Below are 54,473 nucleotides of genomic sequence, written 5' to 3' on the forward strand. Positions count from 1 at the left end.
TTCGAACTCGGCCGAACGGTCTCCGCCGAACACCAGGTGGGTGTGGCAGTCGATCAGGCCAGGCGTGATCCATCGGCCATCCAGCCGCTGGGTTTCAGCCGCCTCTATGGCCGGCAGGTCAGCGCGTGGTCCCACCCAGGCGATGCGGCCATCGGCGACGATCACGGCGGCGTCCTGTATCGCGCCGTAAGGAACCGGTCCCTCGACCATGGTGGCGACATGGCAGTCGATCAGCAGACGGTCGGCCTTCATCGGCGAGGTTCCTTGGCCAAAACGGGTGAACGGCCTGACGAGAAGCGCGCAACGAGATCGTAGCGGTCGCCGGGGAAGGTCTGCCACACCCGCGTCACCCCCTGCCCGTCCCGCCATGTCCGCCGCTCGACGCACAGGCAGGCGGCGCCGGGCTTGAGTTCCAACAGGCGGGCAGCGCGGGCGTCCGCCGCGATCGCTGCAATGCGGTTCTCCGCCTCGGTCCACGGCGCAGAGTCCAGGAGCCAGCTTCCCGGCGGAACCGTATGAAAATCAACGCCTCTGGCTTGAGGGGCCGCGCCGAGCGCAATCAGCCGGTGTTCCAAGGCCAGGGGCGCGCCGTCGGCGCTGTGCAGACAGGTCAGATCCAGCAGAAGACCACCTGACGCAAGTTCGACTTCGTCCTCGCCGTCCGGCTCGCGTTCGATCCGCTCCAGCAGGACGTAGCCGTAAGCCTGCCCGCGCTCGATCACCTCGGCCCGCAGATCGGGAATAGCCAGGACGGCGGCGTGGGCCTTGGGCTGGGCGACGAAGGTGCCGGCGCGACGTCGGCGCGTCACCAGCCCCCGCCCCGCCAGTTCCGAAATGGCCTTGGACACCGTCATGCGTGAACAGCCGTAGCGCTCGGTCAGCTCATGCTCGAACGGAATGCGGTCGCCGGGCGATAGCTCGCCGGACAGGATGAGCCCCTCCAGGTCGGCGTAGATGCGGCGATGCAGACTCACCCCAACACCGCCGACAAGGCCTTGCGATAGCGCGCCACAATGCCGTCTCGGGCGATATGGCGGCCGTCTTTCACGACCTCCCGTCCCGCGCGCCACACCGAACGGATCGAGCCCGTCGGCGCGCCGAAAATCCAGCTGTCGAGCACCGCATCGCCCGACCGTCCCGCAAAGGCGACGCCGCTTGTATCCAGCGATACGATGTCCGCCGACGCCCCGACGCTCAGCCCCGATGCCGCGCCCGTCGCCTGGACGCCGCCCGCCAGCGCGCGATCAAACAAGGCGCGGCCCGTCGAGCGTTCAGGGTCCGCCATCACCGCGCGACCGCGAAGCGCCAGCCGCTGACTGTATTCCAGCATTTGCAGTTCCTCTGCGACGCCGATCTGCACGTTGGAATCGGTTCCGATGCCGAACCGCCCGCCGGCGCGCGTGAAATCGACCGCCGGGAAGACGCCGTCGCCCAGATTAGCCTCCGTGATCGGGCACAGGCCGACGACGGCGCCGCGCGCCACGACGCCGCGCCACTCGGCTTCAGTCACATGGGTGGAGTGGATCAGGCACCAGCGAGAATCGACCGGCGCATTGGCCAGGAGCCATTCGACCGGCCGCGCGCCAGACCAGGCCAGGCAGTCCGCGACCTCCTTGGTCTGTTCGGCGACATGGGTATGGATCGGACCGTCGCCCGCCAGCGCAGGTATGGCCGTCAGTTCATCCGGGCTGACGGCGCGCAGGCTGTGCGGCGCGACCCCGACCACGGCGTCGGGCAGATTGGCGGCCAGGGCCCGGCATCGGGTGACCAGATCGGCGAAACCGTCCAGGTCGTTGATGAAGCGCCGCTGTCCATGCGCCGGCGGCTGTCCGCCGAACCCGGCATGGGCGTAGAAGACCGGCAGCAGGGTCAGGGCGATCCCCGTCGCCTGCGCCGCCGCCACGATCCGCGCAGCGATCTCGGCCCGGTCCGAATAGGCCGCGCCGGATGGGTCGTTGTGCAGATAATGGAACTCGGCGACGCGGGTGAAACCGCCCTCCAGCATTTCCATGAAGGCCAGAGCGGTGATGGCCTCGATCTCTTCCGGACCGCCCCGATCTAGAAATCGATACATCAACTCACGCCACGTCCAGAAGTCGTCGTCCGAATGCCCGCGCGCTTCGGTCAGGCCCGCCATGGCGCGCTGAAAGGCGTGGCTGTGGACATTGGCGACGCCCGGCAGGGCGACACCGCCCCCCTCGTTCGCCGGGCTGCGCGCCACGCCGGGTTCCAGACTGACAATCCGCCCGCCCGCGATGCCGATGCGGACATCGCGCCCCCAGCCGTCCGGCAGCAGGGCCGCCTCGAACCAGAGGGTGCGATCCACGGGCTGCGGCTGAAGGGTCACTGGACAGGTCCGTGTCGTTACGATCAATATGTCTAGACATACCACGGTGGATCGATTTGGCGAGGGAGGCCGAACGGATGCAGGACTGGCTGACCATCCACGAAGGTTCGGCGCCGCTGGTGATCGGCCTGCCGCACACGGGGACCGACATTCCGCCCGCCATCGAGGCGCGGATGACCTCATCCTGGCTGGCCCGCAAGGACGCGGACTGGTGGGTGGATCGGCTGTACGACTCCGCGATCGACATGGGCGCGACGCTGGTGCGAACGGGGGTGTCCCGTAGCGTCATCGATGTGAATCGCGATCCGTCGGGCGTCTCTCTCTATCCCGGTATGACCACGACCGGCCTGTGCCCGACAGAAACCTTCGACGGAGAGCCGTTGTATCGCGCAGGCCAGGAGCCCGACGCGGCCGAAATCGCCGAGCGACGCACGGTCTGGTTCGATCCCTATCACGCCGCCCTGCAGGGCCAGTTGGATCGACTGCGCAGCGCCGGCCCGGTCGTCCTCTACGACGCCCATTCCATCCGGTCCGTCGTGCCGCGCCTGTTCGAGGGCGAACTGCCTCAGTTCAACATCGGCGACAACGACGGTGCCACCTGCGCCAGCGAGCTGACGCAGGCTGTCGAAAAAGCCTGTGCGATCAGCGGCGACAGTGTCGTCGTCAACGGCCGCTTCAAGGGCGGCTGGACCACGCGCCATTACGGCCAACCCGACGCAGGTGTTCACGCTATTCAAATGGGGTTGGCGGACCGGGGCTACATTCTCGATCCCGCCGGACCGGTGTCACCTGACAACTGGCCCAGCCCCTATGAGCCGGACCGCGCCGAGCCGATGCGCGGCCATCTGCGCCGCGTCCTGACCGCCTGCATCGCCTTCGCCGAGAGCCAACGATGAACACGCCCAACGCCCGGATCGTCCGCAGCCCGCGCGGACCGGAAAAGACCGCCAAGACCTGGGCCGCCGAGGCGGCCATGCGCATGCTGATGAACAACCTCGATCCCGAGGTGGCCGAGCGCCCGCAGGACCTCGTCGTCTATGGCGGCATCGGCAAGGCGGCGCGGGATTGGGCGGCGTTCGACAGGATTGTCGAGACCCTGCAGGCGCTGGAGGCCGACGAGACCCTGCTGGTGCAATCGGGCAAGCCGGTCGGCGTCTTCCGCACCCATCCCGATGCCCCGCGCGTGCTGATCGCCAACTCCAATCTGGTGCCGAAATGGGCGACGTGGGAGCATTTCAACGAACTCGATCGCAAGGGCCTGGCCATGTATGGCCAGATGACCGCCGGCTCGTGGATCTACATCGGCACCCAGGGCATCGTCCAAGGCACCTATGAGACCTTCATGGAGGCCGGCCGCCAGCACTACGGCGGCGACTGGTCCGGCAGATGGATCCTGACCGCAGGCCTTGGCGGCATGGGCGGGGCCCAGCCTCTGGCCGCGACCATGGCGGGCGCGTCCTGCATCACGATTGAATGCCAACGCAGCCGCATCGAGTTCCGACTGCGGACACGCTACGTCGACGTCATGGCCGAAACCCTGGACCAAGCCCTGGCGTTGCTGGAGCAATCGCTCCAGGACAAGAAACCCTTGTCGATCGGCCTGTTAGGCAATGCAGCCGATCTGTTGCCTGAAATGGTTCGCCGCGGCGTGCGGCCTGATCTGGTCACAGACCAGACCAGCGCGCACGATGTGATCAACGGCTACCTCCCCTCCGGCTGGACCGTCGCGGAATGGGAGGACAAGCGCGTCAGCGATCCTGACAGCGTCGCCGCCGCCGCACGCACCTCCATTGTCGCTCACGTGAAGGCCATGCTGGACTTCCAGGCCATGGGCGTGCCGACCACCGACTATGGCAACAACATTCGTCAGGTCGCCTTCGACGCGGGCGTGACGAATGCTTTCGACTTCCCCGGCTTCGTGCCCGCCTACATCCGCCCGCTGTTCTGTCGGGGGATCGGTCCGTTCCGCTGGGCGGCCCTGACCGGCGATCCGGAAGATATCAGAAAGACAGACGCGGCGATGAAGCGCCTGTTCCTCGACAATGCAGGTCTGCACCGCTGGCTCGACATGGCGGGCGAGCGCATTGCCTTTCAAGGCCTTCCCGCCCGCATTTGCTGGATCGGATTGGGTGATCGACACCGCGCCGGTCTGATGTTCAACGACATGGTGGCGTCGGGCGAACTGTCCGGCCCCATCGTGATCGGCCGCGATCATCTGGACAGCGGCTCGGTCGCCAGCCCGAACCGCGAGACCGAGGCCATGGAGGACGGATCGGACGCCGTGTCCGACTGGCCTGTGCTGAACGCTCTGTTGAACACGGCCTCTGGCGCCAGCTGGGTGTCGCTGCACCACGGCGGCGGCGTCGGCATGGGCTATTCTCAGCACTCGGGCGTCGTCATCGTCGCCGACGGCACTCCGGAGGCCGCCCAACGGCTTGAGCGGGTGCTGTGGAACGACCCCGCGACGGGCGTCATGCGTCACGCCGACGCCGGCTATGAGATCGCCCGCGCGGCCGCGCGCGAGCACGAACTGAACCTTCCGAGCCTGAAGGCCTGAGCCATGACCGCGATCACCCTCGGCCAATCGCCTCTAACCCTGGCGCAGCTTCGTGCGGTGCTGGAGGGGCCCGCTACCGTCTCATTGACGCCCACCGCGTGGGCCGATGTGGACAAGGGTTCAGCGACCATCGCCGCCATCGTCGCCGAGGGGCGCACCGTCTATGGCGTCAACACCGGCTTTGGTCTGTTGGCCAACACCTCTATCGCGCCTGACGATCTGGAGACGCTGCAGCGTAATCTGGTTCTCAGCCACGCCTGTGGAGTCGGGCCGCTGCTGCCGGATGCGGTGACCCGTCTTTTGATGGTGCTGAAGATCGCCAGTCTGTCGCGCGGCGCCTCGGGTGTTCGGCGCGAAACGCTGGAGGCCCTGATCGCCCTGGTAAACGCGGACATCCTGCCCTGCATTCCGTCGAAGGGATCGGTGGGCGCCTCGGGCGACCTGGCGCCCCTGGCTCATATGTCCTGCGTCCTGATCGGCGTGGGCGAGGCGCGGCTGAACGGCGAAACCTTGGAGGCCGAAGCGGCTCTGGCGAAGGTCGGCCTTACGCCTCTGACGCTGGGCCCGAAGGAAGGCCTGGCCCTGCTGAACGGCACCCAGTGTTCGACGGCGCTGGCCCTTGCCGGTCTGTTCGCGGCGGAGGCGGCGTTCGCCGCCGGCATCGCCGCCGGCGCCTTGTCGGTCGATGCGCTGAAAGGTTCCGACGCACCCTTCGATCATCGCATCCACGCCATGCGCGGCCAACCGGGCCAGATCGCCGTCGCCGCCCGCCTGCGCGAGTTGATGGCCGGCTCCGCCATCCGCGACAGTCACCGCGACGACTGCACCAAGGTACAGGACCCCTACTCCCTGCGCTGCCAGCCCCAGGTCATGGGCGCAGTCCTCGATGTGCTGACCAGCGCCGCCGCCACGCTAGCGCGTGAAGCCAACGCCGTGACCGACAATCCGCTGGTCTTCATCGAGGATGGCGACGTGATCTCGGGCGGAAACTTCCACGCCGAACCCGTTGCTTTCGCTGCCGATCAGATCGCCATGGCTCTGTGCGAGATCGGCAATATTTCGGAACGTCGCACCTCGATCCTGGTCGATCCCAAGATGAGCGAACTGCCGGCCTTCCTGGTCAAGGAAAGCGGGCTGAACTCCGGTTTCATGATCGCCCAGGTGACGGCGGCCGCCCTGATCGCCGAGAACCGCATGGTCGCCCATCCATGCAGCGTGGACACCGTGCCGACCAGCGCCAATCAGGAAGACCACGTCAGCATGGCCACTCACGGCGCGCGGCGCCTGCTGGACATGGCCGAGAACACGGCGACTGTCGTCGGCATCGAGCTTCTAGCGGCGGCGCAGGGGCTGGAATTCCATCGGCCGCTCACCAGCTCGCCGGCGCTTGAACAGGTCTTCGCCATCGTGCGAGAAGCCGCCGCACCCTATGCCAGCGACCACTATTTCGCCCCGGACATCGCTCGCGCGACCGACGCCGTACGCGCGGGTCGTTACCGAACCTTCGCGGCGGACCTGCTGCCTTCGGCCTGATCCGGCTCAGCCGCCGAGAACACCTAGGTGTTCCAACAGGATGGCCGTGCCCAGACCGATCAGCGCCACGCCGCCGATGATCTCTGCGGTTTTGCCGAAGCGCGTGCCAACAGCCTTGCCGATCAGCATGCCGATGGTGGTCAACACGAAGGTGGTGAAGCCGATCGAGGCGGCGATCACCCAGATATTGGCCCCGATGAAGGCCAGACCCACGCCCACGGCCGCGGCGTCGATGCTGGTGCCGACCGCCGTCGCCACGAGCGCCCAAGGGCCGGACCGGCGCGGCGCCTCCTGCTCGTCCGCGCCCCGCGGTTGAACGCCTTCCCAGATCATCTTGCCGCCGACGATCAGCAGCAGGGTGAAGGCGATCCAGTGATCCACCTTCTCAACCAGTCCGGCGGCGATTATGCCCAATCCCCAGCCGATCAGGGGCGTGATCGCCTCGATGACGCCGAAGACTAGTCCAGCCTTGACGGCGTCCTTGACGGCGGGTCGATGCGACGCCCCGCGACCGACGGCGGCCGCAAAAGCGTCCGTGGACATACTGAGCGAGAGAATGGCGATGGCGCCTGGGGTCATGAAACAGCACTCGACCGGACGCGTGACAGCGGTCCTGCACCGGCCGGTCGCGGCGTCAGGACACGCTGGTCTCGCTAGGCGGTGGTTCCGCTGATCGCGCCACGCGCCGAAGCGCGAGTATGTTGACGCGATCCCGACGATGAACGCCGGAAGCTACTCCCCAACAGGAGGCGGCTCTCTACACGCCGCTTCCTGCGCTTGGCAACCTCACAGGTCGATCAGGCGCCCGACTTGGGCGCCATCGCGGCGGGCGCATCATCGCGCGCCGAGGTCGATGCGCCGGCCGGTTGGCGCTCGACCGTCAGGGCATAGGCGCCCATCTGGTTGGGCCCATAGGCGCGGGCGCGCACGACGTACCAGCCGTCGTCCGGCGCGGTCCAATCCAGCTTGGCGTGCGCGTCAGACAGGCTGTCGTCATCGGTGGCCAGGCTGGTGAAATCGCCGTCCTCGTCCTGCTTGCCCAGGTCGATGAAGGAGTCGAAGACGTTGGACACCATCGTCAGACGCAGCTTCTCGTCCTTCTTGGCCTGGAAGCGGTAAGCGTCGAAAAAGGCGCCTTCGTCGCTGAGCGCGGCGCTGTTCGACAGGGTTCCGCGCACGGTCGACCCGATCAGCAGGCTGCCGGGCTTGGGCTCTGGCCCGCGATCCAGCAACTCCAGCGAATAGAGGCCCTTCCCTTCCGCATCCAGCGGCATGGCGCGGACCACATAGTTCCCGTCCGAAGGCAGGGTGAAGTTCAGCCTTGAATCGGTGCCCTCGGCCAGGCCGTCGTCATCGCTGGCCAGGGCCTCGAATTCACCCTCGGCCTTGCCGATCTCCAGATAGGCGTCGAAGTCGCCGGACCGCAGGATCGCCTGGACACGCTGGCCTTCCGTTCCGGCAAAGACATAGGCGTCATAGCGTTTGCCGTCATCGCCCTGGGGATCCTCGTCGGTGATCTCGCCTTCCACGGTTTGACCCAGGGTCGCCGTGGTGGGCGGCGGCGGCGGCGCGGTTTCGGTCAGCTTCAGCGTATAGTCGCCCTCGGCCTCGTCGCTGAACCCGCGCGCCTCGATGATGTAGTCGCCGTCGGCGTCCAAGGTGCGCGCAATGCGGGCGTCGGTGCCCGAGCCGGCGCCGTCATCGTCCTCCGCAAGGACAGTATCGTCCGAAGCACGGCGAAGCGTCAGATAGGCGTCGAAGTCGCTCGACTTCATCTCGATGGCGACGCGCTGGCCGTTCGTCCCGGTGAAGCGATAGGTTTCCGCGCGCTGGCCGCCGTCGTTCGTGGCGCTGTCCGAGCCCAGTTCACCCTTGATCTCGTCACCGATCGCGATCGGCTTTGACGGCGGCGCGGGCGGCGCCTCGGCCAGGCCCAGTTCGTAGCGACCCAGCCCGTCTTCCAGCGACGTGGCCCGGATCACATATTCGCCGGCCGTCGGCGCCGTGAAGGTCAACCGGGAATTCAGCCCGCCGCCGGGCGCATCGTCGTTCGAACTGATCTCGACGAAATCGGGACCGTTCATCCGCCCGACCCGCACCAAAGGATCGAAGGCCTCGGAATCCAGCGTCACCACAAACCGATCGCCGGCGTTGGCGCGGAAGGCGTAGGCGTCATAGCGGCCGCCGTCTTCCTGCTCAGGATCGCGAGTCGTCAGTTCGCCGCTCTGGGTCGCCCCGACACGAATGCCGCCGGGTCGCGGCGCACGCGGCGGCGCCGGGCGTTCCCGCAACGACAGACGATAGTCGCCGCCGTCCAGTCCGCTCAGCGTCCTGGCCCTCAGAACATAGGTCCCCGCCTGTTCCGGCGTGAACCGCAGCCGCGCATTGGTTCCGTCCCCCAACCCGTCGTCGTCGGACGCCAGCGGCTCGCCCGCTGCGCCGTCGTCGTAGACTTCCAGATAGGCGTCGAAAGCGTCCGATCTCAGCGTGGCTTCCAGCCGCTGCCCCGCCCGCGCCTCGAACCGATAGTCGTCGTATCGATATTCGTCGTCCGCCGCCTTTGCGTCGCTGTCCGTCAGGGCGCCGTTCACATCGGCGCCGATGCGCAACGACTGCGCGTCCTGGGCCACGGCCGGCGCGACCGCCCACAAGAGGGCCAGGGCGCTGACAGCGGCGGCGAGCGACGGACGGTTCATGAATTCCTCCAGCATAGGCTGCGGATCATAGACGCCGAACCGTGACGGCTGTAAACGCGCCATCCTGATTTCCTGCCAGACGGAGCTGCCATGTCGGCCCAATCCACGCCTGCGACCCTGATCGACGGCAAGGCCTTCTCGGCCGCCCTGGTGGAACGCGTCGGCGCGGCCGTCGCCCGGCTGGAAGCCGCGCACGGCGTCAAACCCGGTCTGGCCGTCGTCATCGTCGGCGAGGATCCGGCCAGCCAGATTTACGTCCGCAACAAGGGCGAGACGACGCTGCGAGCCGGCATGCGCTCCGATACCCACCGCCTGGCCGAATCGACCGGCCAGGACGAGCTGCTGGCCCTGATCGCTCAGCTGAATGCGGATGCGGGCATCCACGGCATCCTGGTCCAACTGCCCCTGCCCGCCCACATCGACGCGACGGTGGTTCTGGACGCCATTTCGCCGGACAAGGATGTGGACGGCTTTCACGTGGTCAATGCGGGTCGTCTGGCCGTCGGTCTGCCGGGTCTGGTCCCCTGCACACCTCTGGGCTGTCTGATGCTGCTGAAGGATCAACTCGGCGATCTGTCGGGCCTGAACGCCGTCATCGTCGGCCGTTCCAACATCGTGGGCAAGCCGATGGCGCAACTGCTGCTCGGCGAAAGCTGCACGGTCACCATCGCCCATTCGCGCACGCGGGATTTGCCCGAGGTCTGCCGCCGCGCCGACATTCTGGTCGCCGCCGTCGGTCGGCCCGAGATGATCAAGGGCGACTGGATCAAACCGGGCGCCACCGTCATCGACGTGGGCATCAACCGCGTCCCCTCGGCCGATCCCGTCAAGGCCGCCGAGGGCAAGACCCGCGTCGTCGGCGACGTGGCCTTCAAGGAGGCGGTCGAGGTCGCGGGCCGCATCACGCCGGTGCCGGGCGGCGTCGGGCCGATGACCATCGCCTGTCTGCTGGCCAACACCTATTCGGCCGCCTGCCGCCTCAACAATATCCAACCGGAGCCATTGGACGCTTGATGCATTCATTGGGCCGGTGAATAGTCCCGCTCCACGGCGCTATCGCCGAACGGGAGATGTCATGGTCCGCCTCAATGCCCGCGCCGTCGCTCTGACCGGCGCTCTGATGATCGTCCCCGCCGTGGCGGGCTGCGGCTACAACACCATTCCGACCAAGCAGGAACGCGCCGAGGCGGCCTGGGCCGATGTGCAGAGCCAGTATCAGCGCCGCGCCGACCTGATTCCAAACCTGGTCGCGACAGTTCAAGGCGCCGCGATTCAGGAACGCACCACCCTGACCGACGTGATCAACGCGCGCGCCCGCGCCACCTCGGTCAACGTCTCGGCCGACGACCTCGATAATCCGCAGGCCTTCCAGCAGTATCAGGAAGCTCAGGGCCAGCTGTCAGGCGCCCTTTCGCGCCTACTGGTGACGGTCGAGGCCTATCCGCAACTTCAGGCCAACCAGAACTTCCTGACCCTGCAGTCCCAACTGGAAGGCACCGAGAACCGCATTCAGATCGCGCGCCGCGACTACAATGAGGCCGTGCGCGACTACAACACGACCTTGCGCACCTTCCCTCAGGTGATCTGGGCCAAGACCCTGCATGGTGGGTCGCAGCCGATGCAGCTATTCACCGCCACCGCCGCCGCCCAATCGGCGCCGCAAGTCAACTTCAACCTGAACGCCCCGCCCGCCAACGCCTCGGCGCCCGGCGGCGGCGCACCGGCCGTGGCCCCGGGCGCAACCCCGCCCGCCCAGTGACGAACCTTCAAGCGGCGGCGCGGCGTTCGCCGGGCGTCGCCGCCCTCCTCTTCGGCCTTGTCATCGCCTTGCTGCTGGTCCTTCCGGCGGCGGCGCAGAGCAAGATCGACTTCCCGCCCCTGACCGGCCGCGTGGTCGATCAGGCCAATCTGCTCGACCCAGCGACGGAACAGGCGCTGACAGACAAGCTGGCGGCGCTCGAATCCAGCTCAACTGATCAGCTTGTGGTCGTGACGGTCAACAGCCTTCAGGATCAGGAGATCGAGGACTACGGCTATCAGCTGGGTCGCGCCTGGGGCATCGGCCAGAAGGAAAATGACAACGGCGCCCTGCTGATCGTCGCGCCGAACGAACGTAAGGTGCGTATTGAAGTCGGCTATGGGTTGGAGCCCATTCTGACCGATGCCTTCTCGTCTCAGGTCATCCGCAACGACATCCTGCCGTCCTTCCGCGACGGCGACTACCAGGCCGGCGTGATCAAGGGCGTCGACGCCCTGATCGCCCAGCTATCGCTCGACCCCGCAGAAGCGCAGGCGCGTGCTCAGGCCGCCGCGGCCGAGCAAGCCGACACCAAAGGCGACTCCATCATTCCGCTGGTCATCATCGCCGGGCTTTTCCTGTTCATCTTCTTGATCGCTATGCGGTCCGGGCGCGGACGACGCAGCAATGTCAGCTCGGTCCTGCTGTGGGCGGCGTCCGAGGCGCTGCGGAACTCCGGCAGAGGCGGCGGCGGTTGGGGCGGCGGCGGATTTGGCGGCGGGGGCGGGTTCGGCGGCGGCGGCGGCAGTTTCGGCGGCGGCGGCGGCAGTTTCGGTGGCGGCGGCGCCTCGGGGGGATGGTGATGCAGATCACGGACAACGACCGCACCCGCATCGCCGAAGCCATAGCGGCGGCCGAGCGTCAGACGTCGGGTGAAATCTTCTGCGTCGTTGCGCGTCGTGTCTCGACCTATGTGGACGTCAGCCTGGCCTGGGCGGCGGCGATGGCGCTTTTGGCCCCGATCGTCTTCGTTCCGTTCGTGCTGGATCTTCGCTGGCCCAGCGATGGCTGGGAGGCGGCCCACCAGGCCGCGCAAGAGGCCACGACGGCGCAGGCCCTGGGCCTTTACGCCCTGTCGCAGGCGGTCGTTTTCGTCGGCGTCTTTCTGCTGACCCGCATCCCGACCGTGCGCCGTCTCGTGACGCCCGCCGGGGTCAGGCGCGGCCGCGTCAGGGAGGCGGCCTTGCAGCAGTTCATGGCCCAGGGCGTTCATGTCACGCAGGAGCGTACGGGCGTGCTGATCTTCGCGGCCATGGACGAACATCAGGTCGAACTAATCGCCGATGAGGGCATCTACGAAAAGGTCGATGAGGACGCTTGGGCTCAGGCCGTCGCCGTCCTGACCCGCGAACTGCGCGCCGACCGCCCCGTCGATGGCTTCGCCGCCGCCGTCGGTCTGTGCGGCGAGGTTCTGGCCCGCCACTTTCCGCCGCGCGCCGACAATCGCAACGAGTTGCCCGATCATCTGATCCTGCTCTGATCGTCGCATCGGGGTCGCATTCGCGCGCCAGAAGGCCTAGCCCACGGTCATCTTTCAAACAGCCGCCAGCTCATGCCTCGCCTGCTTACCTACAATGTTCACCGCTGCGTCGGCACGGATCGCCGTCTGGATGTCGGCCGGATCGTCGCCGTCATTGCCGAATTCGAGCCGGACATCGTCTGCCTGCAGGAACTGGACGTGGGCCGCGCGCGCACGGGCGGGGTCGATCAGGCCGAGGCGATCGCCGACGGTCTGGCCATGACCTCACGCTTTCATCCGGCGATGCGGGTCGAGGCGGAACAGTACGGCGACGCCATCCTGACCCCGCATCCCGAACGGCTGATCCGCGCCGGCGCCTTGCCGACGGTGAGCGGCATTCCGGGTCTGGAACCGCGCGGCGCGATCTGGTCGGAAATCGAGATCGACGGCACGGCCGTCAACGTCATGAACACCCACCTGGGTCTGGTTCCGCGCGAGCAGCGGCTTCAGGCCGCCGCGTTGGCCGGATCCGGCTGGGTCGGCGGATGCGAGGGACCGATCCTGCTGGCCGGCGATTTCAACGCCACCTCCATCACCCGGCCCTATCAGACCCTATGCCGCAGCCTGCAGGACTGCCAGCGTCAGTTGGGCCAGAAGCCCAGCGTAAAAACCTTCCCTTCGGCCTTCCCCGCCATCCGCATCGACCACTGTTTCGTCAGCCCGCATATCCGCATCCGCGCGGTGCGATCCGCCTTCTCGCCCCTGGCCCGCGTCGCCTCGGACCACCTGCCGCTGATCGTCGATTTCGAGGTCGTTCAACCCGGCGCGTGACCGCCCTCGGACGCCGGTCGCGTGCGTTGCGAGCGGTTCAGACGCTTCCAAGGCCGCCAGGCGTCGCTGGACGACGTCGGGTCGCCCAGCTGCCATTCAGCGAACATCCGTTGAATTCGCGTCGGCGGCTCCGAGCCCAGCGGCTTCAGCCGATCGGTTTCGAAGTTGCAGATCGCCTGCCCCACCGAGCCGAAGACGCCCTCGACCGCCGCATAGTCCTCCGTTGCGACGCCTAGCCAATGGGCGATCGTCCGGTGACGGTGCGCCGTGATGAAGGCCCGACCGGCCGCATCGACAGGCTCGGCGGCGATGTCGCATTCTGTATCCAGGCCCATCGACCGGTTGTTCAGATTGGTGGACCCAATCCGCAGAAGCCGGTCATCGATGATGGTCACCTTGGCGTGGACGATGATCCGGTCGCCGTCGGCGGTCAGCGGGGCGAAGGCGAAAAAGCGGTTGTATTTGTCCGCCTGCTCCAGCCGGTGCAGCACCTCGGCCCGGGCCGTGTCCATGGTCATGCTGTCGAACCAACTCGGGCTCTTGGCGGTCGAGATGACGATGACCTGCGGTCCATCCACTTCGGCCAGTCGTTCGGCTAATGCGGCGGCGATGACCGGCGAGGTGAAATACTGGTTTTCGATATAGATCAACCGCTTGGCGCGCCTGATGGATTCCAGGTGCAAGGCCTCGCTCTCGCGCACCTCCTGACGCCCCGACCATTTCGGCTCGGTGCGGGCGATGCCGACGGGCACGTCGGTCATCTGCACCGGCACGCCGTCAGGCCAGGGATCGTCCTCGACCTCGTCCGCGATGGTGCGCTCCCACGTCGCCTTGAACCAGCGTTCGCGCGCCAGATCGCCCAGCGCACGCGCCGCAGGGCCGTCCATCACGCTCATCACCTCGTGACGCGCCTTGCAGATCAGACCGCTAGGCAGGGCGCGGCGCGGGTCGCCATCCAGATGTTCGTCGGAATCCCAGCGATCGGTCGAGATGTCGCCGCCGCCGCAGAAGGCCACCTTGTCGTCGATGACAACAACCTTCTGGTGATGACAGGCGCCGATAGGGCCAGGGGAATCGAGCCGGAACTCCACCATCCGCTTACGGAACCAGCGCTGCGCCTTGTGCGGATAGAAGCCTTGCGACGCGGCGATCAGCAGCGGCGATTTCCAGATGAGCAGTCGCACATCCAGGTCCGGCTTCTTCTTGACCAGCATCCGCAGCTGGCGACCGATCTCGGCCGATTTGTCGCCGGGCCGCGTCTCCGGGTCCAGATGGGTGCGGGGATCGAACTGCCATCCCAGCAGCACGATGGAGCGTTGCGCCTTGTGGATCGCAGACGACAGGGCGTCGAAATAGGCTTCGTTTTCCATCAGCACCGAAAAACGGTGCGCGACGGCGGACGTCCAAAGGGCGGGCCCCGGCTCCAGCAGACTGCCTTCGTAACTGTCGCCGGCTAAAGTCATGCGACCTATCTGTCTGATTCGCGTGACATGGTGTCGAAGCGCCTGCATCCTCCGTTCCACGCGCGTGTCCTTCGGTCAATCTTTCAGGGCGGGATTGTGACGTTCGCCGATTTGGCGCATAAGGAGCGTAGCCATACAGGCTGCGAGGGAGGGTAGAATGCAGGCGCTTGTCGAACTGATCGCTGGCTTCATCGCCCTGCTGGCCGCCGCCGTCCTGACGCAGTTCGGCGTCGACACTCACAACCCCAACCACGGCGACCGCGAAGTGCGCCGTGTGGTGGAGTGTCGGGACACCGGCTCCAACGCCACTCTGCTGTCCGACTCCAAGCGCGACTGCTGAACGCTGCGGCGCTTTGCGCGCTGCATGACGCGGTTCATCGACAGGTTGCGGGCTTGAGTCGGTTTCGTCCGCATCGATCATGCTCTAGGGTTTCCTCGGCGCTGTCGGACGCCCGCGTAGAGATCGAGTTTTTGAGCTTATGAAGTCTCCCAAACGGCCGCCGCTGAAGCTGACCGACGACGAGGCCGTCGCGCCGGTCGAGCTTTCGACCTCAGACGAAATGCCGGTCGATGAGGCGACACCGTCGCTCGACCCGATCCCCGAGCCTGATTTCGAAATCGTGCAGCCGACGTTCGAGCCGCCAATGTCCGAGCGCCGCCGCCGTCGCCTGCTGGAAGAGCAGCGGCAGGCCGAGGAACGCGCCCTTGCCGCCGAACGGGGCGCCGCCCCCGTCAATGCGAAACCGACGCCAGAGACTCCTGTCGATATGGCCGTCGCCGTCGGTCAGCCGCCCGCGCCGTTCGAGCTGTCCAAACCACCCGCTGTGAAAACCGTTCAAGCCAAGGCCCAGGCCGAGCCTTCCGGGCGCCATGCCTATGTGATCGCGGGTATCGCCTCCGCCCTGTGGATCGGCGGCGTCGCCTCCTGGGCCGCTTACGAGTTCGGCGCCGGCGGGGCGGAACTGGATCCGCTGCGGATCGCCATCTACGCCCTTATCGCCCTTGCCCCTGCGGGCTTGGCCATCATGCTGGCCCATGCCGTCCGACAGGGCGCCGGTCTGGCCGCAGAGACCCGTCGCGCCCGGCAACTGGCGGAGGCTTTGGTCGCCCCGACCGCCCTGGCCGCCCAGCAGACCGGCGAGGTGCTTCAGTCGCTGCGTTCCGACATCGATCACGCCACCCTGGCGGCGGAACGCGCACGCAACGACATGGCCCTGCTTCGAGAGGCGCTGGCCCAGGAGACAACGCGCCTGAACGAGGCGGCCGAGAACGCCGGCCGCACTGCGCGTCGTCTAACCGAAAACCTGGGCCGCGAGCGCGACCAGATGCAGACCCTGGGCATCCATCTGGATACGCAGGCGTCGGGCGTCATCGACGCCGTCGAGCGTCAGTCGCGCATGGTCGCCGACGCCTCTGATCTGGCTCAGGCGCAACTGCGTGAAGCCGAGGCCGCCCTCGCCGCGCGCGCCGCCGACCTCGCCGCCGCCGCTGGTGAAGCCCAAGACGCCGCCCGCGTGGCCTCCGACGATCTGGCGCGCCAGACCATTCGACTTGAGAACGCCGGTTCGGGCGTCGCCGAGCAGATCCAGTCCGTCGAAGAAGGCCTCAGCCAGCAGCGCGCCGCCCTGGTCACCGCCGCCTACGCCCTGCGCACCGATCAGGAGGACTTCTCCGCCCAGGTCGAAAGCCAGCGCGCTCAACTGATCGAACATCTTTCCGCCACGCGCAGCGCCGCGGGCGATCTGGATCGCACCACCCAGACCTCGGTCGAGTCCATGCGCGATCTGGTCGAGGCGGCTACCGACCAGTTCCGCGCTCTCGTCGAAATGTCGCAACGCGAGGCCGACGGCTTCGATTCCGCCACCAAGCTCGCCCTGGATCGCTTCGAAGCCCTGGCGGCCGAGGCGCGCGACGCCCTGATGGAAGAGACGCGCCGCGCCCTGGAGCAGATGCGCGCCACGGCCGAGGATTCTCGCGCCGCCGCCGCCGACGCCGCCGAACAGGCGCGTCTGCGCACCGACCGCCTGGGCGAATCCTTGTTCGACGCGGCCCAAAAGGCCGACACCGCCGCCGACGCCCGCATCGCCGACGCCCGCCGCATCGTCACCGAAACGTCCGGCCTGGTCGAAGAGACCGGCGAGCGGATGGTCAGCCGCCTGGAAACCCTGGTCGCACGTCTCAACAACGCCTTGTCGGAAATCGACACCGCCGTCGCCGACATCGACGAACGCGCTGCGCGCCTGCCTCAGGAAGCTCGCGCCCGCGCCGACGCCGTGCGCGCCACGGTCGAGGAAGGCCTGGCCTCCCTTTCCGCCGCCTCGCGCAAGGCGGCCGAGGACACCGAGGCGCTGGATGTCGGCTTCCAGGATCGCGTGCGCCGAAACTACGACATGCTGACCGAGGCCGTGCGTCTGATGGGCGTGGTGTCGGGCGATACGACGCCGGCGCGTCGTCGCGAGCCGGCCGCAGAGATCGAAGCCCGGCCAGAACCTCGTCCCGAGCGCCGGACCGATCGCCCAACGCCTCCCGCCTCGCCGCCCGCCGAGGAGCGCAGGTTTGGTCTGCGCAGTCGCCTGCGGCTCGAGCCCGCAGAGACGCCCCCGCCGGCGACGGACAAGGGCCTGGATTGGAGCGATCTGATCGACGGCGACGACGACAACGAGGCGCCGCTGGAACTGGACACGCCCTCCCCTTCGCCTGCCGAGGCCGAGGCGCTGTCCGACCGGGTCGCCGCCGCCATCCGGCGCATGGGCGTCGATCCCAACGCCCTTCTGCCCCGCTCCCGCGTCGAAGAGGCCGCCCGCGCCTTCAGCAATGGCGACCCCGACGCCGCGCGTCAGATCGTGCGTCGCGTCGCGCCGGCCGCTGTCCGCAGCGTGTCTCGCCGTGTCCTCAGCGACGCCGAACTGCGCGCCGACGCCGAACGCTATGTCCGCAACTTCGCAGTCATGCTGAACGCTTCCGCCCGCGCTGGAGACAGCGCAGCGGTTCAGTCCAGCCTGGCGTCGGACAGCGGTCGCGCCTTCATGTTGCTGGATGCGGCAGTCGGCGACCTGGGCTAAGACTTTTGCGGACTTGACGGCGTCGGGAAGTTACAGCCTCTTGCACGTCACCGAACTGTCATGGATGGGGCTATGGCTGGCACGATGAACGAAATCGACAGTCGTGCCAGTGGTGATCGCCGCCCTGGCATCATCATCTGCGCCTATGACGGCGATGATGACGGGTGGGACCTGGTCGAGGATCTGTCGGGCGAAATCTGGAGCCCCAGCGGGGCCCGCGCTGTGCCTATCGCCGCCGCCGATCCCGACGAACTGGCCTCGACCCTGGCCGCCCGTCTCGGCAGCGGGGAATGCCGGGCCGTCCTCCTAGTCGGACGCACGCAAAAGGGCGCAGGCTTCCGGGTCCAGATGCGCGCGGAAAACCGCACCCTCGACTACAAACACCGCCTGTCCAGCACCGGGCCGGGCGTGGCCCGCACCACGGCGCCCGTCGCCGACATGGTTCGCGCCCTGACCGCCGCCGGGCTGCAGGCCGACGCCTCATCCGACATTGAAGAGGACGCCGGCTCCTATCTTCTCTATCGCGTGCTCTCGGACCTGCCGGATGGGCCGCTGACGCCGTCGATCGGCCTGCTGCGCGCGCCCGCCCCCGCCAACGAAGCGGCGGTGCGCAAGGGCGTCAAGGCCGCCGCCTCGGCCATGGCCAGCCACCTGACGCCGCTGCCGCGCGTCGGTTAACCTTCCTGGGTCGCAGACATCGGCGAACTGGCGGTCTAGGGTTTTCGAATGACAGTGAGTCGCAACCTGATCGTCTTCGCCGCCCTGAACGGCGCCCTGGCCGTGGCGCTTGGCGCCTTCGCCGCGCATGGCGCCGGGCCGCAGATTAAGACCTTGCTGACCACTGGCGCCCAGTACCAGATCGTCCACGCCGTCTTCGCCTTCGCCTGCGCCCAATGGACAGGAGGCGGCGGGCTGGCGCGGCTTGCGGGCTGGCTCGGATCAATCGGCGGCCTCATCTTCTGCCTCGCCCTGGCGGCGATCGCCTTTCTCGGCGTGCCGGCGTTCGGCGCCGTAGCCCCGATCGGCGGCCTGTTGATGATCGCCGGTTGGCTCTGCCTGGCCTTTGCGGCCTTGCGTTCTCGCCCCTGATTTCCTCGTAGAAAGACCAAGCATCCATGGCCTTCCCCACGCCCGCCGAGCCGCGTCGTGTGCTCCACCCTGAGATCGAGGCCTATGCCTCGGGTTGGATGCCGACCGAAGGCGTGCATGAAATCTATTACGAGGAGTCCGGCAATCCGCACGGCCTGCCGGTTCTGGTCCTTCACGGCGGACCAGGCGGTGCGGTCAATCCGGGCATGCGCCGCTTCTTCGATCCCGCCGTCTATCGCATCATCATGTTCGACCAGCGCGGCTGTGGTCAGTCGCGGCCCCACGCCTCGCTGGAAGACAACACGACCTGGACCCTGATCGACGACATCGAGCGCCTGCGCGCCCTGTGCGGCGTCGACAAATGGGTGGTGTTCGGCGGGTCTTGGGGTTCGACCCTGTCGATGGCCTACGCCATCACCCATCCTGAGCGGGTCATCGCGCTGCTGCTGCGCGGCATCTTCCTGCTGACGAAAAAGGAGTTGCACTGGTTCTATCAGGACGGCGCCTCGATGATCTTCCCCGACGCCTGGGAGCGCTTCATCGCCCCCATCCCCGAGGCCGAGCGCGGCGACCTGATGGCCGCCTATTACAAGCGGCTGATCGGCGATGACGTCGCCGAGCGCAAACGCTGCGCCGTCGCCTGGTCCAGCTGGGAGGGCGAGACCGTCAGCGTCGAGGGCCCCAACGCCCGGCCTGACAAGTTCGCCGAGCCCGACTTCGCCGTCGCCTTCGCGCGGATCGAGAACTGGTTCTTCACCAACGCCGGCTTCTTCGAGGAGGACGGCTGGCTGCTGAAGAATGTGGACCGGATGCGGCATATCCCGTGCTGGATCGCGCAGGGCCGGTTCGACGTGGTGACGCCGATTTCTGGCGCCTGGGCGCTGCACCGCGCCTGGCCCGAGGCCCATTTGGACATCGTCGTCGACGCCGGCCACGCCTCATCGGAACCGGGCATCGTCGACAGCCTGGTGCGCGCCGCCGACTGGGCTGCAAGCCTCCAGGCATGAAAAAGCCGCCGCGCAGGACAGCGCGGCGGCCTTTCCATTCTGAAAAATCAGAACCGTTTTGTGGTTCGATTGTCGATGCTCCACGCGCCCGGACCGGCGGTGAAGATGTACAGGAAGATGAAGCAATACAGGATGGCCGCGTCGCCGCCGTTCACCGCCGGATAGGGGCTGCTGGGGAAGTGGAACATCCAGTAGGCCACGGCCATCTGGCCCGAGGCGATGAAGGCGGCCGGACGCGTGAACAGGCCCAGGATCAGCAACAGGCCCGTGATCAGCTCGATCACCCCCCCGATGCCGAACAGCGACAGCAGCTCCTGCTGACCGGGCTCGGCCCCGGCCGGAAAGCCGAAGACCTTGATGACGCCATGCGCCAGGAACAACAGACCGGCGACGATCCTGAGCGCCGCCAGGGCGCGGGAAGACCAGCCATTCACTTGATTGAACATTCTCTTTCCTCGCCTTTTTGATGCGGTTGTTCACGGTCGGATCGCGTCCGACCGTGAAGCTTGATCCGAAAATCAGGCGGCGTCCACCAGCACAATCTCGGCGTCGGACAGCGCCTTGACCGTCACGACATCCTCCTGAGCGATGGCCGCGCCATCACGGGCGTTCAGCCGGACGCCATTGACCTCGACCTCGCCCTTTGCCGGCACCAGATAGGCCCGCCGCGCAACGCCCAGCGGATAGTCGGCGCTGTCGCCCGCCTTCAGCGTCGCCGCCACGATCCGCGCATCGGTGCGGATCGGCAGGGCGTCCTTGTCGCCTTCGAAGCCCGAGGCCAGGACTACGAACTGGCCCGACCGCTCACCCTTGGGGAAGGGCTTGGTGCCCCAACTCGGCGCGTCGCCGCGACGGGTCGGCTCGATCCATATCTGGAAGATCCGCGTAAGGTCCGGCTCGGCATTGTATTCGGCATGGCGGATGCCGGTTCCGGCGCTCATCACCTGGACATCGCCCGCGACGGTGCGCCCCTTGTTGCCCAGACTATCCTCATGGGTGATGGCCCCATCGCGGACATAGGTGATGATCTCCATGTCGGCGTGCGGATGCGGAGGGAAGCCCGTTCCGGCGGCGATCTCGTCGTCGTTCCAAACCCGCAGATTGCCCCAGCTCATCCGCTTGGGATCATAGTAGTTGGCGAAGGAGAAATGGTGTTTGGCGTTCAGCCAGCCGTGGTTGGCGCCCCCGAGGGATTCAAATGGTCTGCGCTCGATCATCGCACTCGTCCTTTCGCGTCGGAACCGTCCGACGCCTTTGCTTGACGACAAGATAGAGATCGGCGACCGATCAGAAATAGAAACAACCGAAACTCATCGTTTCAGGACGCGAGGCCGCCCATGTCCCGCCTGCCCGATCTGGAAGCCCTGGCCATCTTCGCCAAGGTCGCCGACAGCCAATCCTTTTCCGGCGCAGCCGAGACGCTGGGCCTTTCCAAGGCGACCGTGTCCAAGGCGGTGACGCGCCTGGAGCAGCAGCTGAAGACCACCCTGCTTCACCGCACCTCGCGCCGCTTCGCCCTCACCGATGCAGGCCGAACCCTGGCAGCCCGCGCCGCCCACATGCTGGCCGAGGCCGAGGGCGCGGTGTCAGAGGCGCTGGACATGTCCATCACGCCGCGTGGCCTCGTGCGACTGGCGGCGCCCATGTCGTTCGGCATGGCCTATGTCGCCCCAGCCCTACCCGAGTTCCTCGCCACTCACCCGGACGTGTCGGTCGATTTGCACCTGTCGGATGAAGTCATCGATCTGGTCGGCGGCGGCTTCGATTGCGCGCTGAGGATCGCCGCCCTGGCCGATTCCTCGTTGACGGCGCGCAAGCTGCGGCCTGTGGCCCGCGCCCTGGTGGCCTCGCCTTCCTATCTGGATCAGCGGGGTCGCCCCACCCATCCCGACGATCTGGCCCGTCACGCCTGCCTCGGCTACGCCTACATGCCCAGCCCGGACACCTGGCGGTTCAGCAATGAGGCGGGTGAAGAAGTGGTCGTGCATCCGCGCGGGCCGTTGCGCGCCAACAACTCCGACGCCCTGACGGCGTCGTTATGTGCGGGTCTGGGGCTCTTTCCCCAGCCGGACTTCATCTACTGGAAGGACGTCGCCGATGGCCATCTCGAGACGGTGATGACCGACTGGCGGCTGCCGCCCATCGCCCTGCATCTGGTGGCGCCCAGCGGCGGACCGCGGCCGGCCAAGGTCACGGCCTTCATGGACTATCTGGCGGCGAAGTTCAGCGGACCGCTGTGGCCGGGCGATACTGTGGGGCGCTAACGCTCAACCGCACTTTACTTCGCGCACGATGTTGGTCGCCTCGTCATAGACGAAGTTCACCCGGTTCTCGCGATAGTCCATGGTCGCGGCGCAGGTAGTGCACAGCACACGGAAGGTCTGGCCGGCGGGCGCGGTCGGGATGGCCGAGCGGTTGCGCCCCACATAACTTTGATAGTCCGAAACCTTGCAGGCCTTGAAGGCGGTGTCCGATCCGGGCGCAGGCTCGGCGGTCTGGACCGGCGCGCAGGCCGACACGGCCAAGGCGCCAGCGGCCAACAGGGTGCTCACGATGACCTTCATGGTCGTCTCCTTGCGTCGGGGGGTCAGCCGCAGCGGACCTGTTCGATGATGCCGGTCTGTTCGTTGTAGAAGATGTTCAGACGATAGGCGGAGAAGTCCTGCGTCACCGGGCAGGTGGTGCAGGTCACGCGCCGGTTGACGACGTCCACGGGCACTGGGATTTCGGTCCGGGACTTGCCGACAAGATATTGCATCTCGCCGGCCTTGCACACGTCCTCCGTCTGGGCGGTCGGCATCCGGCTGCCGACGGGCGGATTCAACTGGGCCTGCTCGACCGCGCGCGGCGCAGGCGCCTCGGAGACCGGCGTGGAGCAACCGGCCAGCAGAACCAGTCCGATCAGGCCGCCTTTTCCCAGCGCCCTTCGTCCGTTTGACGCCAATAGGCCAGGTTCGCGCCCTGCCCCTTCAGCGCCTTCCAGCGTCCCCGCGCGTGTTGCAAAGCCGGCTCGTCGCGACCGTCGAAAATAATGAAGCATCGTTCGAACCCTTCCGTGCCGCCCAGTTCTGCGTCGTCGACTATGAACAGCGCCTGAGCGCCGTTCAGGTTCTCGCCCGTCTCGCTCAACAGCACAGGCTGGCGCTCGGCGTGGGGCTGGTCGGCCCGGCCGTGCGGCAGGAAGCTGTCATCGCGAAAGGTCCACAGCGTCTCGTCGACCTCATCCAGTCGATGCGAATGCGATGACTTGATCATGGCCCGCCAGCCCCGCTCGATCGTCTTTTCGAGCAGGGTTGGCAGCACCTGATCCAGCGATGAACGCTCCAGGTGATAGAACCAGATTTCGGGCTTGTCGCTCACCCGGCTCTACCTCCCGCCCGATCAGCCTTCGTAGGAATCGGCGACCATACGATCCAAGGTCCGCACGGCGAAGCCCACGCCGCCTTCCGGCACGGTGGGGCTGGGGCTCTTGTTGGCCCAGGCCGTCGGGGCGATGTCCAGGTGCGCCCACGGCACGCCGTTGGTGAAGCGTTGCAGGAACAGGGCGGCGGTGATCGAGCCACCGGCGCGACCGTTGCCGGTGTTCTTCACATCGGCGATCTTGGAATCGATGTGCTGCTCGTAGATGGCCGGGATCGGCATGCGCCAGAAGTTCTCGCCGACCTTCTTGGCCGCTGCCAAGATCGGATCGGCGACATCGTCGGAGTTCGAGAAGACGCCCGCGTAATCCAGGCCAAGGGCCACGATCATGGCGCCCGTCAAGGTGGCCAGATCGATCATGAACTTCGGCTTGAAGCGCTCCTGCGTATACCAGAGGGCGTCGGCCAGAACGAGGCGACCTTCGGCGTCGGTGTTGATGACCTCCACCGTCTGACCCGACATGGACACGACCACATCGCCCGGACGCTGGGCGTTGCCGTCCGGCATGTTCTCGACCAGGCCCAGGACGCCGATGACATTGGCCTTGGCCTTGCGGCTGGCCAGGGCGATCATGGCGCCGGTCACGGCGGCCGCGCCGCCCATGTCCCACTTCATGTCTTCCATGCCGTCCGCCGGCTTGATCGAGATGCCGCCGGTGTCGAAGCAGACGCCCTTGCCGACGAAGGCCAGAGGCTGAGCGCCGGCTTCGCCGCCGTTCCACTTCATGATCGCAAGCTGGCTTTCGCGACGGCTGCCTTGGCCCACGCCCAACAGAGTGCGCATGCCCAGCTTCTCCATCTCGGCCTCGCCGAGGATTTCGACTTCAAGGCCCAGGCTCTCCAGCGCCTTCACCCGCTTGGCGAACTCGGCCGGATACAGGACGTTGGCGGGCTCGGACACCAGGTCGCGCGCGAAGATCACGCCGTCGGCCACGGCCGACAGCGGCTCCAGCGCGGCTTCGGCGCCCCGGAGGTCGGTCGTGACCACGCGGATGGTGGTGATCGACGGAATCTTGTCGGCCTTTTGCGTCGTGCGATACTTGTCGAAGCGATAGGCGGCCAGACGCGCGGCGAAACCGACGCGGGCGGCCTCCTCAGGCGACAGGTCCGAAGCGTCGATCGTCAGCACCTCGGCGCCCGACAGCTTGACCGCCGCATAGGCGTTGCCGCCGAAGGCCTCGACCGCCAGGTCGTCCAGCTTGTCCTTGGCGCCGGCGCCGACCAGCAGCACGACGTCCGCCTCGACGCCCGCCGGCGCGGCGATGCTCAGGCTCTGGCCTGCCTTGCCGATGAAACGGCCCTTGCCCGCCGCCTTGGTCAGGGCGCCGTTGGCCTTGCCGTCCAGCGCGGTCCCAGCGGCGGTGAAGGTGCGATCTTCAAAAACCGGAACGGCCAGAATCTCGGCGGCGTCCACGGCGGCGACGAATTCGATCTTCATTCAATCAACTCCAGCCAGGCCCCACCCGGCGTCTGCAAACAGCAAAATGACAACGGCGCGTCTGCTTGTCGCGGACGCGCCCTGATGTGCTACTAGATGCGCCTCAATATCGCCGCCTGCAACCGGGCGAAGTCCATCCGCCCATGACCCTGATTCAAAGATACCTTTTTCGCCAGATCCTGTTCCCTGTGATCGCCGCGTGCGCAGCGCTGGCGGGAATCGGGATTCTGAGCCAGAGCCTCGACCAACTCCAGGTCATCGTGGAGCGGGGTCAGAGCGTGTGGATCATGGTCAAGCTGACCCTGCTCGCTCTGCCACAACTGCTGTCGGTGATTCTGCCGATCGGCCTTTTCGTCGGTGCCCTGATCGCCCTGACCCGTCTGCAACGCGAGCAGGAGCTGACGGCGGCCTTCGCCGGGGGCATGACCCGGTGGCAGGTGATATCCCCCGCCGCCCGTATCGCCGTGCTGGTCGCCCTGGTCACTCTGTTGGTCAACGTCTTCATTCTGCCTTGGGCGCAGCAGGAGGCGCGGCGTCAGGCGTTCGACATTCGCACCGACCTCGCCGCCCTACTTGTCGAGGAAGGCCAGTTCGTTCAGGGGCCTGACGGCCTGACCGTCTATGTGCAGCAGATTGAGCAGAACGGTCTGTTGAAGAACCTGTTCGTCTATCTGGACGACAAGGACAAGGTCACGACCTGGAACGCGTCCGAGGCGCGCTTCAGCCGCGACGCCGGCGGCATTCCGATCCTGACCATGATCGACGGCTCGGCCCAGCGCTATTCTTCGGGCGGCGTGCTGGAGACGCTGTCGTTCGGGCGATACGATTTCTCTCTCGCGCCCTTCGTGGGGGTGACCGACACCATTCGCTACAAGCCGACCGACCTCTATCTGCGCCAGCTGCTAAACCCGACGGCCAAGGTGCTCGAGGTCGCCGGCTCGCGTGGCGAACTGCTAGCCGAGGCGCATTCTCGGCTAGCCTCGCCGCTCTACGCCATGGTTGCCATGGCGCTGGCGCTTTCGGCCATCTTGGGCGGCGCCTTCAGCCGCACCGGCTATACCTTACGCATCGCCAAAGCGGCGGGCCTGTTCCTGGTCCTGCGCGTCATCGGCTACGGCCTTGTCGCCGCCAGCGCCTGGAACGGCTGGATGAACCTACTGCAATACGTCGTGCCGATCGTGGCCATCGTCGTCGCCCTGCGAGTTCTGTTCCGCGCGCTGAAGCCGCGTCGCAGCCGGACCACCGCCGCCCTGCGCGATCTGAAGGCCAAGTTCGCATGACCGCCGTCGCCGCCCGTCGCTCGCCGCATATCCCCCGTCTCGGCGGCATCGAACGTTATGTGCTGGTCCAGCAGCTGAAGTCGCTGGGCGTGGCTCTGGCCGTGATTTCGGCGCTCGTCATGCTGATCGACTTCGTCGAGGTCTCACGCGGCGTCGGCTCGGCCCAGGATTTGTCGGCCGTGCGCATTTTCGGCCTTGTGCTGCTGAAGTCGCCCTCGGTCATCGTGCAGTTGATGCCGTTCGTGTTCCTGTTCGGTACCCTGTCGGCCTTCATCAGCCTGAACCGACGCAGCGAACTGATCGCCATGCGCGCGGCGGGCGTCTCCGCCTGGCGTTTTGTCTTGCCGGCGGCTGGCATGGCCTTCGTGCTGGGTGTGCTGACCGTCACGGTATTGGGTCCGATGGCCTCGGCCGGCGACGGTCTGTGGCAACGCGAGCGCGCGCGGATTTCCGGCACAGCGCCCGGCGGCGACCCCAAGGAGGCGATCTGGCTGCGCGAGGGCGACGATCAGCGCCAGATGATCATCCGCGCCGGCCAGCAGGACCGCGCCAACGCCCGACTGCTGAACGTCAGCTTCTTCATCTACACGACCGCGCCCGGCGGCGGCCGCACCTTCTCCGAGCGGATCGACGCCAAGTCGGCTTCGCTGAACGCCGGCAGCTGGCGCCTGACGGACGCCGTCGGCGCCCAGATCGGCCAGCGCGCCGTCACCTATTCCAGCCTGACCCTGGTCTCCAGCCTGGCGGACGACGAAGCCTTCGATCGTTTCGCTCGACCGCAGGCCACGCCCTTCTGGTCGCTGCCCAACCAGATCAGCCGAATCGAAAACGCGGGCTTCACCTCGACCGCCTATCGCCTGCGCTTCCAGCAACTTCTGGCCACGCCGCTCGTGTTCGCCGCCATGTCCATCCTGGCCGCCGCCTTCTCGCTGCGGCTGATGCGATTGGGCGACCTGGCGCGCATGAGCGTGGCGGCTGTCGTGCTGGGCTTCGCCTTCTTCTTCCTGAACCAGTTCTCGTCGGCGATGGGATCGGCCGAGGTCGTGGCGCCCTTCGTCGCCGCCTGGCTGCCGCCTGTTCTTACGGCGCTCGCAGCCTTGACCTTGCTGTTTTATACCGAAGACGGCTAATCGGGCGCTCGCTTCTCAGACTACGGATGGCCTATGCAGGGTGATCGGCGCTTCGACGCTTTCAAAGCAAGGCTTCTCGCCGGTGCGGCCCTGGTCGCCTGCGCGCCCTTGGCGACGCCCGCATGGGCGCAAACCAACCCTCCAGCCGCAGCCGCGCCTTCCGACGGCCTGCCGCCTGAAGCGGTCTATGTCGATGCCGACAATGCGCGTCGCGAAGGCGACAACATCATCGTGAGCGGCACGCCCGAGAACCGCGCCTATGTTCGCACGCGCGGTCATGTGCTGCGCGGCGAGAACCTGTCCTATGATCTGAACGCCGGTTCGGCGACGGCCGAAGGCCGCGTGGAGGCCATCGCGCCCGACGGCACCGTGGTCTACGCCAGCCGTCTCGAGCTGGATGAAAACCTGGAGACCGGCGTCGCCGTGGATTTCGCCACGCGTCTGGCCAACGGCGCCAGTCTGATGGCCGCAACGGCTGTGCGTCGAAGCGAGAATGTCAGCGAGCTGAACTACGCCCGCTTCACCCCCTGCCCGATCTGCGACGACGGCGGTCCCAAGACGCCGACGATCTCGATCCAGGCGGAAAAGGTGACGCAGGACGAGCAGTTGCGCGCGATCCTGTATCGCAACGCCGTCTTCTATATCGGGCCGGTGCCGGTCTTCTACACGCCCTTCTTCGCCCACCCCGATCCCTCGGTGGAGCGGGCCTCGGGCTTCCTGGTGCCCATCGTCAACTATGACGAGGGTCGCGGCGTCTCCGTCGAGGTTCCCTATCTGCACGTCGTGTCGCCATCCGAGGACTGGCTGATCAGCCCGCAGATCAACACCAAGGTCGCGCCGCTGCTGAACCTGCAATGGCGGCGACGGTTCGCCAACGGCATGATCGTGGCCCGCGGCGGCTACACCTACGAGCGTGAGTTCGGCGACTTCGATCGGGACGGCGACGGCGATTTCGAAAGCAACGTCAAGTTCGGCGATCGCGAACATCGCAGCTATCTGCTGTCGCACGGCGAGTTCGATCCGGATGGCCCATGGCGGTTCGGCTTCACGGCCGAGCGCACCTCGGACAAGACGCTGTTCGATCGCTACGACGTGCGCTCTCCCTATCAGGACAACGGCCTCTATTACGGCGACCGCCGTCGTCTGATCAGCCAGATCTACGCGGAACATCAGACCGATCGGTCTTACGTTTCGGTCGCGGCCTTCTCGATCCAGAGCCTGCGCCTGAACCCGGCCTTCGCCGCGACGGACTTCCGTGACGCCAACGGCTTCAAGGTGTTCGAGGACGACGACACCCTGCCCTTCGTCGCCCCCTTGATCGATGCCCGCTGGGAGCCGCGCGAACTGGTCTTCGGCGGCCGGCTGCGCTTGAAGGGTTCAGCCGTTTCGCTCTACCGCGACGCTTTCGTCGGCGCGCCGATCCTGAACCCGGAGATCGTCCCGCCCGTCACGACAGGTCTGGCCGGCGTGGACAGCCGCCGCATCACAGGCCAAGTGGAATGGCGACGGGCGATCATCCTTCCTGTCGGCATGCGGGTGGAGCCGTTCGTCGATACGCGCGTCGATCTCTATTCCATGTCCGATCTGCCGCCGATGATGGGCGTCGACAGCGACGAAACGGTCAGTCGGTCCCGGTTCAGCGCGGGCGTGGACGTCACCTATCCCCTGATCAAACGCATCGCCGACGCCGACATCATCCTGGAGCCGGTGGGTCAGTTCTCGGTCTCCAACAAGGTCAGCCTAGACCGCCGTATTCCGATCGAGGACTCCCAGGTCCTGGAACTGGACGAGTCGTCCTTGTTCCGCATGGATCGCTTCTCCGGCTACGATCTGCTGGAAGGCGGCGCGCGCGTGACGGCGGGCGGTCGCGCCACCATCCGCTGGGCCGAAGGTCGTAAGGCCAGCCTGTTTGTCGGACGCAGCTATCGCTTCGACCAGCAAGACGACTTCCGTACGTCGATTCCCGACGATCCCGCGCGTCTCTATGACCCGACAGGTCTGGCCTCCGAGACCTCGGATTGGGTGGTCCAGGGCGACTTCTCGCCGTCGGATCGCATCCGCAGCTGGTTCCACGCCACGGTCGACGGTTCGGGCGAGGTGCGCCGCGCCGAAGCGGCGCTGGACGGTCGCTGGGGCCGCCGCAACCTCGCGACCGTCAGCTACATTCTGGATCAGTCGAACCCCGTCGACGGGCCGCTGAACCGCAACTACGAATTTGTCCAGCTGGCGGGTCAGCAGTTCGTCTTCCAGAACTGGGGCTTTACCGTCGCCGGCATCGCCGATCTGGACCAGAACGAGATCACGCGATCCGAAGTCGGGGTGCTGTTCGACGACGACTGCCTGCGGTTCGAACTGGGTTATCGGCGCGACAACACCCGCGCCCGGCCCGGCGGCCCGTCGGAAGGCATCTATGTGCGCCTAAACCTCGCCACTTTCGGAGGTTCAGGTTATGGACAGGGCGATATGCGTTGAGCATGACGCTTTACGGGGCGCGACCGCCTGCCGGCCTGGCTGGCGGACCGCTGTGAGGAATCAGGACGACCAATGGGTTTGATGCGTTATTCGACGGGGGCTGCGCTCGCGGCAGTCCTCCTCGCCGGTTCGGCCTATGCCCAGACGGCGCCCGCTCCGGTACAGACCCCCACGCCCGCGCAGGGCCCTGCGGCCGGCGCCCCGAATCCTGCGGCTGAAGAGGCGCCGACGACGGCGCGCGCCGAGCCTCAGTTTGAAATGGCCGACGGCATCGTCGCCACGGTCAACGACAAGATCATCACCGGCTTTGATCTGCGTCAGCGCATGCTGATGCTGATCGCCTCGTCCCAGGTCCAGCCAACCGAGCAGAACCTGCCCGCCATTCAGCAAGCCGCCCTGAACGCCCTGATCGAGGATCGCCTCAAGGATCAGGAGATGGCCAAGTTCGAGAGCCTGAAGGTCACGGACGAGGAAGTCGACGGCGAGATCGCCGAAATGGCCCGCGCCGCCGGCACGACGCCGCAGGCCTATATGCAGTTCCTGCAGCAGGGCGGCATCCAGCCCGCCGCCTTCCGCGACAACCTGCGCACCCAGATCGGCTGGAGCCAGCTGATCCCGGGCCGCTTCAACAGCCGCGCCCGCGCCAGCACCCTTCAGGTCGATCAGGAAGTCCGTCGTCTGAACGAGGCGGCGTCCAAGCCTCAGTTCCTGCTGGGGGAAATCTACATCGACGCCGCGCGCGTCGGCGGCGCGCAGGCGGCCCTGAACGGCGCCCGCCAGCTGGTGCAGCAGATCATCCAGGGCGCGCCGTTCCAGGCCGTCGCCCAGCAGTTCTCCGCCGCCCCCTCGGCCAGCGCCCGCGTCCCAGGCGATGCAGGCTGGGTGGTCAAGGATTCGCTCCAGCCGGCTGTGCAGTCAGTGTTGGAACAGCTCCAGCCGGGCCAGCTGTCGAACCCCATCGTCGTCGACGGCGGCGTCTATATCCTCTACCTGCGCGACAAGCGTGACGGCGCCTCGACCAGCCTGGTTTCGCTGAAACAGGTCATGGTCGAACTGCCTGAAACCGCGTCGGAGGCCGATGTCGCGGCCGCGACCGCCAAGCTGGAAGGCCTGCGCAACGGCCTGACCTGCGACAACATCATCTCCCAAGCCCGCGCGACGCAGGGCGTGTTGGGCGCTGATCTCGGTGAATCGGATGTCGCCAACCTGGCGCCCCAGTTCCAGCAGTTCGCCCGCACCGGCGAAATCGGTTCGGTCTCCACGCCGATCCGCACCCCGCTGGGCCTGCACCTGGTCGCCGTGTGCGGTCGTCGCGTCGGCGGGCCGGAAGCGCCGAACCGTCAGCAGGTCGAAAACCGTCTGCGCGCCCAGAACCTGGCCGTGCTGGAGCGCCGCTATCTGCGCGACCTGCGCAACGACGCCCTGATCGAGTTCAAATGACCCCAGCGGTCGCGCCTCTGGTTCTGACGCTGGGTGAACCCGCCGGCGTCGGGCCGGAGATCGTGGCCGCCGCCTGGAAAGCGTTGCGCACCGACCAGACGGCCTTTGCTGTGATCGGCGACGCGGCGCTGATGCGGACGCAGGGTGTTCCCGTGGCCGAGATCGGGGTTCCCGGCGACGCCGGCGGCCTGTTCGGATCCGCCCTTCCCGTCATCCATCGCCCCCTGCCCGCCCCGGTCGTGGTCGGGTCGCCCGACCCGGCCAATGCCTCGGCCGTCGCGGACGGCATCGAGGAGGCGGTCAGCTTCGCCCTGTCCGGCGAGGCGTCCGGCGTCGTCACCGCCCCGATCGCCAAGGCGCCGATGTACGCCTCGGGCTTCCGCTTTCCCGGCCATACCGAGTTCATCGCCGAACTGACGGCCGATGCGCCCTATGCCGGCACGCGCGGGCCGGTGATGATGCTGACGGCCCAGAATTTGCGCGCCTGTCTCGTCACCATTCACGTCGCCCTGGACCAGGTGCCGGAACTGGTCACGGCCGAGCGTGTCGCCCGCACCGCCCGCGTCGTCCACGAAAGTTTGAAACGCGACTTCGCCATCGCCCGACCGCGTCTGGCCATGGCGGCCCTCAATCCCCATGCGGGCGAAGGCGGCGCCCTGGGTCTGCAGGAACGCGACATCCTGATTCCCGTCGCCGAACAGCTTCGCGCCGAGGGCATCGACATCACCGACCCCCGACCGGCCGACACCCTGTTCCATGATCAGGCGCGCGCGACCTATGACGCCGCCATCTGCATGTATCACGATCAGGCCCTGATCCCGGTCAAGACGCTGGACTTCTGGGGCGGGGTCAACGTCTCCCTGGGCCTGCCCATCATCCGCACCTCGCCCGACCACGGCACCGGCTTCGACATCGCCGGCAAGGGCGTCGCGCGTCCTGACAGCCTGATCGCCGCCATTCGCCTGGCATCGGAGATGGCGGCGGCCCGCGCCGCGCGCTAACAGGGCGTGTGACCGACCTTCCCTCTCTCCGCGAAACCCTCGACGCCCACGGCCTTTCGGCCAAGAAAAGCTTTGGCCAGCATTTCCTGCTGGACCTGAACGTCACCCGCAAGATCGTGCGCCTCGCCGGTCCGTTCGACGGTCGCGCGGTGATCGAGGTCGGCCCCGGCCCCGGCGGCCTGACCCGCGCCCTGCTGGAATCCGACGCCGGCCCCGTGGTCCTGGTGGAAAAGGATCCGCGCTTCATTCCCTTGCTGACCGAATTGGACGACGGCTCCGGCCGCCTGACCATCGTGGAAGCCGATGCGCTGAAGGTGAAGGAGGCGGATCTGGTCTCGGGCCCGACCCATCTGGTGTCCAACCTGCCCTACAATGTCGGCACCCCCCTGCTGATCAAATGGCTGAGCGGCTCATGGCTGCCTAACAGCCTGACCCTGATGTTCCAGAGGGAGGTCGCCGAGCGCGTCGCCGCAGGCCCAGGCGAGGACGCTTACGGCCGTCTGGCGGTCATCGCCCAGGCCGTCTGCACCGCCCGCATCGTCATGCATCTTCCCGCCGCCGCCTTCACGCCGCCGCCCAAGGTGGCCTCGGCCGTCGTCCATCTGGTTCCGCTGGATGAGCGGCCGTCGCCGGAACGCCTGAAGAAGCTGGAACGCGTCACCGCCGCCGCCTTCGGCCAACGCCGCAAGATGCTGCGATCTAGTCTGAAACAACTGGGCGGCGCGGCTCTGTGCGAGGCCGCGGGCATTGAACCGGACGCCCGCGCCGAAACCATCGATGTTGCGGGCTTCCTGCGCCTGGCGGATGCCCTTCAATGACCGTCGAACCGTTCCGCGCCATCTCCGTCAGCCGCCTGGCGCACCAACTCAAGAGCGAAGGCCGCTCGATCATCCATATGGAGTTCGGCCAACCCTCCACAGGCGCGCCCGCCGCCGCTATCGCGCGAGCGCATCAGGTGCTGGACGCCGACGCGATGGGCTATTGGGAAAGTCCCGATCTGCGCGGCCGCATCGCGCGCCTGTACGACGAGCGTTACGGCGTCGCCGTCGATCCCAACCGCATTTTGCTGACCTGCGGCGCCTCTCCGGCCCTGGTGCTGGCCCTCAGCACCCTGTTCAAGCCCGGCGACCGGATCGCCCTGGCCCGGCCCGGTTACGTCGCCTATCGCAACACCCTGCGGGCCCTGCATCTTGAGCCGGTCGAAATCGCCTGCGGTCCCGACACCCGCTTCCAGCTCACCGCCGCCCAACTCAAGGCGCTGGATCCCGCCCCCGCCGGCGTAATCATCGCCAGCCCGGCCAATCCGACCGGCACCATCATCCCGGACGCCGAGCTGGCCGCCATCGCCGAGGTCTGCCGCGCGCGCAACATCGCCATCGTCTCGGACGAGATCTACCACGGCCTCAGCTATGTCGGCCCGACGCCCTCGATGCTGCAGTTTGCGCCTGACGCCGTAGTCATCAACAGCTTCTCGAAATACTGGAGCATGGCGGGCTGGCGCCTGGGCTGGCTGCTGGTTCCCGAGGACCGGATCGACGCCGCCCGCGCCTATATCGGCAACATGTTCCTGACGCCCCCCAGCCTCAGCCAGCATGCCGGTCTGGTCGCCATGGACGCGATCGATGAACTGGGGGGCCATATCCAGACCTACGCCCGCAACCGCCAGCTTATGCTGGACGCCTTGCCCGCACTGGGTCTGCGTAAGATCGCGCCCCCCGACGGTGCCTTCTACATCTGGGCGGACATCGGCCATCTGACGAACGACAGCGTGGCCTTCTGCGAGCAGTTGTTGTGCGACACCGGCGTCGCCACCGCGCCCGGCGTCGACTTCGACCCTGTCGAAGGCTGCCATTTCATCCGTTTCAGCTTCGCCGTCTCGACCCCCGAGATCGAAGACGCCTTGAGCCGCCTGCGGCCGTGGTTCGCAGCCTTGGCTTAAGCCGCCTTGGGCTGAACTGCAGCCGATGCCGCCCGGTGCAAGGCGTCGTAGAGCTTCTTCGGCTCCAGCGGCTTGGCCAGCCAGTCCGTCATACCGGCCGCATAGCAGGCCTGCACCTGTTCGGCCTCCGTGCCCGCGCTGAACCCGATCACCGGGGCGTCCGCATTGGGGCCGTCAGACGCGCGCAAGCGCCGTGTCGTCTCGTTGCCATCGATGCCCGGCATATTCACATCCATCAGCACCACGTCGAACGCCTTCTCCGACAGCAGCGCCAGCGCCAGATGGCCGTCCGAGGCCGTGGTCAGATCGACATCCAGCGGCTGAAGCACGAGCGAGATCGTGCGGCGGTTGATCTCGTGATCGTCCACGGCCAAGACGCGAAGCCGCCGGGCCAGAACGGGCGCCGCCGTCTCCTGCCCGTCCAAAGCCTGCGTCGGCCGACCCGCTGGCAGATCGACACATAGGGTGAAGGCCGCGCCCTGCCCCGGCGTGCTCTCGACCGTCAGGTCGCCGCCCATCAACCGCGCCAATTCCCGACTGACGGTCAGGCCCAAGCCCGTCCCGCCATAGGTGCGCGCCACCTCGGCGGACCCCTGCGCGAAGGGGGTGAACAGCCGGTTCATCGCGTCTGGCGCAATGCCGGCGCCCTGGTCGATGACGGTCAGGGTCAGACAGTGCTTCCCGTCCCCACGCGGCGCCGATGCTTCAAGACGGATCGCGCCCGACGGTGTGAACTTGATCGCGTTGGACACAAGGTTGTTGATGATCTGGCGCAGACGATAGGGGTCTCCGCGCAGCCACACCGCCTCGCTGTCCACGCCCGACATGTCCAGCCTCAGTCCCTTGTCCGCCGCCGGCGCCGCCCAGAACCGCACCGTATCGCGCATCAAATCGCCCAGCTCGAAGTCGCGGCTTTCCATCGCCATCGCCCCGGCCTCCATCTTGGAGTGGTCCAGCAGATCGTTCAGCATGCCGGTCATCAATCGTCCGGCGTCGATGATCAGGTCGGCCGTCTCCTGGCGGTGCTCCGGCGACTTGCCATCACGAATGACATGGGCGCCGGCCAGGATGGCGCTGACGGGCGTGCGCAGTTCGTGGCTGACGATCGCCGCCATCGCCGCGCGATCGGCCATGGCCGCCTGCGCCTGCTCCAGCCGCGTTTCCGCTTCCGCCCGGGATTTCACCTCGGCTTCGCGTGATCCGTGCACGCGCCAATAGATGTTCAGCACCATGCCGACGAACAGGATGGCGGACAGGGTCATGACCACGACCCCGCGGGTATCGCCCTGGATCACCTTGATCGCCGGCATCAAGGCCAGCGCCGCCAGATAAGGGCTGCCGCCGATGAAGAAAATCGTTCGTGAAGCGATGCCCGACGCGACATTGGTCAACAGACCGCCTGCCATCGTCAGGGCGGCGAGCGTCACAAGCGCCGGGTGATTGGTGGACCAGATCACCAAGGCCATGACGGCATAGGTCGTCGCCATCAAGGTGGTGGACGCCAGGGCGACAAACACGGACAGCGGGCTCTGCGACGCTTCGGCGCGTCTAAACGGCGCCATGGCCCACAGTTCGAATGCCTGAACCACAATCGCGGCCGCCAGCCACAGCGGAACCCATCGCAGCATCCCGGCTTCGGTCATCGCCCAACCGACCAGGGCGGCGAGCAGCAGCCTGACCGGGACCTGCTTGACCCTCTCCTTGGCGCTGCTGGCCAGAAGAGGCGCGATCGAATGAAGAAAGCCCATGATACCCCCGTTCACCGCCTGACGTTAGGTCAAGAGGGCGAACAGGTCGTAAACCTGCGATATCGCGCCGCTACGGAACATTCCCTATGGCCGCGTTTACCGTCCGAAATCTTCTGGGCGGTACAACAGCGTCAGTAGCGTAGCGTTGAGTACCCTACAGCGCCGCAGGTCCCCACGGCCTGTGGCGCTGTTTCTTTTAGACGGCTTCGTTCAGCAGGGCGGCCTTGTAGTCGCCGACCCACAGGTTCCTGAACCGGCGCGAACGCTCGGCGTGATAGATGTGGGCCAGTTCGGCGTAGGACCGGTCGAAATCCTCGTTCACCAGCACATAGTCGAAGGCGTCGCAGTGTTCGATCTCGCCCTTGGCGTTGGCCACACGGCGCTCGATCACGTCGTCGGCATCCTGTGAGCGGGTGACGAGACGACGACGCAGTTCTTCCAGGCTGGGCGGCAGGATGAAGACGCGCACGGCGTCCTCCGGGCATTTCTCGGCGACATCGCGTGCGCCCTGCCAGTCGATGTCGAACAGCACGTCGCGTCCCTCGGCCAGCGCCTTGTCCACCGGGCCGCGCGGGCTGCCATAGCGATTGCCGTGGACGTCCGCCCATTCCAGGAAGGCGTCCTCGTCGATCAGGCGCTGAAACTCGTCATGGCCGACGAAGTTGTAGTCGCGCCCATGCACCTCGCCCGGGCGGATGCCGCGCGTGGTCATGGAGACGGACAGCTCCAGCCCGCCATGATCGGCCATCAACCGGCGGCAAAGCGAGGTCTTGCCGGCACCCGAAGGACTGGCGACGATCAGGAGGACGCCCCGGCGGGGGCTGCGTTCATTCGACATTCTGGACCTGCTCACGCAACTGTTCGATGACGGCCTTGAGCTCCAGGCCGATTCCGGTGAGCGCGGTCGTAGCGGATTTCGAGCACAGCGTGTTGGCCTCACGCATGAATTCTTGCATCAGAAAGTCGAGTTTCCGCCCGGCGGGCGCCGAGGCCACAAGCTGACGCGCCGAGGCGACATGAGCGGTCAGCCGATCCAGCTCCTCGCGCACATCGGCCTTTGTCGCCAGAGCGGCGGCTTCCAGGAAGATTCGATCCTCAAGCCCCGGCGCATCGGGCGCCAGTTCGGAAATTCGGCGGGTGAAGCGATCACGGATGGCCTCGACCTGCGCGGTCGCCTCGCCTTCCGCCAGGGCGACCAGCGCCTCTATCCCAGCGATGAATTCGTCCAGCACCGGCGTCAGTTGCGCGCCCTCGTTCTGGCGTGACGCCTTAAGCGCATCCAGCGCCTCTTCGACCGTGCGGGTCATGGCCGCCTCGACCGCCGCCCGAGCCTCGGGATCGTCCGCCTCTTCGGGGGCCTCGATCACGCCGCGCAGGGCCAACAGGCCGTCGGCGGACGGCGGCGTTGCGCCGTCCTCGGCCAGTTCGTTCGCCAGCGTCAGATATCGCGCCAGCACGGCGGCGTTGATCGTGACCGCCGCCTCGCCGGCTTCGGCTCGCTTGGCCTGAACGCCGATGGTGACCTGGCCCCGCGCGAACCGCGCCTGGCCGGCCGCCTTGGCCGCGCGCTCCAGCCCGTCGAAACCGTTAGGCCCCCGAAACCGGACCTCCAGATTGCGCCCGTTGACCGAGCGCGCCTCGACCGACCACGTCCAGCCTTCGCCGGCCCCGTCGGCCCGGCCGAAGCCGGTCATGCCAGATAGGGTGCTCATCGGGGCCCCTGCGTCGCGCCGGCCGGAAGGGTGATCGTCGCCTGACCGTTCTCGACCGACGCGGCGGCCGGCTCGCTCGTCATCGGCGCTGCACTGGTTCCCGGCGTAACGGGCGGCGCCGCTTCCGGCGGCAAGCCCGCCTTCTGGCGCTCGATCTGACGCCACCGCGCGACGTTCTGCAGATGCTCGTCATAAGTCAGGGCGAAGGCGTGTCCGCCGGATCCATCGGCCACGAAGAACAGGGCCGGATCTGCCGGCGGGTTCAACACCGCCTTGACGGCCTCCTTGCCCGGATTGGCGATGGGCGTCGGCGGCAGCCCGTTGATCTGGTACGTGTTCCACGGCGTCGGGGCGAGCATCTCCGAGCGCCGGATGCCGCGTCCCAGCGGACGACCCTTGGTCACGCCGTAGACGATGGTCGGATCGCTCTCCAGCCGCATCCCCGCCCGCAGACGGTTCGAGAACACCGCAGCGACTCGGGGCCGTTCCGCCGCCAGCGCGGTCTCCTTCTCCACGATAGAGGCCAGGATCACCGCCTCCTCCGGCGTGCGCGCCACGGTCGCGGGCGACCTCTGGCTCCACAGCAGACGCAGGTTCTCGGTCGCCGCGCGCTGCATTCGGTCGATCACCGACTGGCGGGTGTCGCCGCGCGAAACCTCATAGGTGTCCGGCCAAAGACTGCCTTCCTCGGGTGTTTCGGCGACCGTCCCGGTCAGCACGGCCTCCTTGTTCAGGATGTCCACCGCCTGCAGCGACGACCAACCCTCCGGCAGGGTCACGAAATGGCGCACCACCCGCCCCTCGACCAGCAGGTTCAGCACCCCGGCCAGGGACGTACCGGACGGCACCTCGTATTCGCCGGCCCGCAGCCGACGATCCGCGCCGGTCAAGGTGGCCGCCGCACGGAACAGGTCCGTCGAACGGATCACCCCCGCCGCCTTCATCCGCGCGGCGATGGCCGAGACGCCCGATCCGCTCGGCAGGGTGACGACCGTCGTCTGGCCCTGCCGCGCGGTCGGCCCCGGCGCATAATAGACCGCCCAGACGGCGATCAGCGCCACCAGCAGGAACAGGCCGAAGGTCGCGGACGCGGTCAGCAACGAGACCGTAAAGCCCGACCGCCCGCTGGATTTCTCGACCCGCCCGCGCCCGAACATCTCAGTCGACCTTCTTGAAGATCACCGAGGCGTTGGTGCCCCCGAAGCCGAAGCTGTTGGACATGGCCACATCGATCTTCATCGGCTTGGCTTTGTTGGGGACCAGGTCGATGGGCGTTTCCATCTCGGGGTCGTCCAGATTGATCGTCGGCGGCGCGATCTGATCGCGGATCGCCAGCACGCAGAAGGCCGCCTCGATGGCGCCCGCCGCGCCCAGCAGGTGTCCAGTCATCGACTTGGTCGAGGAGACGGTCAGGTTCTGCGCGTGATCGCCGACCAATCCCTCGATCCCCTTCAACTCGATCCAGTCGGCCATGGTCGAGGTGCCGTGGGCGTTAACGTAGTCCAGGTCCGACGGCTGCAGACCGGCCCGCTTCAGCGCCGCCTTCATGGCCCGCACCCCGCCCTCGCCGTCCTCTGACGGGGCGGTGATGTGATAGGCGTCGCCGCTCATGCCGTAGCCCACGACCTCGGCGTAGATATTGGCCCCGCGCGCCTTGGCGTGTTCGTATTCTTCCAGCACCAGGATGCCGGCGCCTTCGCCCATGACGAAGCCCGCATGGCCACGGTCATAGGGGCGCGACGCCTTCTCGGGCGTGTCGTTATAGGCGGTGCACAGCGCCTTGCAGGCCAGGAAGCCCGCGATGCCGATCGGCACGATCGAGCTTTCGGCTCCGCCCGCCACCATCACGTCAGCGTCATCCAGCGCGATCATCCGGGCCGCATCGCCGATGGCGTGGGCGCCGGTGGCGCAGGCGGTCACCGCCGCATGGTTCGGCCCCTTCAGGCCGTGGCGGATCGAGATCTGGCCCCCGGCGAGGTTGATCAGAGCGCTGGGGATGAAGAAGGGGCTGACGCGACGCACGCCCTGTTCCTTCAGCACGATGGCCGTGTCGGCGATGGGGCCCAGGCCGCCGATGCCGGAGCCGACCATCACGCCGGTGCGCTCCTTGTCTTCGTCCGTCTCAGGCTTCCAGTTCGCATCCGCGAGAGCCTCGTCCGCCGCCGCAATGGCGTACAGGATGAAGTCGTCGACACGCTTGCGATCCTTGGCGGACATAATCTTGTCGGGGTCGAAGTCGCCTTCGCCGCCGCCGCCGCGTCCATCCACGCTCGGCACTTCGCCGGCGATGGTGCAGCCATAGCCCTCGGTGTCGAAGGCCGTGATCGGACCGATGCCCGATCGTCCCTCGACAATGCCCTTCCAGCTCTTCTCGACGCCCCAACCCAGGGGGGTCAGCAGACCGATGCCCGTAACGACGACGCGGCGCATGGTGCGTGCTCCCTTATCTCCAGCCCGACCCTTCGGAATCATCGCGGATTCGCGTGGGTCAGAAACAGTAAAGGCCGCCGGGCGTCTCCGCTAGGAGCGCCGGGCGGCCCTGTGAACCGTCAGCCTGTTCGGCCGATATCGGCGACTGAGATCAGCCGGCCGACTTTTCGTCGATGAACTTGACCGCATCGCCGACCGTCTGGATGTGCTCGGCGGCGTCATCCGGGATCTCGATGTCGAATTCTTCTTCGAAGGCCATCACCAGCTCGACGTTGTCGAGCGAGTCGGCGCCCAGGTCGTCGATGAAGCTGGCCTTTTCGGTGACCTTGTCCGGATCGGCGTCCAGATGGTCGATGACGATCTTGCGAACGCGCTCGAGGGTGTCGGACATGAGTGTCTCTCTGCCTGTTTGAAATCGCCGTAGAGGCGGGGGTAGCTCAGAAATCGCCGTCTCACGGCAACGTTGGCGACGCAAGCCCGAAGGCTGTGATCGACAACGCATCCCTGCCCTTTAGCACAGCCTTTCGGGCAGGAAATAGTCTGTTGCGTGACGTGATGACGATCAGATCATCGCCATGCCGCCGTTCACGTGCAGGGTCTGGCCCGTCACATAGGCGGCTTCGTCGGACGACAGATAGACGGCGGCGGCGGCGATCTCGTCGCCCGTGCCCAGCCGGCCCGCCGGAATCTTGGTCAGAATGGTCTCGCGCTGCTGATCGTTCAGCACGTCGGTCATGGGCGAGGCGATGAAGCCCGGCGCGATGCAGTTGACGGTGATGCCGCGCGAGCCGACCTCTTGGGCCAGCGACTTGGAAAAGCCGATCATCCCGGCCTTGGATGCCGAATAGTTGGTCTGGCCCGGGTTGCCGGTCACGCCGACCACCGAGGTGACGCCGATGATTCGCCCGGAACGGCGCTTCATCATGCCCTTCACCGCCGCGCGGGTCAGGCGGAAATAGCTTTCCAGATTGACGGTCAGGACGGACTGAAAGTCCTCGTCCTTCATCCGCATCAACAGGCCGTCCTTGGTGATGCCGGCGTTGGCGACCAGGATGTCCAGGGCTGAGCCCGCCGCCGTCTCGGCCGCAGCGACCAGATTGTCGACCGACTCTGGATCCGACAGATTCGCGGTGGCGAAATGCGCCCGCTCCCCCAGTTCCTTGGCCAGATCCGCCAGCACCGCCTCGCGCGTGCCCGACAGCACCACGGTCGCGCCCTGGGCGTGCAGCGCCCGCGCCACCGCCCCGCCGATCCCGCCCGTCGCGCCGGTCACCAGCGCGGTCTTGCCTGCAAGATTGAACATTTATGTCTCTCCGAAGTGGCGAGTGATTAGTGTCGAGTGACGAGGAAAAGCAACGAGGCGAGGCGAACGGCTCGCCACTCGTCACTCGCTACTCGCCACTCCCTTGGCGAACGCCTCCAGCTCTTCAGGCGTGTTCAGAGGCAGGGCCTCGGCGTCCGGTGCGATCCGCTTGGCCATGCCGGTCAGCACCTTGCCCGAGCCGATCTCGACGAAGCGGGTCACGCCGCCTTCGGTCCCCATCCACTCCATGCTCTCGCGCCAGCGCACCCGGCCAGTGACCTGCTCGACCAGCAGGCTGCGGATGACTTCCGGATCGCTCTCGGGCCGCGCCAGGACGTTCGCCACCACCGGCACGACCGGCGCGACGATCTTCGCCTCGGCCAGGGCGGCGGCCATCTCGTCGGCGGCCGGCTGCATCAGCGGACAGTGGAAGGGCGCCGAGACGTTCAGCGGGATGGCCCGCGCGCCCAGTTCCTTGGCCTTCTCGATGGCCCGGTCCACAGCGGCCTTCTCGCCCGAGATGACGATGTTGCCGTTGTTGTTGTCATTGGCGACCACACAGACGCCGACCTCCGACCCGGCCGCCGCGGCCGCTTCCGCCAGCGCGAGGTCGGTCTTGGGTCCGATCAGCGAGGCCATTGCGCCCTGCCCCACCGGAACCGCGCGCTGCATGGCCTGACCGCGCAGCTTCAGCAGCCGCGCCGTATCCGACAGCGAGATCGCGCCCGCCGCCGCCAGCGCCGAATATTCGCCAAGCGAGTGACCGGCGACATAGGCCGCGCTCGCCGCGTCAAAGCCGAACTCGGCCTTCAACGCCCGGATCGCCGCCACGGACACCGCCATCAGGGCGGGCTGGGCGTTCTCGGTCAGGGTCAGTTGATCTTCGGGGCCGTCGCGCATCAGCACCGACAGCTTCTGGCCCAGCGCCTCGTCCACCTCGGCGAAGACGTCGCGAGCGGATTGGAAGGCGTCGGCCAGTTGCGCGCCCATGCCGACGGCCTGGCTGCCCTGTCCCGGAAACAGAAGTGCGAGGGTCATCGACCGCTCCCTGAATCGTTCATCAAGGCGCGGACCCGTAAGCCCAGACTTACCCGAGGGCAAGCGAAGGTGATGCGCGCCTTTGCGTCCGATCGTGTCCACGACCACAGTGAGCCTGCTTTAAAAGCGCACCTAGCCTCGCCCGGCTTTTCCCAGCAGCCGATCACGCGCGGCGTTGACGCGCGTCGCCAGCCCTTCCGTGCCGCCCTGATCGGGATGGGCGCGGGCCATGGCGCGTTTCCATGCCGCGCGAATTTCAGCCTCGGTCGCAGCTGGCCCGACGCCCAGCACGGCGCGCGCATCAGCGTCGCTGATGGGTTCGGATCGAACGATCGGCCTCTGACGAGAGGACCAGGCCAGATAAAGCCCTGCCCCGGCCAGCGCCGCCGCCGTCAGCCAGGATCCACGAAACGCCGCCAGCGCGCCGCCCGCCAGCAGCACCGCGCCCAGCAAGGTCGCGGTCACGCGCCAGTGGGCGCGTCCGCATCGCTCGGTCTGCCGGCCCAGCCGCACTAGCGCCCAAACGGCGATCGCCGCCAGGGCCAGCCAGATCAACCCCATCAGGCGATCAGGCCGCCACGTCCAAAGGGCTGAGAACCTGCTCCAGGCCCATCGCCATCATCAGATTGCGCATCTCCTGGCGCGCAGCGACATGGGCCAGGGACACCGCGACCGGCCGGATGTCGTTCGACAGGTCCGCCACCGTCAGGCCGAAGGGGAACAGCTCGCGATAAATGACCCGGTCACGCAGGCCGGGACCGACGCGGAAGCCGACGCGCTTGGCCAGCTTGGCCATCCGTTCTTCCAGACGTTTGCGGTTGCGCGCCTCCGCGACGGCGAGGCGATTGGTGACCACCAACCAGTCGATCGTGGCGTGACGGCCCTGGGCGATGGCGCGCTGCTTGCGCGCTTCCCAGACGCTCTCGGAATAGATGGAGGGCTTCAGCAGCTCCAGGGTGACAGGATCAACGTCGCCCAACAGGTCGAAATCGACGAAGCTGTCGTTCATCGGCGTCACGATCTGATCGGCGCGGGCGTGGGCGGCGTTCGAAACGGCCGTGTCGCCGCCGGGCGTGTCGATCAGGATGCAATCGACGCCCCGCGCCGCCGCTTCGTCGAAGGCGCGCTCGAAGGTGGCGATCTGGTCGGCGACGTCCGCCTTGGCCAGGGCCTTGCCGTCGCCCATGTCGGGAATGAACGGCTGGGGCAGATCGTGCCCGTTCGCGGCCAGCCAGGCCAGACGATTGTGGAAGAAGCGCTGCATCGAACGCTGGCGCAGGTCCAGATCGATGATCGCCACCGAGCGCCCGGCGTGCAGCAGGCCGGTCACGATGTGGATGGCCAGGGTGGACTTGCCCGCCCCGCCCTTTTCGTTGCCGAGTACGATCACATGCGGCTGCGTCATTCGAGGGAATCCTCTGTGTCGACCGCGCGACTCAGACTGCGCGGTCCTAGGTCTCGCGAGACTCGGCCTCAACGGGCCAAACGTCAACGGAACCTTAACGCAGACCTGTGGACGGCGAACCGGGGTCGGTCAGCTGTTGCGCGCGCACCAGGCGTCGGCGACAGCGGCGGAGCGGCACACCGCAGCGGCCGTTTCGGTCGAGACCGGCCCGACCTTCAGCCGCGTCAGCCGACGGCCGTTGACCTCGACCTCCTGATAGATCGGCGACAATCCCGACAGGTCTGACGTGGCCTTCATCCGATCCCAAGCCTGACGCGCGCCGGCCGCACTGGAATAGGCGCCCAGTTGGATCGTTCTCCCGGTTTCAGGCGCCGCCGTGAGGCTTGCGGGACGCAACACGGGCGCCTGAACCCGCGAGATCGCCTCATCCGCAACGGCTTTCACGACCGCCGGCGAGGCAGCCCGAACGACCGCGTCGCGCAGCCCGGTATCCTCACCGACGGGGCGAAGGCCTGCCTGAACGTCTCGGGCGTCCCACATGGCGTGGGGATCCATGACGGCCACCTTGACCGGCGTGAAGCGCACAGGCCGCAATCCAGCCTTTTCAGCCACGGCATGCCGGGTTTCGCGATCGCGGGCCGATAGCGGAATGTCGATCGCCGCGACGTTCTCGGCCATCGCGCTGAACCGATGGGGATCGCTGTCCACCGCGCCACAGCCGGCGACGGCGAGGCTGCTGGCGAAGGCCAGGGCGATCAGAACTGGACGGGTCGCTTCTGCGGGCGTCATAAGCACGACCCTAGAGCCCAGACTTTGCGGTCTGGTGCATCAACAGGCTTAAGCGGAAAGGTTAATCGCTTCATCATGATAGACGCCGCCCCCCTCCCCGTCGTCCGCACCGTCGCCGACCTGCGGGCGATCGTCCGGGACTGGAAACGTCAAGGCCTGAGCGTCGGCATGGTTCCGACCATGGGCGCCCTGCATGAAGGCCATCTGACCCTGGTGCGCGAGGCCGCACGCCGCGCCGACCGCGTCGTCGCCTCCAACTTCGTCAATCCGACCCAGTTCGCGGCGCATGAGGATCTGGGCAAATATCCCCGCCAGCAGGAGGAAGACGCCCGCTTGCTGGCCGGCGCCGGCTGCCATCTGATGTTCGCGCCCTCAGCCGACGAGATGTATCCGGAAGGCTTTGCGACAACCGTCGCCGTCGCCGGCCCGGCGCTGGGTCTGGAAGGCGACTTCCGGCCGCAGATGTTCGGCGGGGTCGCCCTGGTCGTCACCAAGCTGTTCAACCAGGTCCAGCCCGATGTCGCGGTCTTCGGCGAGAAGGACTACCAACAGCTGATGGTCGTTCGTCAGTTCGTGCGCGACCTGGATCTGCCGGTCGAGATCGTCGGCGCGCCGACGGAGCGGGACGGCTGGGGCCTGGCCCTGTCGTCACGCAACGCCTACCTGTCCGAGACTGAGCTTGAGACGGCGCGCCGGCTGAACGGCATTCTGGCGGAAGCCGGCGTCCATGCTTCAGGCGGCCGCCCCCTGCCCGGCGTTGAGCGTGAAGCCTATGCCGCCCTGCTGAAAGCCGGGTTTGAGCGGGTCGATTACGTCGCCATCCGCCACGCCGAGGACCTTACGCCCTTCCGCAACGACATCGTCGACGCCCCCGCCCGCATCCTGGCCGCCGCCTGGCTGGGCAAGACGCGCCTGATCGACAATATGGCGGTCTGAAACGACAATGGCCGCATCCGTTCGCCGGATGCGGCCGTGTCAGATCAGCCGATCGCGCCGACGCAGCCCTCGGCGTCGCCTGGCGCCAGATCGGCGTCCGTCAGGGCGATGGTCCAGCCGTGATGCGTGTTCAGGCCCCAGCGCCGCGCGCCGCCGCCGTCGCCGGCGTCCCCACCCGCTGTGACCACCACGCGTCGGCCCTTGGGCAGAGCCGGCGGATCGATCTTCCCAACCGCCAGAGACGTCGGCGTCTCGCCGCCGTAGCCGTCGAACACGCTCAACATCGACCATTCGCGGCGCAGGCCCATCCACCAAGCGTCCTCGGTATTGATCGCCAGCACGGCGATCCCGTGGCCCTCGGCGGCGAAGGCCAGGGCCTTTTGCGGATCGCGCACGATCTTGATGTCGGCGGCGGCGCCGAAACGCAGGCGCGCGCCGTCATAGGCGCGGGTCGGTTCGATCGGGGCCCAGACCTGCACCTGAAGGCGGCCCTGGCGCGCCAGGCCCCATCCGACGATCTCGCGCCACAGATGTTCAACCGCCTCGGCGTTCTCGGGCTTGGCCTGCTTGAGCATGCGCGAGAGGACGGTTTGTTCGCGATCGGGACGCAGCTTGGTGTGCGGTCCCGTGGGCGCGTCCTTGGCCCGGCCGACGGTGGCGGCGATGGCCAGGCGTTGCTCGAACAGGGCCAGGATCTGGTCGTCGATGCCGTCGATTTCGGCGCGCAGGGCGGCCAGCGCCTGCTGTTCGGGTGTCAGGTCGGCCATGTCAGGCCAGACTTGCTGAAGGTTGGAATGGGGCATGGGATAGGGCTTTCGGAATTCTGAGATTCGATATGTGCAGGGGCGAACAGCCGCTCTGGTCCAGAGCGGTCGCCGGTGAAGCAGTCAGGGACGGAGTGCGCCCGACGCCTCAGCCGGCGTATCGAAAGCCGTAAAAGCCGTAGCCGAAATAGAGGCCGGAAACCGCGCGCGAACGGTCGAAAGAAACAGAAAGAGCGCGCAGGCGGGACATGGTCCGGTTCCGGTCTATGCGGATCGTGTTGCGATCCGTGGGTGTCTTAAGGACGCAAAGACCGTGCGCCGTCAAGCCTCAGGCAAGCTCAACAGGACAAAACGCGTCTGATTATCGCCGGAATCCTGCAAGTCGTTGCGCAGGATCGACAGACCATACACCTCAGCGGCGCCGCCCGGGGCGATGGCCGCCCGTGTCGGGTCACCCGCTTCGGCGACATCGCGCGCCGCGCCTGCGGTATCGAAATGCTCTACAACCTCGACATTCAAACCGGCCAGCGTGTCCTTGCATTGGGCCAGGGCGATGGGGTGGCTCTCGACCGTGCGGATATCGGACAGACGCGCGCCGTCGATCGCCATCAGCGCATGACGGATCGGCCGCCAGACCTGGGCGACGGGCTCCACGCCAAGCGCACCGACCAGCGTCGCCGCCGGTTCGACCACGCCGATGGTCGAGTTCTCGACCGGTATCAGGGCGCAACCGCAGTCGCCGGCGCGCAGCGCATCCAGGGCCTGGGCGAAGGTTTCGAACGCCACAGCCTCGTCCCACGGACGCAAGGCCAGACAAGCCTCATGGCTGAACGATCCGGGCGCGCCCTGATAGGCGACCCGGCCGGGCTTTTCCTCAGTTGGAGCCGCTACTTGCATCGATCACTCCCTCGGTCTCGGATCGATCTGGCGCTGCCTCGGTGGCGTCACCATGACCGGATCGGCCTGCATTTGGGGCGCTGACGACGGCTAGGCCGCCGCCGACTGCGCCACCCGCCCGGCCTTCAGCCGCTCCGCGACCAGGAAGGCCAGCTCCAGCGCCTGGTCCGCGTTCAGGCGCGGATCGCAGTGGGTGTGGTAGCGATTGGACAGATCGTCCTCGGTCACCGCCTGGGCGCCGCCGATGCATTCGGTGACGTTCTGGCCGGTCATTTCCAGGTGGACGCCGCCGGGGTGGACGCCTTCCGCCTCGGCCACATCGATGAAGGTCCGGACTTCGCCCAGGATGCGGTCGAACGGCCGGGTCTTGTAGCCGTTGCCGGCCTTGAGCGTATTGCCGTGCATAGGGTCGATGGACCAGATGACCTTGCGGCCCGAAGCTTTCACTTCGCGCATCAGCTTGGGCAGGCGCTCGCCCACCTTGTCGTGACCGAAGCGTCCGATCAGCGTGAGACGACCGGAGACATTGTCCGGGTTCAGGGCGTCGATCAGGGGCAGCAGATCGTCGGCCGTCATGGTCGGTCCGCACTTCACGCCGATGGGGTTCTTGATCCCCTTCATGAACTCGACGTGGGCGCCGTCCAGCTGACGCGTGCGCTCGCCGATCCAAAGCATATGGGCCGAGGTGTCGAACCATTCGCCCGAACCGCCATCCAGACGCGTCAGGGCGCTTTCGACGTTCAGCAGCAGGGCCTCGTGGCTGGTGAAGACCTCGACCCGGCTGAGGTCCGGATGCGTCTCGGGCGTGACGCCGACCGCCTCCATGAAGGCCAGGGCCTCGGTGATCTTGTCGGCCAACTCGCGGTACTGGGCGCCGGCGGCGTTGTCGCCAGCGAAGCCCAGGGTCCAGCGATGGATGTTGTACAGATCGGCATAGCCGCCGCCGGCGAAGGCACGCAGCAGGTTCAGCGTCGAGGCCGACTGGTTGTAGGCGCGGATCAGACGCTGCGGATCGGGCGCGCGCTCCTCCGGCGTGAAGCCCATGCCGTTGATGATGTCGCCGCGATAGCTGGGCAGTTCAACGCCGTCGATCTCTTCCAAGGGCGACGAGCGGGGCTTGGCGAACTGGCCCGCGATCCGCCCCACCTTCACCACCGGCTTGCGCCCGGCGAAGGTCAGGACGACCGCCATCTGCAGGATCAGGCGGAAGGTGTCGCGGATATTGTCGGTCGAGAACTCCTTGAAGCTCTCGGCGCAGTCGCCGCCCTGAAGCAGGAAGGCATCACCCCGCTCGACCTGCGCCAGCTTCGACGTCAGGCGCCGCGCTTCGCCGGCGAAGACCAGCGGCGGCAAGGCGCGCAGCTCGTCTTCCACCCGCGTTAGGGCGGCAGGATCCGGATAGTCCGCCGGCATGTGCAGGGCGGTCTTGGTTCTCCAGCTTTCGGGGGTCCAGCGTGTCATCGCGCAAGAATAGGACTTCACGCCTATTCAAACAACGAAAAGGCAGGCGGATTTTGCCGCGAAATGTCAGTCTTCCGAAGAAGGCGACTTTTCCGCCGCAGCTTCGGCCTTGCGTTCAGCCTTCGCCGCCGCCTTCTCGGCCGCCTTCAGCGCTGCGGCGCGCTCACGTTCCTGACGCTCAAAGCTGTAGTTGGGTTTGCGAGCCATCGGCGTCCTCGTCTGATCTCGTGTTCTGGCGGTGAAGGTGGAGATGCAGGGAGCCGGACGCAATCGCCAAATCCGGCACCCTGCAAAAGCCGCTCACAGCAATCTTTCCTTGCGCGTCAGAATCTTGGCGGCGGCGTCGAAGGCGATGAACAGGCGGGCTAGAAGAGTCATGGGCTCTGAACGCTTGGCCCTGTTCGATGTTCAGTCCCGCGAACCTTCGTCGCACCCGAAAGGCAGGCGCCCATGTCGACCCAATCCATCCTCCTCGGCGGTGTCGAAGCCGGCGGCACCAAGTTCATCTGCGGCGTCGCCGCCGCCGACGGCGTGATCATCGACCAGATCCGTATTCCGACGACGTCGCCCGACGAGACGCTGGATGCGGTCGCGGCTTTCTTTGTCGACGCTCAGTCCAAGCACGGCCAGCTTTCTGCTCTGGCGATCGTCAGTTTCGGCCCTCTGTCGTTGAAGCCCGACGCGCCGGATTTCGGAGCCATCACCAGCACGCCCAAGCCCGGCTGGAGCGACGTCAACCTGTTGGCCCGTCTGCGCCGGCGCCTCGATGTTCCTATGACGCTGGACACCGATGTGAACGGCGCGGCCGTGGGCGAACGCCTGTTCGGCAGCGGGCAAGGACTGGAGAGCTTCTGCTACGTCACGGTCGGCACGGGCGTGGGGGTCGGGGTGATGATCGACGGCGCGCCGCATGGCGGGGCGAACCATCCCGAAGCCGGTCATATCCGGCTGCCCCGCGCCAAGGGCGACGAGACGTTCTCGGGCGTCTGTCCCTTCCATGGCGACTGCCTGGAAGGCCTGGCGAGCGGGCCGGCGCTGAAGGCGCGCTGGGGCGCGGCCGCCGAGACGTTTTCTGACGATCATACGGCCTGGCCGATGGCGGCGGAGTATATCGCCGGTCTGTGCACCAACCTGACCTACACGCTGCGGCCCGAGCGAATCATCATCGGCGGCGGCGTAATGCAGCCGCGCATGTACGATCGGGTCAGACAGGCGCTGATGAGACAGCTCGGCGGCTATGACGCCAGCCTGAAAGGTCTGGACATGCAGACCTACATCGCGGCGCCGAGCGCGGGCGTGTCCGCCGGCCTGATCGGCGCATTGGCCCTCGCCTACCGTTCCGTCACGGGCGCGTGGCCCAAGGACTGGGGCACGCAAGGCCGGGATTAAATTGAAGTGGAGATGGTGGACGCGACAGGGATTGAACCTGTGACCCCCTCGGTGTGAACGAGGTGCTCTCCCGCTGAGCTACGCGTCCTTGCCTTGCGGAGGCGGCGACATAGCCCGGTCGCCGGCCCCGCGCAAGCGCCTGTTTCAGATTCCGGCGGCGCGAACGCCTTCGGGCGTATTGGCTTCCGGGTCGCCCGGCAGCCAGGCGACGTGACCGTTGTAGATGTCCTGGTTGAGGATGCCCTCTTCCTTGGCGACCAGCACCGGCACCAGCATCTGTCCGGTGACGTTGGTCGCGGTGCGCATCATGTCGATGATCCGGTCGATGGCGACGATATAGCCGATGCCTTCCAGCGGCAGGCCGGCGGTCGACAGGGTCAGGGTCAGCATGACGATGCTGGTGCCCGGCACGCCGGCCGTCCCCAGTGATCCGAGCACCGCCGTCAGGCCGATGAGGACGTATTGGGTCAGCGTCAGATCGATCTTGAAATACTGGGCGATGAAGATCGAGGCGATAGCTGGATAGATGGCCCCGCACCCGTCCATCTTCACATTGGCCCCCAGGGGCACGGCGAAGGCGGCGTAGGCCTGGGGCACGCCCAGCCGTTCGACCGTCTGGCGCAGTGTGATCGGCAACGTCCCCAGCGAGGATGAGGTCGCAAATGCGGTCTGCTGGGCCGCGAAGGCGCCGCGGAAGAAGCTGGTCACCTTCAGGCCATGCACCTTCAGCAGGCCCGAATAGACGATCAGGATGTGGAACAGGCAGGCGGCGTAAATGGCCAGGATGAACTTCACCAGAGGCAGCAGCGCCTCCCAGCCGTAGCCGCCGACGACCGATCCGATCAGACCGAACACGCCGATAGGCGTCAGCTGGATCACCCAGCGGGTGATACGGAAGATGATGGCCGCACCCTCATCCACCAGACGCCGAACGCCCTGCGCCCGGTCGCCCAGCGCCACCAGGGCCATGCCGACCAGGGCCGAGAAGAAGATGATCTGAAGCACCTTGCCTTCGGCCAGGGCCGCGAACGGATTGGTCGGCACGACGCCGATCAAGACTTCCAGCGGCGTCGGGATTACGCGCTCTTTCACCTCGCCCAGCGGCAGGTTGGACAGGCCGACGCCCGGATTGATGATGTGACCGAAGGCGAAACCGACCAGCACAGCTAGCAGCGACGTGATGGCGAACCAGAGGATGGTCCGCACCCCCAACCGCACGGCCCCCGCCCCTTCCCCCAGCTTGGCGATGGAACTGGCGATGGTGAACAGCACCAGCGGCGCCACCACCATGCGGATCAGGTTCAGATAAACGTCGCCGATCGGCTGAAGCCAGGTCTCGGCGCGCTCGCGCAGGATCAGCCCGGCGATGATGCCGAGGATGAAGCCGGCGGCGGTCCGCTGCCACAGCGGGATCTTGAAAAAGCGAGCGAGCATGACGGCACTTTCAACAGGGGTGCGCCAATCTGTCCATCGCCATGCCGATCCGCAACCGCAGCAGCGATCATTCAGCCGACAGATTTCCTGTCGGCTGGCTTCAGAATTTCAGCGCCCGCCGCACGTAGAAGTCGGAAAGGAGGCCGTCGATCGCCTCTTCGACGTCCTCGAAAGCGTCGATCAGCACGTCCCCGCCCAGGTCTTCGACGGGCGTCGGCGTAAAGCCGAAGGTCGTCAGAATGCAGGGCATGCCGGCGTCTCTCGCGGCATCCGCGTCCGGCGCGGCGTCTCCCACCATGATGGCCCGTTCGGGATCGCCGCCTGCGATGGCGACAGCCTCCTTCAGATGGGCGCCTGAGGGCTTGCGCGCGCTGACCCGATCTGGGCCGACGATGGCGGCGAAATGGCGGGTCAGGTCCAGCTTGCCCAACAACAGCTCCGACAGGTCCGAACGCTTGTTGGTGGCCACGACCAGGATAGCGCCCCGCTCGCTGAGCCGCTCCAGCGTCTCGACCACGCCCTCGAAGGGCTGCGAGCCGTCGGCGATATGGACGGCGTAATCGACCAGGAACCGCTCGAACAGTTCGTCGGACTTGGCCCGCTCGACCGGCGCGCCGGCGGCTTCGAAGCCGTGCACCAGCAGCGCCCGCGCGCCCGATCCGATCAGGGTCGAGGCGGACTCCATCGGCACGGGCGGCAGCCCCTCCTCGACCAGCATCCGGTTCAGCGTGCCGATCAGGTCCGGGGCGGAATCGACCAGCGTGCCGTCAAGGTCGAAGGCGATGGTCCAGCCTTCCAGGTCGCGATCGCTCATCCACATCTCCCGCTGGCCCGCATGATGGGCTAGATCGCAGGACGACTAGACTGCGAGACGATTCATGACCAGCCAGACGCGCGCCCGCGCCGCCATCATTCTCGCCGCCGGCCAGGGTACGCGGATGAAGTCGCCGCTGCCCAAGGTGCTCCACCCCGTCGCCCACCGCGCCATGCTGGACCACGCCATCGATGCGGCGGAAGGCCTGGGGTGCGAACGCATCGTCGTCGTGGTCGGCAATCACTCGCCGGAGGTCCGGGCCCATGTCGTCAAACGGCTGGGCGAGGCCGCCATTGCGGTCCAGGACCCGCCGCTCGGCACCGGCCACGCCGTGCGCGCCGCCGAACAGGCGCTGGCCGACTTCGACGGCGAGGTGGTCGTCACCTATGGCGACGTGCCGTTGCTAAAGGCCGCCGACATCGAGCCCGTCTTTAATGCCGACGGCGTCACCGTCATCGGGTTCGAGGCTCGCGATCCGGGCGCCTACGGCCGTCTGATCGTCGAAGGCGACACCCTGACCGCCATCACGGAGGCCAAGGAGGCGTCGGCCGAGATTCTCGCCATCACCGCCTGCAACTCGGGTGTCATGGCTGCGCCGGCCGGCCTGCTCTTCTCGTTGCTGGCCGAGGTGAAGAACGAAAACGCCAAGGGCGAATACTATCTGACGGATGTCGTCGCTCTGGCGCGCCAGGGCGGCCACCCGACCCGCGCCGTATTCGCCGCTGAGGACGCGGTAATGGGCGTCAATTCCCAGGCCGAGTTGGCTCAGGCCGAAGCCTTGTTCCAGAGCGTGCAGCGCGACACCTTCCTGGCGGCCGGCGTGACGATGGCTGCGCCCAACACCGTTCATTTCTCCTGGGACACCCAGATCGGCGGCGGGACCGTGATCGAGCCGTTCGTCGTCTTCGGTCCCGGCGCGGTGATCGAGGGCGGCGCGCGCATTCGCAGCTTCAGCCATATCGAAGGCGCGCGGGTTGCGGCGGGCGCCGAAGTCGGTCCTTACGCGCGCCTGCGTCCCGGCGCGGACTTGGCGACGGGGGTCAAGGTCGGCAATTTCGTCGAGGTCAAGAACGTCAGGATGGCAGAGGGCGCGAAGGCCAATCACCTAGCCTACCTGGGCGACGGGTCGGTCGGTGCGGGCGCCAACGTCGGCGCAGGGACCATCTTCTGCAACTACGACGGCTTCAACAAAGCCCAGACCCAGGTCGGCGCCGGCGCCTTCATCGGATCGAACTCCAGCCTGGTGGCCCCGGTGGTGATCGGCGACGGCGCCCTGATCGCCTCCGGCTCTGTCATCACCGAGGACGTGCCCGCCGACGCCATGGCCTTTGGCCGCGCCCGCCAGACCGTCAAACCCGAAGCGGCCGCGGCCTTCCGTGTCGAAGCCAAGGCCAAGAAGGCTGCGAAATCCAAATGAGCGACCTCCAGAAGAAGAACGCCGGCGAGGCCGCCGCCGCCCATGTCGAGGCCGGCATGATCGTCGGCCTGGGCACTGGCTCGACGGCCGCCTGGTTCGTCAAGGCGCTGGCGGCGCGGAACCTGTCGGGTCTGCGTTGCGTCCCGACATCAGAGAAGACCGCAGACCTGGCGCGCGAACTGGGTCTGACGTTGTCGACGCTGGAAGACACGCCTCGCATCGACCTGACCGTGGACGGCGCCGACGAGATCGGGCCTGGCCTGGCGCTGATTAAGGGGGGCGGCGCGGCCCTGCTGCGCGAGAAGCTGGTGTGGGAGGCCTCGGCCCGTTGCATCGTCATCGCCGACGCGGCCAAGGTCGTGCCTGTGCTGGGAACCTTCCCCCTTCCGATCGAGGTCGTCGCCTTTGGTCACAAGACGACGGCCAACCGCATCGCCGATGTGCTGATCGACCACGACATCAACCAGCCGGCGCGCGTGCGGCAGGCGGATTGCGGTCTGGTTCGCACAGACGGCGGCAATCTGATCTATGACGCGGGCTGCAAGGCGATCCACGATGCGGTCCGTCTGGCCGACGATCTGAAACTGATCACCGGCGTGGTGGAGCACGGGCTGTTTCTGGACCTCGCGGACCTCGCCATCATCGGGACGGACGAGGGCGTTGAGGAACGTCTTCCCTAAGACACGCCCCGGCGGCTCAGCACCGCCGGAACCGTGCGCGCCAAAATGGCCAGATAGACGCCGACGGTGCGGTTTCTGACGAACCAGACATCCATCGCCACGCGGCGCGGATAGGGCACGGCGTTGCGCCCCGAGACCTGCCACAACCCCGTCAGGCCCGGCCGGACCGCGCAGTAGTCGGCCAGTCGACGGCCGTATCGCGCCGCCTCGTCGATCACGATCGGTCGGGGGCCGACCAGCGACATCTCGCCTCTCAACACATTGATCAGCTGCGGCAGTTCATCCAGGCTGGACC

Annotated in this window: 55 protein-coding genes, 1 tRNA gene and 1 riboswitch (2 of these 57 only partly in view); of the genes, 25 read left to right on the top strand and 31 right to left on the bottom strand. The window is 66.9% G+C overall.

Features of this window, described 5'->3' with window-relative positions; translation table 11 throughout:
• The 3 genes in view from hutI to ABIC32_RS13070 are tightly spaced (each overlapping or abutting the next) and all read right to left on the bottom strand, a layout consistent with a single transcriptional unit that may run on beyond the window.
• Positions 1-252, bottom strand: partial view of an imidazolonepropionase gene (gene hutI / locus ABIC32_RS13060; protein WP_354074456.1) — the beginning only. Its footprint begins 942 nt before the window's first position; the window shows 252 of its 1,194 coding nt (coding positions 1-252); its start codon is at positions 250-252; its stop codon lies beyond the left edge, outside the window.
• Positions 249-974 (bottom strand): histidine utilization transcriptional repressor HutC, encoded by a 726-nt coding sequence (gene hutC / locus ABIC32_RS13065; protein WP_354074458.1) that lies wholly within the window; start codon positions 972-974, stop codon positions 249-251. Before hutC ends, hutI begins: the two co-directional genes overlap by 4 nt.
• On the bottom strand, positions 971-2,347 hold the full coding sequence (locus tag ABIC32_RS13070; protein ID WP_354074459.1) for a formimidoylglutamate deiminase: 1,377 nt from the start codon (positions 2,345-2,347) through the stop codon (positions 971-973). Before ABIC32_RS13070 ends, hutC begins: the two co-directional genes overlap by 4 nt.
• Positions 2,348-2,424: 77 nt before the next feature.
• On the opposite strand from ABIC32_RS13070, the gene hutG reads away from it, so the two are divergent.
• From hutG to hutH, 3 genes are read left to right on the top strand one after another with little or no spacing between them, the layout of a single operon-like run.
• On the top strand, positions 2,425-3,243 hold the full coding sequence (gene hutG, locus ABIC32_RS13075) for an N-formylglutamate deformylase (RefSeq protein ID WP_354074460.1): 819 nt from the start codon (positions 2,425-2,427) through the stop codon (positions 3,241-3,243).
• Positions 3,240-4,904 carry a urocanate hydratase gene (gene hutU, locus ABIC32_RS13080; protein WP_354074461.1) on the top strand — a complete coding sequence of 555 codons (1,665 nt, stop codon included), beginning with the start codon at positions 3,240-3,242 and terminating at the stop codon, positions 4,902-4,904. The genes hutG and hutU overlap by 4 nt, the downstream gene beginning before the upstream one ends.
• Before the next feature lie 3 nt (positions 4,905-4,907).
• Positions 4,908-6,437, top strand: coding sequence for a histidine ammonia-lyase (gene hutH / locus ABIC32_RS13085; RefSeq protein WP_354074462.1), 1,530 nt, complete (start codon positions 4,908-4,910; stop codon positions 6,435-6,437).
• A gap of 6 nt (positions 6,438-6,443) precedes the next feature.
• On the opposite strand, the gene ABIC32_RS13090 is transcribed toward hutH, so the two are convergent.
• Both ABIC32_RS13090 and ABIC32_RS13095 read right to left on the bottom strand, forming a co-directional pair.
• Entirely contained in the window at positions 6,444-7,016 is a 573-nt protein-coding gene (locus tag ABIC32_RS13090; protein WP_354074463.1) for a manganese efflux pump MntP, read from the bottom strand.
• Between the two features lie 27 nt (positions 7,017-7,043).
• Positions 7,044-7,187: riboswitch (yybP-ykoY riboswitch) on the bottom strand.
• A gap of 47 nt (positions 7,188-7,234) precedes the next feature.
• The gene (locus tag ABIC32_RS13095) at positions 7,235-9,196 is read right to left on the bottom strand and encodes a PPC domain-containing protein (RefSeq protein WP_354074464.1); all 1,962 of its coding nucleotides are present in this window, start codon (positions 9,194-9,196) and stop codon (positions 7,235-7,237) included.
• A gap of 27 nt (positions 9,197-9,223) precedes the next feature.
• Between ABIC32_RS13095 and folD the strand changes: the two genes are divergently transcribed.
• The 5 genes from folD (at position 9,224) to ABIC32_RS13120 (ending at position 13,221) form a co-directional block, all read left to right on the top strand.
• On the top strand, positions 9,224-10,147 hold the full coding sequence (gene folD, locus ABIC32_RS13100) for a bifunctional methylenetetrahydrofolate dehydrogenase/methenyltetrahydrofolate cyclohydrolase FolD (protein ID WP_354074465.1): 924 nt from the start codon (positions 9,224-9,226) through the stop codon (positions 10,145-10,147).
• A gap of 61 nt (positions 10,148-10,208) precedes the next feature.
• Entirely contained in the window at positions 10,209-10,892 is a 684-nt protein-coding gene (locus ABIC32_RS13105) for a LemA family protein (RefSeq protein ID WP_112861840.1), read from the top strand.
• Positions 10,889-11,734 carry a TPM domain-containing protein gene (locus ABIC32_RS13110; RefSeq protein ID WP_354074466.1) on the top strand — a complete coding sequence of 282 codons (846 nt, stop codon included), beginning with the start codon at positions 10,889-10,891 and terminating at the stop codon, positions 11,732-11,734. The genes ABIC32_RS13105 and ABIC32_RS13110 overlap by 4 nt, the downstream gene beginning before the upstream one ends.
• Positions 11,734-12,411 (top strand): TPM domain-containing protein, encoded by a 678-nt coding sequence (locus ABIC32_RS13115; protein ID WP_354074467.1) that lies wholly within the window; start codon positions 11,734-11,736, stop codon positions 12,409-12,411. The genes ABIC32_RS13110 and ABIC32_RS13115 overlap by 1 nt, the downstream gene beginning before the upstream one ends.
• Positions 12,412-12,483: 72 nt before the next feature.
• Positions 12,484-13,221 (top strand): endonuclease/exonuclease/phosphatase family protein, encoded by a 738-nt coding sequence (locus ABIC32_RS13120; RefSeq protein WP_354074468.1) that lies wholly within the window; start codon positions 12,484-12,486, stop codon positions 13,219-13,221.
• Here ABIC32_RS13120 and ABIC32_RS13125 read toward each other — a convergent pair.
• Positions 13,206-14,684: a phospholipase D-like domain-containing protein gene (locus tag ABIC32_RS13125; RefSeq protein ID WP_055808688.1), complete on the bottom strand. Its 1,479-nt coding sequence runs from the start codon at positions 14,682-14,684 to the stop codon at positions 13,206-13,208. The genes ABIC32_RS13120 and ABIC32_RS13125 overlap by 16 nt on opposite strands.
• Positions 14,685-14,841: 157 nt before the next feature.
• On the opposite strand from ABIC32_RS13125, the gene ABIC32_RS13130 reads away from it, so the two are divergent.
• The 5 genes from ABIC32_RS13130 to pip all read left to right on the top strand — a co-directional run bounded on the left by ABIC32_RS13130 (position 14,842) and on the right by pip (position 19,842).
• On the top strand, positions 14,842-15,024 hold the full coding sequence (locus ABIC32_RS13130) for a hypothetical protein (protein ID WP_055808686.1): 183 nt from the start codon (positions 14,842-14,844) through the stop codon (positions 15,022-15,024).
• A 139-nt stretch (positions 15,025-15,163) separates the two neighbouring features.
• Positions 15,164-17,746: a coiled-coil domain-containing protein gene (locus ABIC32_RS13135; RefSeq protein ID WP_354074469.1), complete on the top strand. Its 2,583-nt coding sequence runs from the start codon at positions 15,164-15,166 to the stop codon at positions 17,744-17,746.
• A 72-nt stretch (positions 17,747-17,818) separates the two neighbouring features.
• The gene (locus ABIC32_RS13140) at positions 17,819-18,424 is read left to right on the top strand and encodes a C15 family peptidase (RefSeq protein WP_082503548.1); all 606 of its coding nucleotides are present in this window, start codon (positions 17,819-17,821) and stop codon (positions 18,422-18,424) included.
• A 48-nt stretch (positions 18,425-18,472) separates the two neighbouring features.
• Positions 18,473-18,835 (top strand): DUF423 domain-containing protein, encoded by a 363-nt coding sequence (locus ABIC32_RS13145; RefSeq protein ID WP_039247990.1) that lies wholly within the window; start codon positions 18,473-18,475, stop codon positions 18,833-18,835.
• Between the two features lie 26 nt (positions 18,836-18,861).
• A complete protein-coding gene (gene pip, locus ABIC32_RS13150; RefSeq protein ID WP_354074470.1) occupies positions 18,862-19,842 on the top strand; it encodes a prolyl aminopeptidase in 981 nt (326 codons plus the stop codon).
• 47 nt (positions 19,843-19,889) lie between these two features.
• On the opposite strand, the gene ABIC32_RS13155 is transcribed toward pip, so the two are convergent.
• Together ABIC32_RS13155 and ABIC32_RS13160 are read right to left on the bottom strand one after the other, a co-directional pair.
• Positions 19,890-20,288: a DoxX family protein gene (locus tag ABIC32_RS13155; RefSeq protein WP_313445211.1), complete on the bottom strand. Its 399-nt coding sequence runs from the start codon at positions 20,286-20,288 to the stop codon at positions 19,890-19,892.
• Between the two features lie 72 nt (positions 20,289-20,360).
• Complete coding sequence (locus ABIC32_RS13160; RefSeq protein ID WP_354074471.1) at positions 20,361-21,059, bottom strand: pirin family protein; 699 nt, start codon at positions 21,057-21,059, stop codon at positions 20,361-20,363.
• A 120-nt stretch (positions 21,060-21,179) separates the two neighbouring features.
• Between ABIC32_RS13160 and ABIC32_RS13165 the strand changes: the two genes are divergently transcribed.
• A complete protein-coding gene (locus ABIC32_RS13165; RefSeq protein WP_354074473.1) occupies positions 21,180-22,106 on the top strand; it encodes a LysR family transcriptional regulator in 927 nt (308 codons plus the stop codon).
• Between the two features lie 3 nt (positions 22,107-22,109).
• Here the strand turns inward: ABIC32_RS13165 and ABIC32_RS13170 are convergent, their stop codons facing one another.
• From ABIC32_RS13170 to ABIC32_RS13185, 4 genes are read right to left on the bottom strand one after another with little or no spacing between them, the layout of a single operon-like run.
• Positions 22,110-22,406, bottom strand: coding sequence for a hemolysin (locus ABIC32_RS13170; protein WP_354074474.1), 297 nt, complete (start codon positions 22,404-22,406; stop codon positions 22,110-22,112).
• Between the two features lie 23 nt (positions 22,407-22,429).
• Positions 22,430-22,786: a hypothetical protein gene (locus ABIC32_RS13175; protein WP_174085785.1), complete on the bottom strand. Its 357-nt coding sequence runs from the start codon at positions 22,784-22,786 to the stop codon at positions 22,430-22,432.
• A complete protein-coding gene (locus tag ABIC32_RS13180; RefSeq protein ID WP_055755192.1) occupies positions 22,744-23,202 on the bottom strand; it encodes a DNA polymerase III subunit chi in 459 nt (152 codons plus the stop codon). The genes ABIC32_RS13175 and ABIC32_RS13180 overlap by 43 nt, the downstream gene beginning before the upstream one ends.
• Positions 23,203-23,223: 21 nt before the next feature.
• Positions 23,224-24,699, bottom strand: a complete 1,476-nt coding sequence (locus ABIC32_RS13185) for a leucyl aminopeptidase (RefSeq protein ID WP_354074475.1) — start codon at positions 24,697-24,699, stop codon at positions 23,224-23,226.
• Between the two features lie 143 nt (positions 24,700-24,842).
• On the opposite strand from ABIC32_RS13185, the gene ABIC32_RS13190 reads away from it, so the two are divergent.
• From ABIC32_RS13190 to ABIC32_RS13220, 7 genes are all read left to right on the top strand, one after another.
• Positions 24,843-25,979, top strand: coding sequence for an LptF/LptG family permease (locus tag ABIC32_RS13190; RefSeq protein ID WP_066625773.1), 1,137 nt, complete (start codon positions 24,843-24,845; stop codon positions 25,977-25,979).
• Complete coding sequence (lptG, locus tag ABIC32_RS13195) at positions 25,976-27,109, top strand: LPS export ABC transporter permease LptG (RefSeq protein ID WP_295227886.1); 1,134 nt, start codon at positions 25,976-25,978, stop codon at positions 27,107-27,109. Before ABIC32_RS13190 ends, lptG begins: the two co-directional genes overlap by 4 nt.
• A 33-nt stretch (positions 27,110-27,142) precedes the next feature.
• Positions 27,143-29,581, top strand: a complete 2,439-nt coding sequence (locus ABIC32_RS13200; protein WP_354074476.1) for an LPS-assembly protein LptD — start codon at positions 27,143-27,145, stop codon at positions 29,579-29,581.
• 72 nt (positions 29,582-29,653) lie between these two features.
• Positions 29,654-31,021, top strand: coding sequence for a peptidylprolyl isomerase (locus ABIC32_RS13205; protein WP_354074477.1), 1,368 nt, complete (start codon positions 29,654-29,656; stop codon positions 31,019-31,021).
• The gene (gene pdxA, locus ABIC32_RS13210) at positions 31,018-32,022 is read left to right on the top strand and encodes a 4-hydroxythreonine-4-phosphate dehydrogenase PdxA (protein ID WP_354074478.1); all 1,005 of its coding nucleotides are present in this window, start codon (positions 31,018-31,020) and stop codon (positions 32,020-32,022) included. The genes ABIC32_RS13205 and pdxA overlap by 4 nt, the downstream gene beginning before the upstream one ends.
• An 8-nt stretch (positions 32,023-32,030) precedes the next feature.
• Positions 32,031-32,840, top strand: a complete 810-nt coding sequence (gene rsmA, locus ABIC32_RS13215; protein ID WP_354074479.1) for a 16S rRNA (adenine(1518)-N(6)/adenine(1519)-N(6))-dimethyltransferase RsmA — start codon at positions 32,031-32,033, stop codon at positions 32,838-32,840.
• On the top strand, positions 32,837-33,961 hold the full coding sequence (locus tag ABIC32_RS13220; RefSeq protein ID WP_354074480.1) for a pyridoxal phosphate-dependent aminotransferase: 1,125 nt from the start codon (positions 32,837-32,839) through the stop codon (positions 33,959-33,961). Before rsmA ends, ABIC32_RS13220 begins: the two co-directional genes overlap by 4 nt.
• Here the strand turns inward: ABIC32_RS13220 and ABIC32_RS13225 are convergent.
• The 11 genes from ABIC32_RS13225 to ABIC32_RS13275 all read right to left on the bottom strand — a co-directional run bounded on the left by ABIC32_RS13225 (position 33,958) and on the right by ABIC32_RS13275 (position 44,386).
• Entirely contained in the window at positions 33,958-35,709 is a 1,752-nt protein-coding gene (locus ABIC32_RS13225; protein WP_354074481.1) for an ATP-binding protein, read from the bottom strand. The two genes, ABIC32_RS13220 and ABIC32_RS13225, sit on opposite strands and share 4 nt — an antisense overlap.
• A gap of 196 nt (positions 35,710-35,905) precedes the next feature.
• Positions 35,906-36,547 (bottom strand): guanylate kinase, encoded by a 642-nt coding sequence (gene gmk, locus ABIC32_RS13230; protein WP_039247959.1) that lies wholly within the window; start codon positions 36,545-36,547, stop codon positions 35,906-35,908.
• Positions 36,537-37,421, bottom strand: a complete 885-nt coding sequence (locus ABIC32_RS13235) for a YicC/YloC family endoribonuclease (RefSeq protein ID WP_295184666.1) — start codon at positions 37,419-37,421, stop codon at positions 36,537-36,539. The genes gmk and ABIC32_RS13235 overlap by 11 nt, the downstream gene beginning before the upstream one ends.
• On the bottom strand, positions 37,418-38,578 hold the full coding sequence (mltG, locus tag ABIC32_RS13240) for an endolytic transglycosylase MltG (protein ID WP_354074482.1): 1,161 nt from the start codon (positions 38,576-38,578) through the stop codon (positions 37,418-37,420). The genes ABIC32_RS13235 and mltG overlap by 4 nt, the downstream gene beginning before the upstream one ends.
• Position 38,579: 1 nt before the next feature.
• Entirely contained in the window at positions 38,580-39,851 is a 1,272-nt protein-coding gene (gene fabF / locus ABIC32_RS13245) for a beta-ketoacyl-ACP synthase II (RefSeq protein WP_354074483.1), read from the bottom strand.
• A gap of 151 nt (positions 39,852-40,002) precedes the next feature.
• A complete protein-coding gene (locus ABIC32_RS13250) occupies positions 40,003-40,242 on the bottom strand; it encodes an acyl carrier protein (RefSeq protein WP_008264317.1) in 240 nt (79 codons plus the stop codon).
• A gap of 171 nt (positions 40,243-40,413) precedes the next feature.
• Positions 40,414-41,154, bottom strand: a complete 741-nt coding sequence (gene fabG, locus ABIC32_RS13255) for a 3-oxoacyl-[acyl-carrier-protein] reductase (RefSeq protein ID WP_295173625.1) — start codon at positions 41,152-41,154, stop codon at positions 40,414-40,416.
• A gap of 81 nt (positions 41,155-41,235) precedes the next feature.
• Positions 41,236-42,192 (bottom strand): ACP S-malonyltransferase, encoded by a 957-nt coding sequence (fabD, locus tag ABIC32_RS13260; RefSeq protein ID WP_354074484.1) that lies wholly within the window; start codon positions 42,190-42,192, stop codon positions 41,236-41,238.
• Positions 42,193-42,324: 132 nt separating this feature from the next.
• The gene (locus ABIC32_RS13265; RefSeq protein ID WP_354074485.1) at positions 42,325-42,753 is read right to left on the bottom strand and encodes a J domain-containing protein; all 429 of its coding nucleotides are present in this window, start codon (positions 42,751-42,753) and stop codon (positions 42,325-42,327) included.
• Positions 42,754-42,760: 7 nt separating this feature from the next.
• Positions 42,761-43,597, bottom strand: a complete 837-nt coding sequence (locus ABIC32_RS13270) for a division plane positioning ATPase MipZ (protein WP_354074486.1) — start codon at positions 43,595-43,597, stop codon at positions 42,761-42,763.
• Positions 43,598-43,726: 129 nt separating this feature from the next.
• Positions 43,727-44,386, bottom strand: coding sequence for an SPOR domain-containing protein (locus ABIC32_RS13275; RefSeq protein WP_354074487.1), 660 nt, complete (start codon positions 44,384-44,386; stop codon positions 43,727-43,729).
• A 75-nt stretch (positions 44,387-44,461) separates the two neighbouring features.
• On the opposite strand from ABIC32_RS13275, the gene panC reads away from it, so the two are divergent.
• Positions 44,462-45,322, top strand: a complete 861-nt coding sequence (gene panC, locus ABIC32_RS13280; protein WP_354074488.1) for a pantoate--beta-alanine ligase — start codon at positions 44,462-44,464, stop codon at positions 45,320-45,322.
• A gap of 44 nt (positions 45,323-45,366) precedes the next feature.
• On the opposite strand, the gene ABIC32_RS13285 is transcribed toward panC, so the two are convergent.
• The 4 genes from ABIC32_RS13285 to ABIC32_RS13300 form a co-directional block, all read right to left on the bottom strand.
• Positions 45,367-46,125, bottom strand: a complete 759-nt coding sequence (locus ABIC32_RS13285; RefSeq protein ID WP_354074489.1) for a chorismate mutase — start codon at positions 46,123-46,125, stop codon at positions 45,367-45,369.
• A 282-nt stretch (positions 46,126-46,407) separates the two neighbouring features.
• Entirely contained in the window at positions 46,408-46,983 is a 576-nt protein-coding gene (locus ABIC32_RS13290; RefSeq protein ID WP_354074490.1) for a prephenate dehydratase domain-containing protein, read from the bottom strand.
• Positions 46,984-47,073: 90 nt separating this feature from the next.
• Positions 47,074-48,444, bottom strand: coding sequence for a class II 3-deoxy-7-phosphoheptulonate synthase (locus ABIC32_RS13295; protein WP_295217955.1), 1,371 nt, complete (start codon positions 48,442-48,444; stop codon positions 47,074-47,076).
• 66 nt (positions 48,445-48,510) lie between these two features.
• Entirely contained in the window at positions 48,511-48,651 is a 141-nt protein-coding gene (locus tag ABIC32_RS13300) for a hypothetical protein (protein WP_165116349.1), read from the bottom strand.
• A gap of 243 nt (positions 48,652-48,894) precedes the next feature.
• On the opposite strand from ABIC32_RS13300, the gene ABIC32_RS13305 reads away from it, so the two are divergent.
• Positions 48,895-49,833: an ROK family protein gene (locus ABIC32_RS13305; protein ID WP_354074491.1), complete on the top strand. Its 939-nt coding sequence runs from the start codon at positions 48,895-48,897 to the stop codon at positions 49,831-49,833.
• A 13-nt stretch (positions 49,834-49,846) separates the two neighbouring features.
• On the opposite strand, the gene ABIC32_RS13310 is transcribed toward ABIC32_RS13305, so the two are convergent.
• From ABIC32_RS13310 to ABIC32_RS13320, 3 genes are all read right to left on the bottom strand, one after another.
• Positions 49,847-49,921, bottom strand: a tRNA-Val gene (locus ABIC32_RS13310).
• Between the two features lie 56 nt (positions 49,922-49,977).
• Positions 49,978-51,267, bottom strand: coding sequence for a dicarboxylate/amino acid:cation symporter (locus tag ABIC32_RS13315; protein WP_354074492.1), 1,290 nt, complete (start codon positions 51,265-51,267; stop codon positions 49,978-49,980).
• A gap of 100 nt (positions 51,268-51,367) precedes the next feature.
• Positions 51,368-52,081, bottom strand: coding sequence for an HAD-IA family hydrolase (locus ABIC32_RS13320; protein ID WP_354074493.1), 714 nt, complete (start codon positions 52,079-52,081; stop codon positions 51,368-51,370).
• 64 nt (positions 52,082-52,145) lie between these two features.
• Between ABIC32_RS13320 and glmU the strand changes: the two genes are divergently transcribed.
• The gene (glmU, locus tag ABIC32_RS13325) at positions 52,146-53,498 is read left to right on the top strand and encodes a bifunctional UDP-N-acetylglucosamine diphosphorylase/glucosamine-1-phosphate N-acetyltransferase GlmU (RefSeq protein WP_354074494.1); all 1,353 of its coding nucleotides are present in this window, start codon (positions 52,146-52,148) and stop codon (positions 53,496-53,498) included.
• The gene (gene rpiA, locus ABIC32_RS13330; RefSeq protein WP_354074495.1) at positions 53,495-54,178 is read left to right on the top strand and encodes a ribose-5-phosphate isomerase RpiA; all 684 of its coding nucleotides are present in this window, start codon (positions 53,495-53,497) and stop codon (positions 54,176-54,178) included. Before glmU ends, rpiA begins: the two co-directional genes overlap by 4 nt.
• On the opposite strand, the gene ABIC32_RS13335 is transcribed toward rpiA, so the two are convergent.
• Positions 54,175-54,473: the final stretch of a sugar transferase gene (locus ABIC32_RS13335; RefSeq protein ID WP_354074496.1), read on the bottom strand. Its footprint extends 364 nt past the window's final position; the window shows 299 of its 663 coding nt (coding positions 365-663); the start codon falls outside the window, past its right edge; it ends in the stop codon at positions 54,175-54,177. The two genes, rpiA and ABIC32_RS13335, sit on opposite strands and share 4 nt — an antisense overlap.

Origin of the sequence: Brevundimonas sp. 1080 (assembly GCF_040545985.1) — a bacterium.
Lineage (GTDB): Bacteria > Pseudomonadota > Alphaproteobacteria > Caulobacterales > Caulobacteraceae > Brevundimonas.

What these genes read in the sequence shown, in the direction of transcription:
- ABIC32_RS13320 (WP_354074493.1), bottom strand. Translation starts at nt 52,081, where the DNA reads ATGAGCGATCGCGACCTGGAAGGCTGGACCATCGCCTTCGACCTTGAC.
- ABIC32_RS13130 (WP_055808686.1), top strand. Translation starts at nt 14,842, where the DNA reads ATGCAGGCGCTTGTCGAACTGATCGCTGGCTTCATCGCCCTGCTGGCC.
- panC (WP_354074488.1), top strand. Translation starts at nt 44,462, where the DNA reads ATGATAGACGCCGCCCCCCTCCCCGTCGTCCGCACCGTCGCCGACCTG.
- ABIC32_RS13265 (WP_354074485.1), bottom strand. Translation starts at nt 42,753, where the DNA reads ATGGGGTTGATCTGGCTGGCCCTGGCGGCGATCGCCGTTTGGGCGCTA.
- gmk (WP_039247959.1), bottom strand. Translation starts at nt 36,547, where the DNA reads ATGTCGAATGAACGCAGCCCCCGCCGGGGCGTCCTCCTGATCGTCGCC.
- ABIC32_RS13140 (WP_082503548.1), top strand. Translation starts at nt 17,819, where the DNA reads ATGGCTGGCACGATGAACGAAATCGACAGTCGTGCCAGTGGTGATCGC.
- ABIC32_RS13305 (WP_354074491.1), top strand. Translation starts at nt 48,895, where the DNA reads ATGTCGACCCAATCCATCCTCCTCGGCGGTGTCGAAGCCGGCGGCACC.
- folD (WP_354074465.1), top strand. Translation starts at nt 9,224, where the DNA reads ATGTCGGCCCAATCCACGCCTGCGACCCTGATCGACGGCAAGGCCTTC.
- ABIC32_RS13135 (WP_354074469.1), top strand. Translation starts at nt 15,164, where the DNA reads ATGAAGTCTCCCAAACGGCCGCCGCTGAAGCTGACCGACGACGAGGCC.
- fabF (WP_354074483.1), bottom strand. Translation starts at nt 39,851, where the DNA reads ATGCGCCGCGTCGTCGTTACGGGCATCGGTCTGCTGACCCCCCTGGGT.
- ABIC32_RS13120 (WP_354074468.1), top strand. Translation starts at nt 12,484, where the DNA reads ATGCCTCGCCTGCTTACCTACAATGTTCACCGCTGCGTCGGCACGGAT.
- ABIC32_RS13220 (WP_354074480.1), top strand. Translation starts at nt 32,837, where the DNA reads ATGACCGTCGAACCGTTCCGCGCCATCTCCGTCAGCCGCCTGGCGCAC.
- lptG (WP_295227886.1), top strand. Translation starts at nt 25,976, where the DNA reads ATGACCGCCGTCGCCGCCCGTCGCTCGCCGCATATCCCCCGTCTCGGC.
- ABIC32_RS13170 (WP_354074474.1), bottom strand. Translation starts at nt 22,406, where the DNA reads ATGAAGGTCATCGTGAGCACCCTGTTGGCCGCTGGCGCCTTGGCCGTG.
- glmU (WP_354074494.1), top strand. Translation starts at nt 52,146, where the DNA reads ATGACCAGCCAGACGCGCGCCCGCGCCGCCATCATTCTCGCCGCCGGC.
- mltG (WP_354074482.1), bottom strand. Translation starts at nt 38,578, where the DNA reads ATGTTCGGGCGCGGGCGGGTCGAGAAATCCAGCGGGCGGTCGGGCTTT.
- ABIC32_RS13145 (WP_039247990.1), top strand. Translation starts at nt 18,473, where the DNA reads ATGACAGTGAGTCGCAACCTGATCGTCTTCGCCGCCCTGAACGGCGCC.
- ABIC32_RS13225 (WP_354074481.1), bottom strand. Translation starts at nt 35,709, where the DNA reads ATGGGCTTTCTTCATTCGATCGCGCCTCTTCTGGCCAGCAGCGCCAAG.
- hutU (WP_354074461.1), top strand. Translation starts at nt 3,240, where the DNA reads ATGAACACGCCCAACGCCCGGATCGTCCGCAGCCCGCGCGGACCGGAA.
- ABIC32_RS13300 (WP_165116349.1), bottom strand. Translation starts at nt 48,651, where the DNA reads ATGGCTCGCAAACCCAACTACAGCTTTGAGCGTCAGGAACGTGAGCGC.
- ABIC32_RS13315 (WP_354074492.1), bottom strand. Translation starts at nt 51,267, where the DNA reads ATGCTCGCTCGCTTTTTCAAGATCCCGCTGTGGCAGCGGACCGCCGCC.
- ABIC32_RS13270 (WP_354074486.1), bottom strand. Translation starts at nt 43,597, where the DNA reads ATGACGCAGCCGCATGTGATCGTACTCGGCAACGAAAAGGGCGGGGCG.
- ABIC32_RS13295 (WP_295217955.1), bottom strand. Translation starts at nt 48,444, where the DNA reads ATGACACGCTGGACCCCCGAAAGCTGGAGAACCAAGACCGCCCTGCAC.
- ABIC32_RS13105 (WP_112861840.1), top strand. Translation starts at nt 10,209, where the DNA reads ATGGTCCGCCTCAATGCCCGCGCCGTCGCTCTGACCGGCGCTCTGATG.
- rpiA (WP_354074495.1), top strand. Translation starts at nt 53,495, where the DNA reads ATGAGCGACCTCCAGAAGAAGAACGCCGGCGAGGCCGCCGCCGCCCAT.
- ABIC32_RS13200 (WP_354074476.1), top strand. Translation starts at nt 27,143, where the DNA reads ATGCAGGGTGATCGGCGCTTCGACGCTTTCAAAGCAAGGCTTCTCGCC.
- ABIC32_RS13290 (WP_354074490.1), bottom strand. Translation starts at nt 46,983, where the DNA reads ATGCAAGTAGCGGCTCCAACTGAGGAAAAGCCCGGCCGGGTCGCCTAT.
- pip (WP_354074470.1), top strand. Translation starts at nt 18,862, where the DNA reads ATGGCCTTCCCCACGCCCGCCGAGCCGCGTCGTGTGCTCCACCCTGAG.
- ABIC32_RS13160 (WP_354074471.1), bottom strand. Translation starts at nt 21,059, where the DNA reads ATGATCGAGCGCAGACCATTTGAATCCCTCGGGGGCGCCAACCACGGC.
- ABIC32_RS13190 (WP_066625773.1), top strand. Translation starts at nt 24,843, where the DNA reads ATGACCCTGATTCAAAGATACCTTTTTCGCCAGATCCTGTTCCCTGTG.
- ABIC32_RS13155 (WP_313445211.1), bottom strand. Translation starts at nt 20,288, where the DNA reads ATGTTCAATCAAGTGAATGGCTGGTCTTCCCGCGCCCTGGCGGCGCTC.
- ABIC32_RS13205 (WP_354074477.1), top strand. Translation starts at nt 29,654, where the DNA reads ATGGGTTTGATGCGTTATTCGACGGGGGCTGCGCTCGCGGCAGTCCTC.
- ABIC32_RS13095 (WP_354074464.1), bottom strand. Translation starts at nt 9,196, where the DNA reads ATGGCGCGTTTACAGCCGTCACGGTTCGGCGTCTATGATCCGCAGCCT.
- fabD (WP_354074484.1), bottom strand. Translation starts at nt 42,192, where the DNA reads ATGACCCTCGCACTTCTGTTTCCGGGACAGGGCAGCCAGGCCGTCGGC.
- ABIC32_RS13250 (WP_008264317.1), bottom strand. Translation starts at nt 40,242, where the DNA reads ATGTCCGACACCCTCGAGCGCGTTCGCAAGATCGTCATCGACCATCTG.
- ABIC32_RS13090 (WP_354074463.1), bottom strand. Translation starts at nt 7,016, where the DNA reads ATGACCCCAGGCGCCATCGCCATTCTCTCGCTCAGTATGTCCACGGAC.
- ABIC32_RS13115 (WP_354074467.1), top strand. Translation starts at nt 11,734, where the DNA reads ATGCAGATCACGGACAACGACCGCACCCGCATCGCCGAAGCCATAGCG.
- ABIC32_RS13125 (WP_055808688.1), bottom strand. Translation starts at nt 14,684, where the DNA reads ATGACTTTAGCCGGCGACAGTTACGAAGGCAGTCTGCTGGAGCCGGGG.
- hutG (WP_354074460.1), top strand. Translation starts at nt 2,425, where the DNA reads ATGCAGGACTGGCTGACCATCCACGAAGGTTCGGCGCCGCTGGTGATC.
- pdxA (WP_354074478.1), top strand. Translation starts at nt 31,018, where the DNA reads ATGACCCCAGCGGTCGCGCCTCTGGTTCTGACGCTGGGTGAACCCGCC.
- ABIC32_RS13165 (WP_354074473.1), top strand. Translation starts at nt 21,180, where the DNA reads ATGTCCCGCCTGCCCGATCTGGAAGCCCTGGCCATCTTCGCCAAGGTC.
- hutH (WP_354074462.1), top strand. Translation starts at nt 4,908, where the DNA reads ATGACCGCGATCACCCTCGGCCAATCGCCTCTAACCCTGGCGCAGCTT.
- ABIC32_RS13235 (WP_295184666.1), bottom strand. Translation starts at nt 37,421, where the DNA reads ATGAGCACCCTATCTGGCATGACCGGCTTCGGCCGGGCCGACGGGGCC.
- ABIC32_RS13275 (WP_354074487.1), bottom strand. Translation starts at nt 44,386, where the DNA reads ATGACGCCCGCAGAAGCGACCCGTCCAGTTCTGATCGCCCTGGCCTTC.
- ABIC32_RS13285 (WP_354074489.1), bottom strand. Translation starts at nt 46,125, where the DNA reads ATGCCCCATTCCAACCTTCAGCAAGTCTGGCCTGACATGGCCGACCTG.
- fabG (WP_295173625.1), bottom strand. Translation starts at nt 41,154, where the DNA reads ATGTTCAATCTTGCAGGCAAGACCGCGCTGGTGACCGGCGCGACGGGC.
- ABIC32_RS13185 (WP_354074475.1), bottom strand. Translation starts at nt 24,699, where the DNA reads ATGAAGATCGAATTCGTCGCCGCCGTGGACGCCGCCGAGATTCTGGCC.